Below are 57,223 nucleotides of genomic sequence, written 5' to 3' on the forward strand. Positions count from 1 at the left end.
GTCGGTTTCGACTACTGGTTTCGGTCGCGCAGTGCCCGCCGGCAGATGCTCGTCGAGAAACTTCACCAGGTCCGGCGAGGGAACAGCCATGCCGTAGCTGTCTTCGTTCGTAAACATGTTGGTCCGGGTCTTTGCCGTTACCATGCCGACTACGTTTCCCTTGGTGTCGCACAACGGACCGCCGCTGTTGCCGGGGTTCACCAGCAGGTCGAGCGTGATCATCTCTTCGGTCGAGGCATCAGGCAGCTTGGCGACTCGGCCCGTGGTCAGGGTGATCGCCGTCTTCGCCGAGTCGGCTAGCGGATAGCCGAAGGCGGCCACTTCCAAACCGCGGGCGACCTTCACTGGCGCTACTGGAACCGTTTTGATCGTCATGTCGGCGGGAAAATCGACCTTCACCAGGGCCATATCGCGCTCTTCATCCTGGGCAATCACGCGACCGGGGATCGTCGTGTTCTTGAGGTCAGGCAAGCGGACCATCACCTGGCCGCGGCCATCGATGACATGATGGTTCGTCATGATGTACCCCCCCTCGGCGACGACGAAGCCCGTGCCGGCCGAGAGGATCTTATCCTGCTCCATTTCCCGTTTCGCTGCGGCCAGCGTATCTCGCAACTCCTTATTCTTGGGCTTGTAGATCTCCGCGCGGGCCAGATGCTTGCGGGATTCGCCCGGCTGTTGGATCTGTCGAAAGAGCGCTGCCGCAAGCAAATGCATACTAACCGCTCGATCGTCGTCCTTGAATTTGCTGTCATTCAGAAAGGCGTGCAACGGCGCGAGTAGGATCCCGACTCGGCCTGGCCGCAGTTCCCTCAATCCCGTCACGATCTCCGCTTCGACAAAGTATTCGAGTTGCCCTTTCTCGTTGTTGGTGTCGAGCCGCCGCGCAGTTGGGGCCAACTGCTTCACCTCGTCGCCGTAACGCATGATGAGCTTGCGTTCCATCAACCATTTCAAAAACTTCACGGCCGGCTCGAGTGAATCTCCTTGCGCGGCAGCCCACAGCTCATCGCGTTCGATACGCGCAGCCGCCCCTTCGGCCAGATAAACCTGCAAGTTGTTCACTCCCTTTTGCCACTGTGTTTGCAGGTAGTAACTCTTCCCTTTCGAATCGAGCATCACGAGCGCTGGAATGTCTTCCTCGACGGCAAATTCGCGGGCCAAGACAATGTTCCGTTCAATCGCATAAACGTTGCTCAGCGCTCCGGGAGTGCGGGGAAAATCGATGATTACCGGAATGTACGAAGCCTCGATCTCTCGCTTCGTGGCCTCCTGCTGAGTCGCCCGACCGATGGCGATCGATTTCCCATCGACGTCGCTGCAGCTGAAAATGACGAGCAGGTTCTTGTTCTCCTTCTGAGCGTTGTCCTGCGCCATCTGAAAGTTCTGCATAAAGCCATTGAAGCCGTTCACCGGAGTGCCGGCACCATAGGCGCCTTCGCTGTTCGCAGTGGTGTCTGAACCGCCGAAGATCTGCGAGGGGCCGCGCGTCGCCGCCAGCGCATCCTTCTTCCACTCAGGCTTGAACGTCGTCAGCTCGCCCGGCTTGATCGAGACCGTGCCAGAGACCGGCTCGTAGCCGTTGCGTTCGAGCATCACTTTGTGCTCGCCAGCTTTGAGGTCGTAAGTCAGCTCGCCCTTGGTTAGCGCGAGTTGCGTGCGGCCGTCGACCTTCACGCCAAAGCCGCCTTTGCGTTCGGTCTCGGGCCAATCGAGTACGAGCTTGCCGATGCGAGTTCCAGCGGGAGCAGCAGGACCTGCCACAGCCGTCGCGGTGGCCTTGGTCGCCCCTTTGCCGGTTCCCTTGGCCACTTTCGGCGATGGCGATTGCGAAAACATGTAGACAACTGCACCGCCCAGCACGATCAACAGCAGCAACACGCCACCACCGCCGAGCAGCAACGGCAGCGGGATCTTGTTGTTCACCTTCTTGCCGCGTGCCTTGGGCGCTGCGTGAGGTTGGGCGGCACTAGTGTTCGTCGGCGTGCTTGCAGCAGGATTCACTGCTGCAGGCGGCGTGGTATTCAATTGAAAGTCGAAACCGCTGTTGCTGGGCTGATACTCCGCTGGATATTCGGGCGGATAGTCCTCAACAGCCGCTTCCAGCGGCACTTCTGGCGGCGGCGGTGGAGGAGGCGGCGGCGGGGCGGGAGCATTCAACGGACGAGCCGGGGCTGCTTTAACGACTGGCTTGCCGGCCGTCGCCGGCTTGGGGATCGCGCTGCTGCTGGCCGTTGGAACGGGCATGGCGCCGGTTTTCGGCGGAGTTTTAGCCGGCGTTTTCGGTGGTGCTTGCGTCGTGATGCTCGGAACGACGGTGGTGCTGCTGGAGATCGGCGCGTTGGCCGGTGGTTTGTCGGGAGTACCCGCCGGGGCATCGAGCGGCGGCACTTCGACGATCGCCGAACACTTCGGGCAGCGAGCTTTTCGGCCCGCGTACTTAACGTCGATTTTGAATTTCGCCGTGCAGGCCGAACAGCGGCACAAAACTTCCGACATGGTTAGCGAGCCTTTGGAAGCGAACCGGGCAAATAAAAGCAGTCGCCCGGAGCACGATGAGGCCGGCTCCAGGTCCCTCAATTATCTGCGCAGTCGCGCGCCACCGCAAGTTTTTGCAGCGCTAACTATTGTCGCCGATCACACTCGGTGCTCGGTGAATAGAAGTAAACCAGCCGCGCACGCCGAAAGAGCTCCGCGACTTTCGGCGCGGTGGCGAGGGAAGGTGATCGACCACGCGCAGGTCGACGACTGATGCTGCTAGCACTGCAGCGATTCTCAATTGACGCAGGTCGGCGATTCCAAGTACAAACTGCCTTGTATCGTTCCGCAAATTCCGCCGGCATGGAAGTCGGCAGTCGATGGACAAGGACGTCCCGTGACCGCGCATGCGCCGCACAGCCCGTCGCACTCAGGCCCTCAGGGCCACGCGGATGGTCATGCGCAACCGGGCAAGCTTCGCCAACTGCTTGGCGCTCCTGGCCGCCTGATTTCGGCTGCTCGGCACAGCCCCGTGAAGGTCGGCGTGCCACTGGCATTGAGCGTGGTGGCGATCATCGGCGCGCTCGGCGTCGCGACTTTATTCTTTTTCGGCGGCGAAGAAGAAAAAATCACGGCGACGAAAATTCTTGCTCCGCTCGACGACCACGAATACGCAACAGCTCGCGAACAAGCCACCAAACTGCGAGCCGAGAAAGACCTCGACGAGTCGCTGCAAGCGGCTTGCCTGTATGTTCTCGGCAGCATCGTCGCCAGCGAAGCGGAAGAATCGACTCAGCCGACGAACCGCCGCTTGCTCAACTTGATTGCTGCCCGCTACCTCGACCAGTCGCGGCAAATCGCCTTTCCTAAGGGTCGTGAGCCACAAGGCTTGCTCACGCTGGGGCGCTGCTTTTATCGCGCGGGGCGTTTCGCACAGGCCGTGCCGATTCTGAACGATGCGCTCGCGAAAAATCCCGATTCGGCGATCGAAATCGAACAAGAACTCACCGATTGCTATCTCAAGACTACACCGCCGCAGCCCAAGCAGGCCCTCGTACACAACGCGCGCTTGCTGCAGTTGCCGAACTTGTCGCCGCGCGAAAAAGACGCCGCGAACCTGCTCGCTGCGAACATCTATTTTACTGCCAATGATCTGGCCTCCTGCGAGCAAGCGTTGCGGCAGATCGTCGATACCTCTTCGGCGTTTCCCGAAGCTCAAGCACTTGCGGCCCGCGTGCAGTTGCAACGTTTGCCCAAGCCGCAGCCGGGTCAAAAGCTGACCGCCGCCGAACAGCAGCCGTTGCAAACGCTCCTCGCCGAACTGCTGCCCTACGCGGAACGCAAAGGTTTGGAACCTGCCGTTGCGGCCCAACTGAATCTCCTCCTGGCCGAATGTCACGAACGCTTGGGCCAAACGCGCGAAGCAACGGCCCTCTTTGCCAAACTGCGCAAAGCTCACCACGGTTCGCCCGAAGCGGTCGCGGCGACGTTCTTCGAAGCCGATTGGCTCGCCAACGGCGGCCAGGTCGAAGAGTCGCTCCGGCTTTATCGCCGCGGCTTGCAAGAAGCGGGCCCCGCCGAAGCCTACGACAATCGTTGGCTCGGCAAAACCGAAATGCAAAATCGGCTCGGCGTGACGATTCGTCGCTATCAAGATTTGAAGTCCTTCGCCGAAGCGCTCGAGCTGGCCGAAGCCGCAGCGGCCATCATCCCTGTTGCGCAAACGCTGCAATGGCGGGCCGACATCGAACGCAACTGGTCGGCCGATTTCGTCGCACAGATCGCTGGCCGCAGTCGCACTGAACAAGTGCAACTGCAGCATCAGGCCCGCGCTCACCTGCGGGAAGCAGCCAATTACGATCGTGAACTCGCCAAAGAGCGAATCGCCACGCGGTTCTATCCCGATGATCTGCTGCGAGCGGCCAGCACCTTCCTGCAAGGTCACGGCTATCAGCAAGCCGAAGAAACGTTCCGCGAATTTCTCCGTCAGCAGACTCGCTCCGGTCAGCCCGAAGCCCTCGTCGGTCTCGGTCAGGCTCTGGTCGCGCTCGGTCGCACCAGCGAAGCCATGCCGGTCCTCACGCAGGTCCAGCAGCTCTATGAAAAGCATCCAGCCAGCTTCCAGTCGCGCCTCTACGCGGCGACGGCGTTGCAAGAAAAAGGCGATCTCGTCGCCGCCCGCGAAATGCTGAGCACCAATTTGTTCGGCTCCGCGCTCACGCCGCAAAGCGCCGAGTGGCGCGACTCGTTGTTTCTACTCGGGCGGATTCAGTTTCAGCAGGGAATTGAACACGATGCTCGCAGCCGCAATGTGCCACCGCAGGAAACCGAAGAAAAACGCGCCAGCGAAGGTCTCCGTGAAATGGAACTCGCCGCGGCCCACTTCGAAGAAGCCGTGAAGACGCTTACCGAAGCCTCGCAACGTTTTCCAAATGCGCAGCAAACGATTATCGCCAATTACGAAGTGGCCGAAGCCTATCGCCGCGCGGCTCGCTTCCCTCGACATCGTTTGGACATCGTGACGATCGACTCCACTCGGCAAGCGCTCAATCGCCAATTGCAAAACGATTTGACATCAGCCGTGAGCGAATACACGCGACTGATCGAGAAGCTGGCCGACGACAAAGAGAGTCAGCGAGCCTCGGTCGACTTGAAGATTCTCCGCAATTGCTACTTCAATCGGGCCGATGCGTTGTTCGATCTCGGCCGACTCGAAGAAGCGATTCAAGCTTACTCGGCGGCGACCAATCGCTATCAGCACGAGCCCGAAGCTCTCGAAGCTTACGTGCAGATCGCGACCTGTTATCGCCGGTTGCAGCGTTACTCCGAAGCCCGCGGCACGCTCCAGCAAGCCCGCGTGGTGCTGGAACGGATCAAGCCCGATGCCAACTTCGCGGCCACGACCCGTTTCGACCGGCAGCAGTGGTCGCAACTCCTCGAATGGTATAGCGGTTTGTAAAAGGACGATTCGACGACGTATGAACGATCCCAACCTCCTCGCCAACTTGATGGCCCGCAAAACGCAGCTCCTGGAGCTGTTGCGCAAGCTCGGCGCGGCTCAGCTGTCGCTGGTTGACGAAGGAGATATGTCGCGGCTGTTGCAGGTGCTTGGTTCCAAGGATTCGCTCCTCGCCCAACTGCAACTCGTCGAGCGCGAACTCGATCCGTTTCGCGATGAAGATCCCAACCGTCGGCAGTGGGCTTCGCCCGAACTGCGAGCGAGTTGCCGCCGCGATGCCGATCGTTGTGCCGTGCTCCTCACCGAAATCATGGCGATCGAAAAACAATCCGAAGTCGAAATGTCGCGCCGCCGCGACGCGACTGCCGCTCAGTTGCAAGGGATGTACGGCACGCAAGAGGCGCAAGGCGCTTACGTGACCACGCCGTCTGCTTCTTCATCTGCATCCTTCGACCTCAGCATGGAAGGCTAACCGATGAGCGACATGCTGACACAAGAAAGAGAATCAGCCGCGATCATTCCCGACGCTGCCGATCTGCAGATCATTCTCGCCGCTTGGAACGAAGCGACCGATCGTTTGCAGCGCACGCACGAAGCCCTGCAAGCCGAAGTTCGCCGCTTGAGCGATGAGCTGGAAGTGAAAAACCGCGAGCTCGCCCGCCGCAACCGCCTGGCCGATCTCGGGCAGATGGCATCGCATGTGGCACACGAAGTTCGCAACGGCTTGGTGCCGCTGAAGCTCTATCTGAGCTTGCTCAAGCGCCGTGTGCGTGATGATGCGGGGAGCAGCGAAATCGTCGGCAATGTCGAATCTGGTTTCTCCGCGCTCGAAGTCATCGTCAGCGATCTGCTCAATTTCAGCGCTCATCGCGAACCGAAATTTCAGCTCCTGTCGCCGGGCGCCATCGCTCATGACCTGTGTCAGTCGCTGCAACCGCAGTTTGCCGCGCAAGGCATCGAAGCCGATGTCGACGCGCCGCTCGAACTTCGTGCCACGGCCGATGCTGACATGCTCCGCCGCGCTCTGCTCAATCTGATTCTCAACGCCGTCGACGCCATGCCTCAGGGCGGGCAACTCTCGGTGACCGCCCGCACAACGCCGCTGGCTGTGGAAATCGAAGTCGCCGATAACGGCCCCGGTTTGCCCGAGAGCGCGCTTGCTCGACTCTTCGAACCTTTCTTTACGACCAAAAGTAACGGCACGGGCCTGGGTCTGGCGATCGTCGAACGCATCGCCGAAGCCCATGGCGGCCATATCATCGCGGCGAACTGCCCGACCGGCGGCGCTGCTTTCACTCTGTGCCTGCCGCACCAACCCCCGGAACAGGAGACCTAACCATGACCGAGGCTACTGAAACCCTGAGTACTCTCAGCGACAACGCGACGGGACGCATTTGCGTGGTCGACGACAACGCCCGCGCTCGCCAATCGATCGCCGATGTGCTGAAGGCGGCGGGACACGAAGTCTTCATGTGCAGCAGCGGCCGCGAAGTGCTGCAACTGCTCGACAAAGAGTTGATCGACGTCGTCGTCACCGACTTGCAGATGCCGGGCATGACGGGACTCGAACTGATCCGCGCTCTGGAAGCTCGCAAATTCGACGGCCAGGTGGTGATGGTCACCGCCTTCGCCACCGTCGAAGCCGCCGTCGATGCGATGCGTCACGGTGCTTTCGATTTCATCGAAAAGCCCTTCGATGCCGAGCAACTCGAACAACTCGTTGGCCGGGCGCTGCGGCAAGCAGCTCGTAGCGAAACACGTTCGCAAGTGCTGGCCTCGGTTCCCGATTGGCACAACCTGATGATCGGCAACAGCGAGCCGCTGGCCCGCCTCCGTCGCCGCATCGCGCAAGTTGCGCCCACCGATGAGACCGTGCTCATCACCGGCGAAAGTGGCACCGGCAAAGAACTCGTCGCTCGTTGCCTGCATGCGGCCAGCAAGCGTTCGGTTGGCGCCTTTGTGGGACTCAACTGCCCCGCGCTCTCGCCGCAGCTGATGGAAAGCGAACTCTTCGGTCATGAAAAGGGTGCATTCACGAGTGCCGATGCTCCCCGCGTTGGCCGTTTTGAGCTCGCTGATGGCGGCACCATTCTGCTCGACGAAATCACCGAAATCGAACTGCCGCTGCAAGCCAAACTCCTCCGCGTGCTGCAGGAAAAATCCTACGAGCGCGTCGGCAGCAGCCAATCGCGTACGACCAACGTTCGCGTCATCGCTTCGACTAATCGCGACTTGCGGCAGGAAGTTTCGCAGAACCGCTTTCGCCAAGACCTCTACTACCGCCTGGCCGTGGTGCTGCTCGAAGTGCCGCCGCTCCGTCATCGCCTCGGCGATGTGCCGCTGCTCGTCGCGCATGTCGCGAAGCAAGTCGCCAGCCGCATGAATCGCCAACCGGCGGAGTTCTCGTCTTCCGCGCTCGATCTCCTCAGCCACTATCACTGGCCCGGCAATGTGCGCGAGCTCGAAAATCTGGTGACCCGCGCGAGTGTGCTCGCCGGCGACGACCCGATCACGGCTGACGATCTGCGCACCTGGCTGCTCGACGAAGAAACCGCCATCGCTGGCAAAACCACTAATGGCGAAGGCGCCCTGAGCGCTGGCATGAAGCTCGAAGACATGGAACGCAAACTCATCGAAGCCACGCTCGATCACTACGACGGCCATCGTGCCCGCGCTGCTCAGGCGCTCGGCATCGGCATTCGGACATTGACGAACAAATTGCGGTTGTACGGGTATGCACCGCGGGCCAAGGTTTTTGCGAGGGTTGCCTGATGCTGGCAGCAAATCATGCCGCAGCCGATCGGCAACAATTGCCGCTATCACTCCACGCTCGACGTGAGTTTCGCCGAACTGCGCACACCCCCAAGAATTGCCCTTCCACCACCGCACCACTGACTTACGCAATTGCCGACGTCTCGCTAGCCAACCTGCTATCACGCTCTCGGCCCAGCACTTGCACTTCGTGTCGCTCATTGAGCATGAGAAAGGACAACTGATGTTGCCAGGCTTGCTCAGTTCCACGAATATCCCTGTCCTGCAACAAGTGGTGAACTTTTCGCAGGCGCGGCACGGTGTGCTCGCGGGGAACATCGCCAATATCAATACGCCCGGCTATCGCACCCGCGACATGTCGGTGGAGGTTTTCGAAGAGCGTCTGAAAGCTGCCATCGCCGAAGCGAATCGCCCCGGCAACGGTGGCCGACCGATCTCGGCGGGCGACTTGCCGACGAGCCCTGAAGACCCCATGCGGAAGGTCAGCGACTCCCTCACCAACATGCTCTATCACGACGACACAAACATCGACCTCGAACAACAGATCACCGAGATCAACAAGAACCAATACCTGCACAATCTGGCCCTGACGATCATGTCGAACCAGATGCAGTTGCTGCAAACGGCCATCAGCGAACGCGTGTAACGACAATTATTGAACGCTGCGTCCCGCAGCAAGAACACGTACGGAGGACCGCCCATGATTTCCGCCATCGACATCAGCACGAGCGCACTCGTCGCGCAGCGGACTCGGCTCGATGCCGTCTCGGGCAATCTTGCCAACCTCAACTCGCAAACTCGCGGACCGAACGGCGAGATGAGCGCTTACGAAGGTCGTTATGTGATGTTTCAAGTCGATCCCGACAAGTCGACGGGCTACGGCGCTCAAGGCGTCAAAGTATCGTCGGTCGAGACCGAGAAACATGAGCCAAATTATCGTTGGCAACCAGATCATCCGTATGCGATCAAAGATGGCCCCAAGAAGGGCTACGTCGCTTATCCCAAGATCAACATGCAAACCGAAATGGTCGACGCTCTCGTCGCTTCCCGCGCGTACGAAGCCAACCTCGGTGTGATGGAAATCACCAAGAACATGAGTCAGCAAACGCTCCGCATCTTGGGCTAAGACAACTGAGTGCGCATTGTTTGAAGAAGTGAGCCTGGCATGACCCCGATTTCTGCTTCCACTCCGTTTCCCGCTTCGCCGCTGAACATCAGTCAGCTCGGCAAGAGCGCGGGCTTCGCGCCGCAGGCCAATGAACTGGGTGGCGCCGCCGGCGCGCAGCAGCCCTTCAAGAACATGCTGCTCGAGGCGCTCGATCAGGTAAACAACATGCAGCAGGAATCAGACAAGGCCGTGCAGCAACTCGTGACCGGCGACGATGTGAATCCCGCCGAAGTTCTCACTTCGCTGCAGAAGGCCGACATGTCGTTCCGCCTCATGATGCAAGTCCGCAACAAACTCGTCTCCGCGTGGCAGGAGGTGAATAACATTCGGATCTGAGTAATCGCAGCGACTACGCTGGTTTTCGCAGCGAGTACGCTGATTCGCTGTTGCAGGATGCAATAACACCGCAGGACGCACGCCATGGATTTCGTCAACAAACTCTACGCTCAACTCAGCGACATCTTTCGCTCGATGTCGGCTGGTTCACGACTGGCCGTGGGTTTGCTCCTCGCGCTGATCGTCGTCAGCCTGGTCTACTTGTTTCAATATCAAGTGGCTGCCGGTGACGAATATCTTCTCAACGGCCGGGCGTTCTCGGGTTCCGAACTCACTGCTATCGAAGCCGCGTTTGCCAAAGGCAAGCTCGGCAAAAGCGTGGTCGTCGGCAATCAAATCCGCATTCCTCGCGGCCAAAAGCAGCAATACCTCGCCGCCATGGCTGAAGCGCAAGCATTGCCGGCCGACTTCCACAAATACATGACCGATGACTTGAAGGGAGACAATCCGTTCTCCTCGACGCGCTCGCTTGAACTTCGCCGGGCTCATGCCAAAACCAAAGAACTCTCGCTGATCATCTCGCGGATGCGCGGCATCGAATCGGCGACGGTGCAATTCGACGAAGAACAAATGGGTGGTCTCTCGCGGCAGAAAAAGAAGACCGCCATGGTCGCCGTACAATCGGCCGGTGCGCCACTGGAAGAAGATCAGGTGAAGTCGATTCGCAACGTCGTCGCCTCGGCCTACGTTGGCCTCGAACGGCAGAACGTGACGATCACCGATCTCGCAACGCATCACACTTATGGCGGCGGCACAGGCGCTGGCGGCTTTGGCGAAGACGAAAGTCTGTACGCCGCTCACAAAGCCAAGTTCGAACGCGAATGGCAGCGCAAGATTCACGATCAGCTGGCCATGATCCCCGGCGTAATTGTCGGTGTGAATGTCGAGCTCAATCCCGAGTTGCAGCACAGCACGCAAACGATCAAGCTCGATGCCAAACCAACAACGGTTTCGACTCGCGAAAACACCAAGGAAATGACGTCGTCGCAACCGGCTCCTGGTGGTCGGCCTGGCGCCGAATCGAACGGTGTGGCCGGTAACCGTGCAATTGCTGTGAGCGGTAGCGGCAGCGGTGGTCAATCGCAGACCACCGAATCGAGCTCAGAGACGAAGAACGTCCCTGGCCATGAGCAAACGCTCATCAGCAAAGTGCCCCTCGCTCCCTCGCAAGTCACGACCTCAATCGAAGTCCCGGCCAGCTACTACAGCAAGGTCTGGAAGGAACGCCGTCCCGCCGGTCAAAACGGTGAACCCGACGCAGCCGCTCTGGCTCAGATCGAAAACGAAACTCGCAAGCGGATCGAAGAAACGGTTCGCAATCTCTTGCCGCCGGTCGCGCAAGGGACCAATCCTTATCCGCACATCAGCGTGTCGACCTTCACCGATCTCGCTGCGGCCCCGATCATTCCGCCGGCCTTCGCCGACAACGCGCTCGCTTGGCTCTCCGAAAATTGGCAAACGCTGGGCATGATCGGCGCAGGGCTTCTCTGCTTCCTGATGATGCGAAGCATGCTTAACAGCACGGCTTCGGCTGGTGTGGCTGCCAATGTCGCCGAAGCGGCTGCCGCTGGCGGTGGTGCTCCCAATCTGTCGGTCGTCGCCGCCGATGGCGAAGACGAGGCGGATGAAAGCAGCGAGCCGAGCAAAACACCGCGTCTGAAGCGTTTCACCGCGGCTGGCGGTGATTTGAAGAACGAATTGCAGTCGCTGGTGAAAGAAGATCCCGACGCTGCCGCCAATATTCTCCGCACTTGGATCGGCGAAGCCGCTTAACTCCCACCTTGAACTGAAAACCTGAACCTTGAACGCCACTCGCTCAGCTCCGAAACTCACCTCGCTGCAAAAAGCAGCCGTGCTGATCAATGCGCTCGACATGCGGGCTGCCGACGCGCTGCTCGATTCGATGCCGCCGGCGCAAGCCGATCGCGTGCGGGCAGAATTGCTGCAGCTCGACGAAATCCCGGCCGCCCTGCAAGAGGAAGTCATCGCCGAGTTTCTGCAAAGCGGCGGCAAGCTGCCATCGCTCGCAGCCGCTTCAGATCCTGCGGAAGAAGCCGTAGAACTCGAACTGAGTGACGCGGCGCTGCCCCTTGCCGAAACAAATTACGAACCCTCTTACGCGCCGCAACCGCCATTCGCGTTCCTCCGCGATGCCAGTCCCGGTCTGCTCGCCGACTTCCTTCGCCAAGAACATCCGCAAACCGTCGCCGTCATTCTCGCGCATCTCGATCCCGACCAGGCCGCTCGCGTGATGGAACGCTTGCCTGCGGAGCTCAGCACTGAAGCGCTCGCTCGGATGGCCCGCCTCCATCAGCTGTCGGCCGAGATCCTCGCCGATCTCGAAAGCGAAATCCGTCAGCAGTTGCTGCCGCAAATCGAAGCTGAACGCCGCCCGCAAGGCCTCGCCGGTGCGAGCGCGGTGCTGTCGGCTCTCAACGATCCGCTTCGCAAGCGAATGCTCGGCCAACTCGCGCATCGCGATCAAGCTCTTGTTCGCCAGCTCGGTTATCTCGAAGCCAACACCGCTCGGCCTAATCCGGTCACGGCAACGCAAGCCGCAAAGCTTTCACCCCAAGCGATCGTGACGCCAGTCGCCAAAACAGCGCCGGCGCCAATTCGCTTCACACAGCTCACCGAACTGAACGACGCATCGCTCAAGCGAGTCTTCGCCGAAGCCGATCCGCAGATCGTGATTCTCGCCCTCACCGGCGCCGAAGAGCGACTCGTGCAGCGAATTCTCAAACAACTCCCCGCCGCCGATGCCACCGCGCTGCGGCAGCGATTGAATCACCCCGGCCCGCTCCGCCTGCGTGACATCGACGCGGCGCAAGAACAACTCGCTCGGCTCGCCGTCGAGTTGCACGAGATGGGTCTCATCAACCTGCCGTTCCGTCAACTTCCTGAGCACCTCAGCTTGCATACCTAGCACTCCGCAAAAACGAACCACAGCGAATCCGTCATGGCAGGCGTCATCAAAGCAGCGGCAACTCACACCGGCGAAACCGGCGGCCCCGCCGTGCCGTTCCAGTTCGGCGACATGGGTAGCGAATACCTGCAAAAGGTCCGCGCCGAAGCGGCTGCCATCGTCAAGCAAGCTCGCGACGAAGCCGCCAAAGTCAAAGCCACCGCGATGGAAGAAGGTAAAAAAGCCGCCCTCGCCGCCGCAGAAGTTGCGGTCCGCACGCGCATCGATCAGCAACTGCAAACCGTCATTCCCACGTTGCAACAAGCGGTTCAACAGATTCAGCAATCGCGTCTCGCTTGGCAACGCCACTGGGAAGAGCACGCTCTGAAACTGTCGCTTGGTATCGCTGAAAAAGTCATTCGCCATCAAGTCGCGCAACAACCTGCTATCACGCTCGAACTGATTAAAGAAGGTCTCGAATTGGCTCACGGCCAAGAGCGAATTACCGTTCGCTTGAACCCCGCCGATCACGCCGCGCTGGGCGATCGCGTGCTGAAGGTTTCGCAACCGCTCGCGCAACTTGGCAAGGTGCAGGTCGTGCCCGATCCACAAATCACGGCCGGCGGCTGCCGTATCGAAACCGAATTCGGTTCGATCGATCAACGTCTGGAAACGCAACTCACTCGCATTGCTCAAGAACTGGGTGGCAGCACCTAACGAAATATGCCCGATCACCTTTCACAACTGGCCAACATTCTGCCGATCGGCATGACCGGCAGTATCGTGCGCACCGAGGGGCTCGTCGCTGCCGCGGGCGGCTTCCCTGCGCCGATCGGCGCGCTGGCGATGATTCAGCGACAAGCCGGCGAAGACGTCGAAGCCGAAGTCATTGGCTTTCGCGACGGCCACACGTTGCTCTATCCGCTCGGCGAAATGAACGGCGTGCGACCCGGCAGTCGCGTGACCTTGCATCGCACCTCGCGGATCATCGGCGTCGGCAATGAGTTGCTCGGCCGAGTACTCGATGCTCGCGGAAATTGGCTCGACGATCTGCCGCAACCGGTTCTTTCCGAACGCGTGCCCCTCAATCGCAAACCACCACCAGCCCTGAATCGGCCGCGCGTCCATCAGCCGCTCTCGACGGGCGTCCGTGCCATCGATGGCTTGCTGACCTGCGGCATCGGTCAACGCCTTGGCATCTTCGCCGGCTCCGGCGTCGGCAAGAGCGTACTCCTCGGCATGATGTCGAAGTACACCTCAGCCGATGTGAACGTCATCGCCCTGATCGGCGAACGTGGCCGCGAAGTGAATGAGTTCCTCGAACGCGACCTCGGTCCTGCGGGCCTCGCTCGCAGCGTGGTCGTTGTTGCCACCAGCGACGAACCAGCGCTCGTGCGCGTGCAAGCCGCGATGACAGCGACCGCGATCGCCGAGTTTTTTCGCGATCAAGGGAAGAGCGTCCTGCTGATCATGGACTCGCTCACTCGCTTCGCGATGGCCCAGCGAGAGATTGGTCTCGCTGCCGGCGAACCGCCAACCACGAAGGGTTATCCGCCGTCAGTCTTCGCCATGTTGCCGCGACTTGTCGAACGGGCCGGGCGTAACGAGCACGGCAGCATCACTGCGTTTTACTCGGTGCTGGTCGAAGGCGACGACACCAACGAGCCAGTCAGCGATACCGTCCGCGGTTTGCTCGACGGCCACGTGATCTTGTCGCGACGACTCGCCGCGCAGGCCCACTTCCCCGCCATCGATGTACTCGGCAGCATCAGCCGCTTGTTCACCGACATCACGCCGCCGGATCAAAAGGCCGGCGCGCAAGTGATTCGCGAACTTCTCTCGGCTTATCGCGAGCACGAAGACTTGATTTCCATCGGCGCTTATCGCAACGGCGCGAATCCAACGGTCGACATGGCCATCGCGATGCGCGACGAAGTGCAAAAGTACCTGCGGCAAGCCGTCGACGATCGCTCGAGCGTCGAACTCTCGCGAGCCGCGCTCGTGCAACTCGCGCAGAAGTGCCTCGCCAGTAAGAAGCCGACGGTGCAGCCCGGCGCGCAGATCAATCCCGCGAACATTCGCAAAGGAGCCCAGCCGGTCGGCTGATAACGCATGAGCACGTACCGCTTTCGATTGCAGACTGTCCTCCGCCTCCGTTCGGCTGCGCGCGATGAGCGCCGCGCCGAACTCGGCCGCGCACAGCGAGCGTCCGAAGTGCTCCGCGAACAGCAAGACAAAGTCGCCGCCGACATCGTGAGCACCCAAGACGCCACGCGTGAACTGTTGCAGAAGCAAGCCAACTCAACCGGCGGTTTAAACGTCGACAGCCTGCTCAACGCCAATCGCAACGTGATGATGCTCCGCGCACAAGCCGCGCAGCTGGTGCAACAACAAAAGCAAATCGCCGTAGAAATTGGCAAGCGGCAAGCGGCACTGGTCGAAGCCGATCGCGACGTGCGAGTGCTGGAAAAACTGCAAGAAAAGGGCCTGAAAGAGCACGAATTCCGTGAGAACGCGATCGAACAACGCGAGCTGGATGAGATCGCGATCGTCCGCGCCTTCCGTCAGCGGGAGGTCACATGAAAATCGTGGGTTGGCTCGGCGCCGCCGTGGTGGCGTTCTGCGTCGCGACAGTCATTTCGATGGGCGTCCTCGGCGGCATGCTATGGATGAAAGGCGCACTCACGGGCGATCGCTACCTGGCGATCCTGGCTGCGGTGTACGGCATTCCGCAGGATGGTTCGCAGAAGAAGAAGGATGGCAATCAAGAGAAGAATCCCGAGCAGCCATCGCTCGAAGCAGTCGTCGAGCGCCGCGCGCTCGCGAGCCTCGACTTGGATTTGCGGGAGAGTGCGCTTGACAAGTCTCTGCAAGATTTGCGGAACCTCGAATCACAAATCAAGACCGAGCGACAACGGCTCGATCTATGGAAACAGTCGTTCGACAATCGCATCGCGGCGCTCGAAAGCGGCCGCACCGACCAGGCGATCGTTGAACTGCAACAAGCCATCGAAGCGATGCAACCGAAGCAGGCCAAGGATCAGCTACTGCAGATCCTGAACACACCGCCGAAAGCGGCCGACGATCAGCCGATGTCGGACGTGGTCAACCTGCTGAAGAACATGCCGCTCGACAAGCGAAAGAAAATCTTCGCGGAATTCAAACTGCCGGAAGAGACCGAGAAGCTCAGCGAGATCTTGCGAGAGATCCGCCTCGGTACGCCGGAAAGCGAACTCCTCCGCGACACCCGCAAACAGCTGCAACAGCAACTCAATCCCAAAAAACCCAACGCACCAGCAGGCAACACGCCATGAACATTCGCGGAACCGATCCCACCGCGCTCTCTGCCGTGACTGACCTGTTCGTCACGCCGTCAACCGCGCGCGATGGCAGCGCGCCGGACTTTCAACGCGCACTGTCGCCACCACCGAAGCCGAGCGCTCCTGCGCAATCCGCACCGTCGCGTGATACCACGAAGCGCGACGCGCCCACCAAGTCAAACCAACCCGCCGATGGTTGCCGCGCGGCCGATCAACATTCGGATCACGACGACACGACTGACGAAACGACCACAACTGCCGCCGATGGCAATGACCAGCCAGTTGCGCAAAATGTGGATAAAACTGGCAAAAAAGACGCCGAAGCTCCGGCCGCCGAAGACGCCCAGGAAACCAGCAAAGACGCCGCTGCAGCCCTCGCCGTGGCAGCCGCTGCGGTCGTCGAGAAGCCGCTGCCGGAGCAAAAAGCAACGCAGATCAATCCCGAGCTGACAGGCGAAACTACCGCTGCTGAAGAAGAAGCTGCGCCCGCCGAAGAGCCTGCCACAGGGATCATCGCGCAGCCTGCCGTCGGCGAAACGCTGGTCGCTGCCACAGCAACCGAATTGTCGGTGACCCAAAAAGTAGCTGCCGGCACCGAAGCCATCGCCGAAGTTGCCGTTGGCGAAGAGCCGACGGAACCAGCCACCGCCGAAGGCTCGGAGCAACCTGCCGCCGGCATCGGCGTGATGCCCAGCGCGCTCCAGTCGCAAGCCACAACAACCGCCAAAGCAAATGCGGCGCGCACCTCTCCAGCCAAATCGGCGGTTACGACCGATGATCGCGCCAAACATTTGAAAGCGACTGGTGACACCAAGACTTCCGAGGCGACTCCGGAAGCCACGTCAGTAGAAACGGATCTGGCAGCCGCTGCTGCTCCGGCGAATGATGCAGAAGATAAAGGCGAGCGAAAGTCAAAAGAGCTCGAGCTCCCCAGCCTGACCACGCCGCTCACTCCAGCCGTTCCACCGCCGAGCGAAGTGGCCGCCGCCGTCGATCTGAAAGTCGAAACCAGCACACCACCGGCGGCAGAGGCACCCGCCGTTCCTGATTTGCAGGCTGGACAGCAGCAACAGGCCCCCGACACAGCCAAGCTCACCACGACACAGCCCCTCGCCAACCAAGCCATCACGCAGCGACTCCCGGCCCATGCAGTGATGCGCACGACTCCGCAGCAGCCCACTCCGCCGCCGTTGCATGTCGACGCCGCGCGATTCTTGCAGCGTGTATCGAAAGCCTTTGAAGTGGCTAGCGAACGGGGCGGCGAAATCCGCCTTCGTTTGAGTCCACCCGAACTCGGCGCGCTGCGGGTCGAAGTGAATATGAGCGAGCACGGTCTCGCCGCGCGTGTCGAAGTCGAAAACAGCGACGCGCGAGCGATTCTGCTGGAGAACCTTCCCGCGCTCCGTGAACGACTGGCCGAGCAGGGAATGAAGCTCGAGAAGTTCGACGTCGATCTCTCGCAGCGTGAGCCCGATCAGCAGATGAATCAGCAGTTTTCCGATCAACCGCGCGACCGCAATCCAGCGCGCGAGACACGCCCGATGATCACTGCCGTCAAAACGACCTCATCCACACCGACCACCACCAATTCAACTCCCACCAGCGGTTGGCAAGATCGCCAGCTGAACGTGATTGTTTAGTCCTTTGCCAAACCAACCGCAGACAAGGAAGTCCGCATGGCCACTACACCCGTCGCACCAACCGGCAGTTCCGCCAACAGCCCGACCGATCCTGCCAAGAAGCCGAAGGATCTGAAGGACCTCGATATCAATCAGTTCCTGCAGATCATGATCTCGGAACTGACAAATCAGGATCCGCTCAATCCGATGGATAACAACGAGCTGGTGCAGCAGATCGGCTCGATCCGCAACATTGCGGCCACCGACAAACTGTCGAATTCGCTTGACCAGGTGCAATCGGGCCAGAGCTTGAGCACGGCCAGCAGCTTGATCGGCAAAAAGGTTTCTGCGCTGACCGACAAAGCCGAGAACATCGAAGGTGTCGTCGAGAGAGTTTCGATCGATGTCGACGAAGACGACAACACGAAACGAACCTATCGCGTGCACGTCAATGGCCAAGACATCGACTTGAAGAACGTGCGCGAAGTCCTGCCGTCGTAAGAAGAGCAGTTCTGAGTTTTGAGTGGTGAGTTCTGAGACAGGAAATCTGTCCCAGCTCTAGCTCTTGTCTCAGAACTCAAAACTCCCCACTCAGAACTTTAAAACATCTCCCCCTCGGAGCTTTTACTAATGGGTCTAGCATCCGCACTCACCACTGCCCTCACCGGTATGACGGCTGCCGAAACGCAGGTCGACGTCGTCGGCAATAACCTGGCCAACTCGCAGACGGTCGGCTTTAAAGCATCGACTTCGGTCTTTGCGACGCAGTTTTTGCAGACGCAAAGCTTGGGTTCATCGCCCACACCGGGCCAGGGTGGTACGAACCCGCGGCAAACGGGTCTCGGTACTCGCGTCGCCGAAATCACACCCGACTTCACGCAAGGGACAATCGAGGTCAGCTCCAATTCGTCGGATCTCGCGATCCAAGGGGATGGCTTTTTCATCGTCGCCGGTTCGCAAGGCGAACAGCTTTACACCCGCAACGGCCAGTTCAAAACCAACTCCAATAATGAACTGGTGACCACGACGGGTCAGCGCGTGCTGGGCTACGGTGTCGACGATCAATTCGAAATTCAAACGACCACGCTCACGCCGATCAGCATTCCGCTCGGTTCGGCGGCAGTGGCTCAGGCGACACAAAACGTCTTCATGCAAGGCGTGCTCTCGCCTTCGGGCGACGTTGCCAATACGGCTGGTGTAACTCAAAGCGCCACGCTCGGCGATACAGCGATTCCTCGGCCCGATCTGACGGGTGTGAGCGTGAACGTGGCCGCGACGCCCGATGCGAGCGGCGTGACCCGGACGACTACCGAAGGCGCTGGTACACATGCGGAAGGAGCGACTTACCGTTATCGCTTTACGTATGTCGATGACAGCGGCAATGAGTCGATGGCTTCGAACGAAGTGAGCTACACGGTGCCGGTCGGCGACGGTCTGGCCAACAACGCCATCAACCTTGGTTCATTGCCCCCCGCGCAACCGGGTTATTCGCAGGTGAAGATTTATCGCACGGCTGCGGGCGGTTCAAATTTCTTCGAACTCGCCACGACCACTGCTGGTGGCAGCTACACCGACACCAATGCCGTGCCGCTGTCGGCGAACGCGCTCGACAATACTTCGATCAACGGCAACTACAGCTACCTGGTTACTTACTCGCGCCTGGGTGAAGAAGAAAGCCGGCCGTCGGAACTGCTCGGCCCGCAGAACATCGTCAACGGTCGCGTGCAGCTCAGCAATTTGCCGACGCCGCCGTCGCCTGGTCCTGGTGGCGGTTTTCCGGCTTACGACACGGTCCGCATCTATCGCAATCTGGCCGGCGACAGCAGCCGTTATTACCTCGTGGGCGAGGTAGCGCCTGGTGAAGACTTCACCGATAATGCCACCGATGCGCAGATCTCTGACCTGTCGATTTCAGGCAATAAAGAGATCGATCTCGATGGCCCCAAGCTCGACAGCAATACGCTGCTCGTGAACGTCATCAAGCGCGACGGCCTCGATTACGAAAACATGTTTCAGGTTGGCACACTCGATTTCACGGCCCGCAAAGGTGGCCGCACGCTGTCGCCCAAGTCGTTCGAAATCACGTCGACTTCGACCGTGCAGGACCTGATCGACTTCATGCAGGAAGCGACCGGCATTCAAACCGCGCTCGACGATCCGCAGCATCCAATCCCTGGTTCGCTGAATAACATCCCTGGCGAAACTACGCAGCTGTCGCCCGGCATTACGATTAAGGATGGTAAGATCCGCATCGTGTCGAACAACGGCGTGAACAACGACGTGCAGATCGATATCTCGAGCTTCCGCATCACCACGCCAGGCGGTGATGTGGTCACGCCGAATGCGGGCTTCGGTACGATTCAGCAGCCCAAGGGGCAGAGCACGGTCGCCGACTTTGTGGTCTACGATTCGCTCGGTATTCCGCTCAACGTACGCGTCACTGCTGTGCTCGAATCGGTCAGCGACTCGGCGACCACCTATCGCTGGTTTGCCGATGCTTCGCAAAACAGTCCCACCAGCGGCGGTGAGATTGCGGTCGGCACGGGACTCGTTACGTTCGATGGCAAAGGTAGCTTCGTCAATACGACGAACGACCGCGTCACCATTCAGCGCCGCAACATTCCTTCGTCGGATCCGCTCGAATTCGCGATCGACTTCACGTCGGTCTCCGGCCTCGCCCAAGCCAATAGCTCGCTGGCAGCCGCCCGACAAGACGGTTCGTCGGCTGGTACGCTCAGCAGTTACATCATCGGCGAAGACGGCACGATTCGCGGTGTGTTTAGCAGCGGTGTGACACGCGACCTTGGTCAGCTCCGTCTCGCTCGTTTCGCCAACCCCGCCGGTCTCGAGCAGAAGGGGCAAAACACCTTCAGCCAAGGTGTGAACTCCGGCCTGCCCGTCGAAGGCAATCCGGGTGACGATGGCACGGGCAAGATCATTGCCGGTGCGGTGGAACTTTCGAACACCGACATCGGTAAGAACCTGATCGACCTCGTGCTCGCCACGACTCAATACCGTGGCAACGCCCGCGTCATCACGACTGCTCAGCAGTTGCTCGATGAATTGCTCAACATCCGCCGGTAATCAAACTCCTCACTCCCTCTCCTCGGTACTCCGGGGAGAGGGTTGGGGTGAGGGGCTGATGCTCGGATAATCTCCCCCTTTGCTCGATGATTGAAATTCGCGAAACGCAGCGATCGCTCACATGATTAAGTTAACCCGCCTCGACGGCGAACCATTCATCCTCAACGCCGAGTTGATTCGCTACATCGAATCGCGACCTGATACGTTCGTGACGCTGACGTCGGGCGACCGGATGATCGTGCGCGAGCCGATGGACGAAGTCATGCAGCGGGCCGTGCGCTATCAGCAGTCGAAGTTCCTCTTGCCGCCGCAACCGACGGCTCGAGTCAGCGCGAGCAAGGAGACTGCATAATGGATATGGCAACGGTAATGGGCCTGGTCCTGGCGGTCGGCATGATTGGCGCTTCGGTCACGATGAGCGGCGGCTCGCCCACCGCGTTTTATGATTCCGCTGCCATCGCGATGGTCGGCGGCGGCATGGCGGCGGCGCTGCTCCTCTGCTTTCCGATCAGCACCGTGATGAAGTTGCCGTCGGTTCTCTTTCGGCTCCTCTTTCCTCAAGTCGCCAACGTTCGCGGCCTCGTCGATGAGCTCACGCGCCTCGCCGATGTCGCGCGGCGAGATGGCTTGCTGGCGATCGAACATCGCAAAGATGAAATCGCCCATCCCTTCATTCGCCTCGGCGTGGAACTCGCCGTCGATGGCACTCGGCCGGAGATGCTCGAGGAAGTGTTGCGGAGCGAAATCGACGCTCTCGGCCGTCGGCATCGCGAAGGAAAAGGAATGCTCGATCAACTGGGGCGTTCGGCGCCGGCCTTTGGTCTGATCGGCACGTTGCTCGGGCTGATCGTGATGCTCGGCAACATCAGCGATCCGGCCAGCATCGCCGGCGGCATGGCCGTGGCGCTGATCACCACTTTGTATGGCGCTGTTCTCTCGACCGCATCGATCCTACCGATGGCAGAGAAGCTCGCTTATTACAGCCGGCAGGAAATGCTGCAGCGCGAAATCATCGTCCGCGGCATTCTCGCCATTCAAGCCGGTGATCATCCGCGACTCATCGCGCAGCGACTGCAGGTTTATCTCCCGCCGGGCCAACGAGGCGATGGCCGATGAACCAGCACCTGATGAATGACGACACCGAGCGCGCACCGGTCTGGCTGATCACGTACAGCGATTTGATGACGTTGCTACTGGTAATGTTCGTGCTGCTGTTTTCGCTCAGCGAATTCAAGCAAACCGAAAAGTTCCAGGGAGTCGCCCGTTCGATCCACGCCAAGTTCGGCCACACCGATGAGAAGGAAGCGGTGGCGAGTACGCAGGCGGTACTCAGCGGAAATCTCCGCGCTGGATTCGAACGCCGGGCCGCCCTCTTGTTGCCGTCTCCGTGAAGGCCCGCACTCTTCGCCACCGTAGCAGTCTTAAATCCGCGCGGTGGAATATATAACAGGTTATCGAATTCTCTTCGCTTCCGGCAACAAGTTGACAGTCAACATCTTGCGACCAAAACAGATGGTTATAACGGGCCATGCCTATAACCTTTTTATAACCAGCGACGATCATTCGCGAGCGAATCAATCGCTTCCGCAGCAGTGATCGATTGGTTCCTCTCAGCGCGCACCGGTAGCGCCGCGACTGCTGTCGTTTTCAAAAAACATCGACCAAAGTGAGAAAGAACACTCGCCAATTAAAGGCGAATGTAGCGACAACTTAGGTCAGAGGTGCGCACAAAAGGCAACCGTTCACGCTGGCACTGATTTCGGGAGGGCGAGGCTCCCGCCGAGCCGCCGAGGTGAAATTGCGAAGGCCGTCAACGACTGCTTTCCACCGGCGCGGCTCGGCGGGAGCCTCGCCCTCCCGTGGCAACCGGAAGCCTTACTGCTTTTCTTCATTCAGCTGCTTCACTCGCCTCAGCAATTCATTGCCGCTGGGGCGGTCGGCGGAGCCTTTCTTGGCGACGTAGGCAAACCGCAGGTCTCCTGATTTGTCGATGATGAACGACGCGGGGCGCGCGAGATGATCGCGCAGGCCGAGCTTATCGACGGCTTGGAGTTTGACATCGAGCAGAATCGGAAACGCCGGCTCTTCGCCTGGTTTTTTGACCGTGTTGCGCAATGTGACGGCATCGACATTTTGCGTGAGTTCGGTCACCGGAAAGACGAGTAGCACGGCGGCATCTTCCTTGATGAATTCCGGCATGCAATTGGCGATGCCTGTGGCCTGGGTGGAGCAATACGGACAGACGTTCGGCAATTGCGGCAGCTGCGGCCCTTTGCTGCGAGCTGGCACGGCAGCCATCGAACCGCGGGTAAAGACGATCACCAGGTGTTGCTTCCCTTGCCGCTCGCGCAGCGACACAGGCTGGCCCTGCTCATCGACCAGTGGCATGTCGAGCAGTTGCGCAGCCGTGACGTTGTCCTGATTCGATTCGACGGGCCCTTCGAGAACCTCGAATGTATAGGCCGGAGCCGGTCGAAGCTGCTGATAGAGATACCAACCGACAACCGCGAGCGCGATCAATGCCACGGTGGCGAGCACTGCGTCCTTGATCGATGAACCGGCGCGCTTGCCGCCGGCAGGCGTCGAGTTTGACGTGGTCACAGCTTCCTCCTTTTTGTAACCGTTCACGCTCGCTGGCGACGCGGGCAATTGCCCGGGAGGGCGAGGCTCCCGCCGAGCCGCGGCGGTCGAAAGCAGTCGCCGGCAGCCACAGCATGTCAACCTCGGCGGCTCGGCGGGAGCCTCGCCCTCCCGAATTTCGGCAGGACTAGAACGTTCTTCAATGTAGAGTCTTGCCACGCGAGGCAAAACTACTCGTCGCCACTGAGTTTTCGCTCAGACCGCAGTAGCTTGAAGACGCAGTAGCTCAGGTTGCCGAGAATCACGCTCCAGACGGCGATGAGCATGATGGTGGCGGAGAGGGAACTGGTGAAGTGGCTCATCGTTTGATCTCCTTGGCGACTTCTTTCGCAGCCTCTCTCGGCTTGGCTTTCGGTTTGGCCGGGCCATCTTCATTGGCGGCCCGCTTGCGCCAGGCAAACCAGACCAGGCCGCAGCAGAAGAGGAAGGCGCAGATCATCACGCCGCGGTCGATGCGCCGCAGAATGCGCAACGTGGGAATGAAGGCGAGCTGATCGCGGGCAGCTTTGTGCTGCGCGTCCGTCAGCGAAGTGGTGACGAGGTGCTGTTGCAGCGCGAGTTTTTCATCGGTCAGGTCGCGATTGAGGAGCTTGCCGATCATCCCTTCGCGCGACCATTCCCACGGCTGCATTTTGTCGCTGCTAAACCAACCGGTGATGTACGGCCGCCAACCGCGAGCTTCAATGCGCCGCTCGTTCGTTTTCGGATCGGCGACTTCGACTCGGCCGACGGGATGAAACGTGTAAGCGATCAGGATCAACAGCAGGAACGTCGGCGTGACAAACTTGATGAAGTGCGCGAACGCGCGCGGGATTTTTAGTTGGGCTCCCTTAGTGATTTCTTCCCAGGCGCGATCCATGCCGAAGACCCAAGCGAACAGAATCGTTTCGGCCAAAGCAAAAAGAATCAGCGCGAACGAGCCTGCCCAATAATCGAATTCGTACAAGAACGATCGGCTGTGCAGGAGCGCCACCGGCAAAGCCAAGGGGAGCAACATCAGGCCAAAGGCGAGCGCACTCTTCTGCCGCGAATAGCCGAACTCCGATTGCAGGAACGACACGATCGGTTGCCCCATGGCGATCGAACTGGTGAGCGCGGCAAAGAAGAGGAGCGTGAACCAGAGGAAGCCCGCAATCGGCGCGAGGAAGCCCCAGTTCAAAAAGAGAATGGGAAATTTGCGAAAGCCAATGTCAAAGCCACTGCCGCCAGCGGTAAGGGCTTGCACCTGCTCGACGCCGAAGTAAGCGACCGCGATCGGGATCAGCAGCAGGCTGCCGAGAATCACTTTGCAGAACTCGCTCGTCCAAACCACGGCAGAGGAGCTCAGCACGATGTCGTCTTTTTCGCGCAGGTAGGAGGCATAGCAATGAATCGAGCCCATGCCGAGCGACAGTGTGAAGAACATCTGTCCGGCAGCAGCGAGCCAAACGGTGGGATTCCAGAGGCGATCGAACTTCGGTTCCCAAAACAGCCGAAGGCCGTCGAAGGGACTGGCCACCGCTTTCGCATCGGCGATGGCCCAGCCGGCCGGTTCGGTGGCCGGCACGATTAGTAGCGCGCGAACGGCGAGCAGGACAGCAAAGATCATCAATAGCGGCATGCCGATCTTGCAAACCAGTTCGATGCCCGCGGTCAGGCCGCGCGAGAGAATCCAGATATTGAGGCCGACGCACAGCCCGAACATCACGAGCCCCGGCACGCTGAACGACCAAATGCCGGCCGGCTGTTCGCCGGTGATGCGATTGAAATATTGCGACGGGTCGGTTGTTTCAAAACCGCCGAGGAGCGAGTAGCTCGCGTAAGCCATCGTCCACGATTCGATGTAGAGATAGAACGCCGCGATGATCAGGTTCGACCACAGGCCGAAGACCCCGATGTATTTCCAAAATGGGCGACGACCAATGGCGTCGAAGATGCCGGGCGTGCTGTGGTGGCCGTGCTGGCCGCCATAACGGCCCATGGCCCATTCGACCCAAATCAGCGGAATGCCGATGACGACGAGGGCTACAAGATAAGGAATCAGGAAGGCGCCGCCGCCATTGGCGGCCGTTTGAGCGGGGAAGCGCAGGAAGTTGCCCAGGCCAACAGCGTTGCCAGCCATGGCGAACACCAGGCCCGTGCGCGAGGCCCATCGATCCTTCCCGCCCATGCACTTCCCTCCCTGTGGTCATCGACGCTCCGCGCGATGACGAATCCGGCCAGCTTCCCTGCTGACGTCTATTTGTCATCTCGGTCGAGCGACCTAACGACCATGAATACGCGTCGGCAGTATTGGCGGTAAGCCGCGAAATGTCAAATGGTTGCGCCAATTGTCGGGATTCGTTGTTCCTTTTAGACATACATCCTTGCCTAAAAGGTTGTCAGGGGTGTACGATTCTTAAAGAGCGAATATCTCCCCATGTCTACCGCACCCGAAACCTCCGACCTGCAGTTCCTCGACTTGCTCCGCAAGCATCGAGCGATGGGCGTATCGCAATTAATTGCGAACACGGGAGTTACGGCGACTGCGGTCCGGCAGCGATTGAACCGGCTGTTACGCGATGGTTTGATCGAACGGGAAGTGAAGACCGGCTCGCGGGGCCGCCCTTCACATAAGTACCAGCTCACAGAAAAAGGTCGCCGTTCGGCGGGGGCCAATTTCACGGATCTGGCCGTGGCTCTGTGGCAGGAGATCCGGGACATCAAGGACCGGGAGATTCGCCGCGGTTTGCTGCAGCGCGTGAGCAAGCGGATGGCCGAAGCCTACGCCGAGCAGATTCACGGTGATTCGCTGGATGAACGGATGGAATCGCTGGCGCAACTCTTTACGGCCAAGCAGATTCCGTTCGACGTGCAGCGCGCCAACGATAGTCGTTCGCTGCCGATTTTGAGTGCTCATTCCTGCCCTTATCCCGAGTTGGCAGAACAGGATCAGAGCATTTGTGCGATGGAACGGATGATGTTTTCGGAGTTGCTCGGCGAGAGCGTCAAGCTGTCGAACTGCCGGCTCAATGGCGACAGCTGTTGCACGTTTGAACCGGCGGCGATTTCGACAGGGCCGCTAGTCGAAATGCCACCGGCTGCGGTATCCTAACCAGCTTGCCACCGGCACTTAACTGCCGGTCAGAAAAGGCCTTACAAATCACGACGGTTTGCAGACAAAGTAAGACAAAAATGTCCACACAACCTTGGATCGAAGCACGCATCGAAGAAGGGGTCTTCACCACGACCCTCGAGCAAGCGATCAACTGGGCCCGGCAATCGAGCATCTGGCCGATGACCTTTGGTCTGGCCTGCTGTGCGATCGAAATGATGGCCGCCGGTGCTAGTCGCTACGACATGGACCGCTTCGGCGCCGGTGCTTTCCGCGCCACGCCTCGCCAGGCCGATCTGATGATCGTCGCCGGCACGGTGACCTACAAAATGGCGAGCCGCGTTCGCCGCCTTTACAACATGATGCCTGACCCGAAGTTCGTCATCGCGATGGGCGCCTGCACCGTCGGCGGTGGTCCTTACTTCAAATGGGGTTACCACGTGGTGAAGGGCGTTGACTTGGTGGTGCCGGTCGACGTTTACGTCCCTGGTTGCCCGCCGCGTCCGGAAGCTTTGCTCGAAGGCTTGATGCGGATTCAAGACAAGATTCGCGGTCACAAGATCGGCAAGAAGCGCGAAACGGGCGAAGCCGGTTGGCTCACGCTCGGTCAGAAGAGCGAAGACGAACTGCCGATTCCGCACCATAGCGGCTTTGTGTCGACCGACGTCGATATCGCGCCGGTGATGGATCATCAAAAGATCACGGGTTAGTTCTCAGTAGCAGAATTCGCCAGAATTCTGTGGAAGTTAGTTTGAGATCGATTTGCCAATCAGTCGGAATTCTGGCGAATTCCGCTACAGGTTAGTTAAAAAAAATGTCCGATACGCTGGTCATTACGAATTTGCATTGCTCGGTCGAAGGAAAGCAAATCCTCCGCGGCGTGAACCTCACCGTTCGCCGTGGCGAAACTCACGCGCTCATGGGTCCGAACGGCAGCGGCAAGAGCACGCTGGGCCTCGTGATCATGGGGCACCCTAAGTATGAAGTGACCGAAGGAACGATCACGCTCAACGGTGTCGACTTGCACGAAAAAGCCCCCGATGAACGGGCCCGCGCTGGTTTGTTCTATGCCTTTCAACGGCCTGTGGCGATTCCCGGCGTGAAGCTCGCCGATTTCCTCCGGCATGCGGCGACCAACGTCCGCAATCCGGAACGGAAAGAGGGCGAAGAACTGATGCCGATGAAGGACTTCCGCAAAGAGCTGAAAGCCAAGATGGAACAGCTGCGGATGAACCCCGAGTTCGCCCGCCGCTACGTCAACGACGGCTTTTCCGGCGGCGAAATGAAGCGGGCCGAAATCCTGCAGATGGCTATGCTTCAGCCGAAGATTGCCATCCTCGACGAAACCGACTCCGGCCTCGATGCCGACGCGGTGCGCCTGGCCAGCCAGAGCATCGCCGAAATCGGCCGTGAGAAGATGGGCCTGCTCATCATCACTCACCACGACAAACTGCTCGAACACAACCCGCCGGAATACACGCACGTGATGCTGGGCGGACGGATCGTCGAAACCGGCGGTCGCGAGCTGGCCGATGAATTGCACTCATCCGGCTACGATCGCATTCGCAAAGCTTATCCCGACGCCGCGGAGGAAAACCGCCTGATGGCTGCCAAAGAAGAAGCAGCCGCTGCGGCTCACTAATCACTTACAACACAGCGAAACTTCGAAAGTGCCTGAGACACTTCAAGGCCTTTAGGTAAGCACTAGCCATGACAACTGAAACGACTACACCGATCCTGGATGCGGATCCCATCGGCGAAATCAACAAGTACGACTTTCAAACAGTCAGCAAGCCGGTCTTCAAAGCTCGCAAGGGCATCGATGCCGAGATCGTCCACCAGATCTCGGATATGAAGAACGAGCCCGACTGGATGCGCGAATTCCGCCTCAAGTCGCTCGACATCTTCTTCGAAAAGCCGATGCCCAAATGGGGCGGCGACGTTGCGCTCGACTTCCAGGACATCTACTACTACCTCAAGCCGACCAACGGCCAAGGTCGTACCTGGGACGAAGTTCCGCAAGAGATCAAAGACACCTTCGAAAAGCTCGGCATTCCTGAAGCGGAACGCAAATTCCTCTCCGGCGTGAAGGCTCAGTTCGAAAGCGAAGTGATCTACGGCTCGCTCAAGCAAGATCTGTCCGACAAGGGCGTGATCTTCACCGACACCGACACTGCCGTTCGTGAACATCCCGAACTGCTCCGCAAATACTTCGGCACGATCATTCCGCCCCAAGACAACAAGTTTGCGGCTCTCAACTCGGCCGTGTGGTCGGGCGGTTCGTTCATCTACGTGCCGAAGGGCTTGAAGATCGATTTCCCGCTGCAGGCCTATTTCCGCATCAATGCCGAGAACATGGGGCAGTTCGAGCGGACGCTGATCATCGTCGATGAAGGGGCAAGCATCCACTATGTGGAAGGCTGCACCGCACCGATGTACAGCAGCGAAAGCCTCCACTCTGCCGTGGTGGAAATCAGCGTGCAGAAGGGCGCTCGTTGCCGCTACACGACGATTCAGAACTGGGCCAACAACATCTATAACCTGGTGACCAAGCGGGCCATGGCTTATGCCGACGCCACCATGGAATGGATCGACGGCAACCTCGGCAGTCACCTGACGATGAAATATCCCGCCGTCTACATGATGGAACCGGGCGCTCGCGGCGAGATTCTCTCGATCGCCTTCGCCGGCAAACATCAGCATCAAGACGCCGGCGCCAAGCTGGTTCACTGCGCTCCGAACACCACGGGCCAGATCATCAGCAAGAGCATTTCGAAGAACGGCGGCCGTAGCAGCTACCGCGGTCTGGTTCGCGTCGAAAAGGGCGCGACGAATGTGAAGACCAACGTCGTTTGCGACGCCTTGATCCTCGACGACAAGAGCCGCAGCGATACGTACCCCTACCTCGAGATCGCCGAACAAGACGTCTCGATCGGCCACGAAGCCAGCGTCTCGCGGATCGGCGAAGAACAGCTGTTCTACCTCACCAGCCGCGGCCTGACCGAAGCCGAAGCCTCGGCGATGATCGTCAACGGATTCATCGAACCGTTGGTGAAAGAACTGCCGATGGAATACGCGGTGGAAATGAACCGCCTGATCCAGATGCAGATGGAAGGTTCGGTGGGGTAGTTTTGGTAGCTGAACTCGTCAGAGCTCAGCTGCAGCGGAATGGATTGCCGCCAATGGTTAGCCACCGACTTTAGTCGGTGGGCAAAGCGAACAGATGTGCCCGGCTTTAGCCATCTGCACCGTGGTTTTCATGGCTAAAGCCGGATCACTTGTTTGCAATTTCCACCGCTTCAAGCCGGTGGCTAAGAAGAGTTGAGAATGTCAGCCACGACCGTTCCTTCATTCTCCACTGAAGCCTTTGAGGCCTTTCTCAAGACTCGCCACGAACCTGAATGGCTCACGCAGCTGCGTCGTCATTGTTGGGAAATCTTCCAGCGCCTCGATTGGCCCGCGCGCAACGACGAAGAGTGGATCCGCACCGACATCCGCCTGCTGAAGCTCAGCCAGTATTCTCTGCCGCAGGACAACAACAAGCCAGCCGATCCGCCGCCGGCGCTATTGGCCGAAGGCGTGCAACTCGCCGGCCATGTGACTGCCGTCGATGGCAAGCCGCAATCGGCTGCGGTCGATAAGAAGTGGACCGACAAGGGCGTGGTCTTTGGCAGTCTCGACGAACTCGTGAACACGCACGGCGAGCTGGTTCAAAAATATCTCCTCACCCGCGCAGTGAATCCGGAATACGATCGCTTTGCCGCCTTGCACGGCGCTTGCTGGTCGGGCGGTCACTTTCTGTACGTGCCGCGCAACGTGAGCATCGGCGACCCGTTCCATTTCCTCTCGGCCCTTTCGGCCGGGGGCGCGGATCTTGGTCACACGCTGATCGTGCTTGAGGAAGGCGCCGAAGCGACGGTCATGTGCGAAACGGCGAGTCAACTTGTTGCTGCGGGTACGCAGAGCGGCACGACCGGTAGCTTTCACAACGGTGCGCTCGAAGTCATTCTTGCGCCGCGAGCCCTGCTGCGGCTCGTCAGTTTGCAGAACTGGTCCGACCAAGTTTGGAACTTCGCCCATCAAAAAGCGCTCGTCGGCCACGATGCTTCGTTGCAATGGACCATCGCCGCCATGGGCAGCCGTCTGAGCAAGGTCAATCAACACGTCGAACTCTGCGGCAAAGGCGCCGAGTGCCAGGTCAACGGCGTGCTCTTTACCGAAGGCAAACAGCACATTTCGTATCACACGCTGCAACATCACGCTGCAGCGCAGTGCCGCAGCGACTTTTTGTACAAAGCAGCCCTGCAAGATAAGTCGCGCACGGTGTGGCGCGGCATGATCAAGGTCGATCCGCACGCGCAGAAGACCGACGGTTATCAGCGCAACGATAACCTGATGCTCAGCACCGAAGCCCGCGCTGATTCGATCCCCGGTCTCGAAATCGAAGCCGATGACGTGCGTTGCACGCACGGCAGCACGACGGGCAAAGTCGACGAAGAACTGATCTTCTACGCGCAAGCCCGCGGCCTGTCGCGGCAAGAAGCGACGCGGATCATCGTCAGCGGTTTCTTCCAACAGATTTTTGACCGCATCACGATCGAAAGCGTCCGCGACGCCCTCGGCCACGCCATTCTCCGCCGCGTGCGCGAATACTCGTAACAAGGCTCGGCGATGTCGAACCTGGCGTACTTGTGCAGCTTGCCCACGCCCGACATCACTGCCGCGTGGCAGATTATCGCGGCCAGCAAGAATGCAGTACCGCTACTCTGGCTGGCCCTCTTCGCTCCTGATGAATGGCAGTCGCTGCCCAGCGCAGCACCACCTCGCGAAGCTCCACTCACCACCCGAACGCAAGCGCTCGCTCGTTTACCAGCAGCGATCGCGCGCCTTGATGCACTCTTCGCGGAACAGGGAACGTTAAGACATCACGCGGCTGCCTTGCGCACCGCCCTTGAACTCATTGATCCGAATCAGCCGTTTCTCGCGCTGGATCTTGCTGAAATCGCCGCGATGACCGAGCCCGGCAAGTTCTATTCGCAAGTGCAAACTGCCCTGCGTTACTTGGCCGGAGAGGACATTCCTAATCCTCAAGCCTTGCTCGTTGATCTCACCGGGCTGGTCCTCAAACGCCGGAAGTTTCATCCACCGGCGGCATTTCATGAGCAGGACCTTCCCGCTGCCGATTACAAGAATCTCGATCATCTGATTGGTTCTTCGTATGACGACGAACTCCCATGGGAAATTCCGCCGCCGGCGCCAGAGCATCCACTGATCGCAGCCGTACTGAACAACGACCTGGCAGCCGTCGATGCGCAGTTAGCTGCAGGCGCCGATCCGAACGCGCTGAGTTTGCAGGAGAGACCAGCGCTCGTCTTAGCGGCGAAGTCGGGAAACCTGGCGATCGTGCAACGCTTGCTCAGCGCACGCGCAGCCGTGAATCGCGATCGGCCGTTGATTGCGGCGATCGAGGGTGGACACATCGAAGTAGCGCGCGTCTTGATCCGCACACGTGCCGATCTGGAACTGGGATCGCCGCTGTCACTAGCCATTTTGAAAAAGCACGACGAGTTAGCCGCAGAGTTGATCAAAGCGAGAGCCCCCTTAAATCCCGTTCGGCAGCACTGCGATTCGACTCCCTTGGTGGTCGCGTGCAGACTTAACAACGCGCCGCTGGTCAAGTTGCTGCTCGCTGCCGGCGCGAACCCCAACATTGAAGCCAAGGATCGAGTCACTCCACTGAGGCAATGCGCGACACACGGTTCGGCCGCTGCCGCCGAATTGTTGCTGGAGCGCGGCGCTGATCCGAATCAAGTTGGCGGATTCAACAAGTGTTCGCCGCTCTTTGAAGCCGTGATTAACCGGCACGTCTCAATCGTTGCCCTGCTGCTCGCTTCCGGCCGAGTCGCCGCAGACGAAGTGCGAAAAGTGGCGACCATGGCGCAGCAGAAGCATTACAAACCAAGCAGCGCACTCCTCGAGGCTGCCCTCGCGCGAATGCCTGCTGATTCGTAATATGCGACGATCAAGCCCGTTCACAGCTGCCTGCGGGAATACGCATCGCTGCGGATTTACCGCAAGCTCGTAGGCCCGCTATTTCTGCTGCGAATGTCTCGTTTTCCCCGCATTTACGGCCTGCTGCGCAGTTCCGTGGCGTAAATACGCCCCAAATCGCTCGCGTGCGAAGGAAAACGAACATTACGAGTTTGCAAGCTTAAAATCTTCAACTGGTTATGACAATTTGCGTGATTAATTTACTTGTTATCAAGACAGCTACGACGTTCTGTCACCTCTCCAATCGAACTTTTGCCACACCGATTTGGAAATTGCTGAGCTTGAATGAAATTCTCACTCATAGTGCCGACCATCGGCCGACCTGCTGACCTGCAGCGTTTCATCAATCACTTATCCTTGCAAGGGTGCGACCGCGTCGACCTGCGCGAGGTCGAGTTGCTCGTTGTCGATCAGAGCGGCGAGAGCGCGACCGGCGAGTTGATCGCGCGGCAGCAAACGCCGTTCACCATCCGCCATTTGCCGATGGCAGGCCGCGGCGCATCGCGCGCTCGCAACTTTGGCTGGAGCTTTGCCCGCGGCGAGATCATCACCTTCCCCGACGACGACTGCCATTATCCAGTCGGTCTGCTCGCAGGGGTTCTCGATCTCTTCGATGATCTCGACCGCGACGCGCTGATGTTGCAAGTCGAACACCTCGGTCGGCAGGATCAATCGGGCGGCGCGATCACGCGCGCGAACGTGTTGTTCCGTTGTGTCGAGTCGGGCTTCTTCGTCCGCAGCGCGCGGGCTGGCGATGTGCGCTACGACGAACGAATGGGCGTCGGCGCCGCGAGTCCTTGGAACTCCGACGAAGGCCCCGACCTGTTGCTGCGACTGCTCGATCAGGGCTTGAACATTCACTACGCGCCCGAGCTCGTGATTCATCATCCCAATCCGCTGCAAACGCTCGATCAGCGTCTGCAGAATCGCTGCTTTCAATACAGCCGCGGCCGCGGTTATCTCCTCCGCAAACATCACTTCCCCGCCAAGGTGATCGCAAACACGCTGGTTCGTTCGCTGGGCGGCAGTCTGCTGATGGCCGCCACCGCGCGACCCTATTGGGCGCGCTACTACTGGAATTCATTCGCCGGAAAAATGCTCGGCTTGATGGGCGGCAACAACGTGCCGCCGCAAGAGATCTCTTCGCCGCTGACGCAAGTGCGAACCGAGGAGCTAGCAATGTCGCCGAGTGCACCGTACTCGGTGAACGGCGGCTAACTGGCCGCCGCCCATCGGATTCGACAATTCGATTACAATGTGGGACCTCTCATCCTTGGTCCTCTAGAGGAATTGTCGCTATGCGTTTGCTGTCTTGCAGCGCAGCCGCCGTCGCGCTGGCTTGGCTGTTTTCTTCTGCACCTGCCGCCGAACCGGCACATGATTTGTCGCCCGAACTGGCCAAAATTCGCGCAGTTCAGCCGAAAGGCGATGGCCATCGCGATGCCGTGGCCGCGATGAAAAAAGTCTCGCAGGCCGATGCCGCCGCGTTGCCGATTGTGATCGCCGCGATGGATGATTCTTCGCCGCTCGTCGAGAATTGGATTCGCGCTGCCGCCGAAGCCATTGCGCAAAAACAGGTCGACAAAAATCAGCCGCTACCGCTCGCGCAGCTGGAACTTTTTCTCAAAGACACCCGCCACTCACCCCGTGGCCGGCGTCTAGCGTTTGAGCTGATCTCGCTGCAGGACAAGACCGCGCAGGAGCGATTGATTCCCACGCTGCTCAACGATCCGAGCGTCGAGCTCCGCCGCGAAGCCGTGAAAAAAGCTCTCGACGACGCGGCCAGCATTTCTACCAAAGAGAATAAAGAGACGGCAGCGAAGCTGTATCAAAACGCCTTCGCCGCGGCCCGCGATCTCGATCAAATCAAAGTCGCGTCGGCCAAGCTGAAGGAACTCGGCGAAGCAGTCGACGTGCCCACACAGATGGGCTTCATCACCGGCTGGAAGTTGCTCGGCCCCTTTGACAACGTCGGCGAGGTGGGTTGGGACACGGCTTACGCGCCGGAGAAAGGCGTCGATCTCACGAAGAGCTATGCGGGTCAGAAGGGGGAGATTAGCTGGGTCGATCACACCACAACCGACGATTTCGGAATTGTGGATCTCGCTAAGGCACTCGATAAGCACAAAGGCGCCGTGACCTACGCCTATGCCGAGTTCGTCGCCGACAAAGCTCAGCCCGCCGACTTCCGCCTCGGCAGCATCAACGCCACCAAGCTGTGGGTGAACGGCAAAGAGCTCGCGGCGAACCACGTTTATCACGCGGGCATTGAGATCGATCAGTACATCGCCAAAGGTGAACTAAAAGCCGGCAAGAACACGATCCTGCTGAAGGTCTGCCAGAACGAACAAAAAGAAGTGTGGGCGCAGGATTGGAAATTCCAACTGCGCGTGTGCGACAAGATCGGTTCGGCAATTCTATCGACCGATCGGCCTGTGACGCGAACGTCGGCGCTGCCCGGCAAGAACGTGCGTTAGCACGGAATCACTCCCTCGCCTCGTGAACTCACGGGGAGAGGGAACTTCCAAAACAAAAACTCAGCGAGCCATATCCCATGCGATTCCGATACTCCTTACTAATACTCCCACTGCTCTTCGCCACCAATCTCCACGCAGCCGATTGGTTGCAGTTTCGCGGCAGCGAAAATCGCAGCACCGGCGGCGATACGAAACTGCCGACGGAAATCAGCTCCGATAAAAACGTCGCCTGGAAATCGCCACTGGTCGGCAAGGGTGTTTCTGGTCCGATCGTCGTCGGCAAGAAGGTCTTCGTGACCGCGAGTTCTGGACCGGTCGTGCAAGATCGTTTGCACGTTCTCTGCTTCGATGCCGACAGCGGCAAGCAGCTGTGGCATCGGCAATTTTGGGCGACGGGCCGTTGCTTTCATCATCCCACTTCGGCCAACGCAGCTCCGACACCGGCCAGCGATGGCCAGCGGGTCTATGCGTTCTTTTCGTCGAACGATCTGGTCTGCCTCGATCTCGACGGCAACCTGCAATGGTATCGCGGCCTCGGCACCGACTATCCCAAAGCGGGTAACGATGTCGGCATGTCGAGCTCGCCGCTGGTCGCCGGCGGCGCGGTGGTGGTGCAAAGCGAAAGTCAGGGAGATGCCTTTGCTGCCGGTCTCGATGTGTTGACTGGCGAGACGCTGTGGCGCGAAGATCGCAAGCTCGGTCCGAATTGGGCTTCGCCGGCGCTGCTCCGCGACAAAGAAGGCAAGGAAGCCATCCTCATTCAATCGGCGACGGTGCTGACGGCTCACGAGCCGCGCTCGGGAAAGCAGATTTGGAAATACGACACCAGCTGTTCGATCATTCCCTCGGCAACCGCGGTTGGCGATAAGGTTTTTCTTCCCGCCAAGGGACTGACGGTGCTCGAAGCCACCGCCACCACCACGAGTCCCGAAGTCGCTTGGGAATCGAACAAGCTGTCGCCGGGCAATAGCAGCCCTGTGATCGTGGGGGATCAGGTTTATATTTTGAACAGCGCGGGCGTGCTCACTTGCGGCGATGTCAACGAGGGTACGGTGCTCTGGCAGCAGCGGTTGGCTGGCAAGTTCTGGGCTACGCCGGTGGTGGCTGGTGAGCACATCTACTGCATCAACGATGCGGGGAAGTGCTTTGTCGTGAAGCTCGGCGCCGAGAAGCCTGCCGAGCCGATCACCGGCGAACTGGGTGAAGCGGTGCTCGCTTCGCCTGCCGTCAGCAATGGCGCGCTGTTTTTGCGAACCGAAAAGCACCTGTGGAAGATCGCGGGCCAGTAAATGTCGACCGAGTCCAAGAGTGTGTCCTCTCACGCCATGCAAACCTGCGGCCCGATCCGCGGCAACATCCAGCCGCCGGGCAGCAAGAGCATCACCAACCGTGCGCTGGTGATCGCCGCGATCGCGGAGGGAAAATCGATTCTCCGCGGCGCACTCGCCAGTGAAGATACGCAGGTGATGATCGAAAGTCTCGGCCGTCTCGGCGTGCGCGTTGTCGAAAAAGACAACGGCGCGACGCTGGAAGTTGCCGGCTGTGGCGGCAGCATTCCGAATGCTGCTGCCGATCTGTTCATTGGCAACAGCGGCACGACGGTTCGTTTTTTGACTGCCATGCTCGCGGCTTGCGCGGGACAGTTTCGTCTCGATGGCGTGCCGCGGATGCGCGAACGGCCGATCGCCGATTTGATTGCCACGCTCAATCAACTCGGCGGCGATGTGCGCAGCGAGCTCAACACGGGCTGTCCGCCGGTAGTGATGACCGCAAAGGGGTTGCGCGGCGGGACGGCGCCGATTCGCGGCGATGTTTCGAGTCAGTTCCTCAGCGCGCTGCTGATGGCAACGCCCTACGCGCGCGAAGCAGTGAACCTCGTCGTGCAAGGCGTGCTCGTGTCGCAGCCGTACGTACACATGACGCTCGGCCTGATGCGCGACTTCGGCGTGAACGTTCCTGCGGGCGATTTGACGCAGTTCAACATTCCCGGTGGTCAGCGCTATCGTGGTCGCGAATACAACGTCGAACCCGATGCTTCGGCGGCCAGTTATTTTTGGGGCGCTGCCGCCGTGACCGGCGGCGATGTGTTGGTCCGCGGCCTGACGCGCGACGCGCTGCAAGGCGACGTCGGCTTTGTCGATTGCCTGACAAAGATGGGTTGCGAAGTGCGCGACCAGCCCGATGGCATTCGCGTGGTCGGCAAACCGCTCCGCGGCGTCGAAGTCGACATGAATGCCATCAGCGACACCGCGCAAACGCTGGGAGTCGTCGCGCTCTTTGCCAAGGGCCCGACCACGATTCGCGGCATTGCTCACGTGCGTCACAAGGAAACCGATCGCATCGGTGACTTGGCCCGCGAACTTCGCAAGTTCGGCGCGACGGTCGATGAATATGATGATGGCCTGCGAATCACTCCGCCGGCGATCTACGAAAGCCTGCCCGGCGTTTCGATCGCCACGTACAACGATCACCGCATGGCGATGAGCTTCGCCTTGGCGGGACTCCGTTTGCCGGGAGTTGTGATCAACGATCCAGGTTGCACGGCGAAGACCTATCCGAATTTCTTCGGTGACTTGCAGCGGCTGATCGACGCTTCGTAGCAGCGATTTTCTCGAATTCTTCATCCTGCCGAACGTTGCGAGGCTGCCGCTGCGCAAACTAACATGCATAAGCTCTGCCGTTTGTTTGTTCCGCTGATTTGGGTGTTGCCATGCGTTTCTTTCTCCTTCTCGCCGCTGCGCTGCTGATGGCAGCCACTGCCGCTGCGAAGGAAGAAAAGAAGTCCGCCAAAAAACCCGAAGCCAAAGCCGCAACTAAGGCTCCCGCGAAACCCGCTCCCGAAAAACCAGCGCCCAAGCCGACTCCGCTTGATGCACTTGGCTCCTCGGTCGATCTGCCGGCGGTCGCTCCTGGCAAATGGACGACACTGGCCAAGACAACCATTGCCGAAGACCAATTGGTCGCGCTCACGCTCGTCGGCGCCGATCGCTGCTTGGGAACGGGCCGGCCGATGACGCTGAAGGAACTCGCGGGCGGGCGTTCCTGGCAATGCTTAGCGCCGGCGGGCAACGGTTTTGACCCGATCGAACTCGGCATGTTTCGGATCGAGAAGGGCGCGCTGCAGTTCGCTTGGAGCGACGGCGCGAAGGATTATCCTGGCGCGGGAATGCTTCGCAATGCTGCCGTGGAAATCGGTGCGGGCTCCGTTGCCAAAGTGGCCGCGCTGCGGACCACGCTCAAGTCGCAAGTGCTCGACCTTTCGTACGACATGTCGATCTCGGAGTTCATCGAGATTCCCGATGCACCGATCCTCGGCCATCTGCGAATTGAAATTCAGATGCCGAAAAATAAGTTTCGCGGCAGTCCGCTCGAGTGGCGATTTGTCGGCGATGGTTTTCCGATCGGCACGATGAAAGCCGGCGAAGATCGGTTGTGGGCCGAGGCGATCAATCTCAACCGTTTGATCGTGAAGCTCGAAACGGCAGCCGGTAAAAGCATCAAGCTCACTGGCACGCCGATGTTTTGGGTGCTCGATCGCGACAAGCCGGTGCGGCTGAACGAAAAAACTCTCGCGGCTGCCATCGATCAACTGAAGCTGCACGAGAAACAGCTCGACGATGTCCGCGAAAAATTAGGTAAGGGGAAGGAAGTCGCGGTCCAGCGAAAAGCCGTCGACAAGCAAATCGCCTTTGCGGAGCAAGCGAGTGCCGATCTCAAAGGCATTCAAGATTTCATGAAGCGCTCTGCCGTGGGTAAGGTCAACTACCGCGTCCTGCATGAGATCGAAAAGGGCTACATCGTGCCCCTCGTCACCACGCGATAGCAGCGGGCCGCAAGATTTCGGCCGCTGCGGCAACTATTCGCTGCCGCCCGAGGTATAGCCTCGGGCAGTTCCCACCCACCGCCGCCCACGTCCCGCATTGCAGTGCGGCCGTGCTAGCCTCGGCAGCGGGTATCCAGCGGGCGTCGGCTGCGTAAAATGCAGGGCAGATTGCTCGTTCGCCGTTCGCGATTTTCAGCCGAAAGTTGCCAGAAGAGGTTCGCTTATGTTTCGCAGTTTCCTGATTGCCAGCCTGGCGATTTTCGGACTATTCGTGCTCGCCGCGCCTGCCCGTGCCATCGACGGCGAAGCAGCCATCGGCAAACCATTCGGCGTCGGGCGGATCACATTCAGCGGCGCCGATGCGGGTAGCATCGACGAACGGCTGTGCCGGATCGAAGAAGCCGGCGGGCAAATTTATTATCCCACGATGACGCCGGGCTTACTGGGCCGATTGTTCAACCAAGTGCTCGGTCCGCCGCAAACCGGCGCTGCCGGACAAGTGACGATTCACTTTCTCTTCCGCGGCGATGAACCGTTGAAGGTCACGATTTTTACTCCAGCGAAAATCGAGCTCACACTCACGCCGCGCGTCGAGAACGAACGCGCCTTCAATCGCCTACAAGAACGCTGGTGGCGCGACTATCAAACCGCCGCGCAAAAGCAGATCGACGAAGGAAATCATCCGCCGCTGGTCCCCAGCTATTTGCAAACGATGTTGTCACGACGACTCGGTTTGCCGCTGAAAGACGAAGTCGGTTTGCTGGGCAGGCCGAAGCCGGTCGAAAAGCCCGCACCATCGACGTATGACTCGTTGCAATTGCTGCTCGGTCTCGAAGAACTTCGCCTGAAGACCGTGCGCGATTCGATGCTCGGCCGCGGCGACTATGGCCAGCGGCTGACCGCCGAGTTGCCTGCCGGCATGGCTTGGCCGCCGGCTGCGTTGCCACCACTCGACGGCGACGTGCCCGTCGAAACGATCGCCAGCCACGTTCCGCCGGAATACTTCTACATCCGCTTCGGCACGTTTCGCAATTATCTCTGGCTGTCGGATTTGATGAACGACTACGGCGGCGACCTCGGCAGCATGGTCACCATGCGGAGCTACGTCGCGCCCCTCAACAAGCGAATTCAAGAGCAACTCGGCCTGGAGCAGAATGAACTTGCCAAGGTGCTCGGGCCGAACGTCATCAACGACGTCGCGCTGATCGGCCAGGATCTGTACATGGTCGATGGCGCTGCGATGGGCATCCTGTTCGAAGCCAAGGCTTCCGAACTATTCGCCGATGACATTCAGAAGCAACGCAAGCGCGCTCTCGAGCGTCACAAAACGAAGGGCGCCAAAGCGGAAATCATCAAGATCAACGGCCAGGAAGTTTCGTTCATCTCGACGTCCGACAATCGGCTCCGCTCGTTCTATGTGAGTCACGACAAGTATCACTTCGTGACGACCTCGCGGACGATGGCCGAGCGTTTCCTCGCTGTGAGTGGTGGTGCGCCGGCGCTCGCGCAATCGGCTGAGTTTCTGCATGCCCGCACCATTCTGCCGATTGTCCGCGACGACACGATTTTTGCGTTCTTTTCGAAGTCGTTCTTCGAAGGGCTCCTCACGCCGCAGTATCAAATTGAACTCCATCGCCGCATGCAGGCGACGACCGATCTCGATCTGCTCCGGTTCGCGCGCTTGACTGCTCGTGGCGAAGGCTACGATGCCGATAAACTCGAAACGCTCATCGAAGGACGATTTTTGCCGGCTTCGTTCGGCAAGCGTCCCGACGGCAGTTCGCCGCTGCTCGCGGGGACGGAATTGCTCGATACCCGTCGCGGTGCGCGTGGGTCTTTCCTGCCGATTGCCGATACGCGCGTTGAGCGCGTTACGGCTGCCGAAGCGGAACGTTACAACGCGCAGGCCGCGCTCTACCGCGATCAGTGGAAAGTGATGGATCCGCTGATGATCGGCATCAAGCGATTTGCGCTCGAGAAGACCGATCCCGCCGCGCCGACGATCGAACGCGTGACGATCGACGGCAACATCACGCCGCTGAACGAAGCCAAGTACGGCCGCGTGATGGCCATGCTCGGCCCACCGACAACGCAAATGATCACCCGCGATCGCAACGACATCGCCTCGGTGCAAGCCGTGGTGAAAGAGATCAATCTCCTCGGCAACATTCCGCCGCATCATTTGTTCCTCGGCGTGCAAGATCTCACGCCAGTGCTCGAGAATCGAAAAACGGGGCTCTTCGGCACGCTGCAGATGTTGCAAAAAACTCCCGGCTACATCGGCTCGTGGCCGAAGGCTGGTTACCTCGACATGCTGCCGCTCAGCGGCCTGCTCGGCGGTCGGCCCGATGCTGATGGCTTTACGCAGTTTCCGTTTGGATTGTGGCGTCGCGAGGGAGGCGGCTTTTCGGTTCTCTCGTTCGATTGGAGTGTGCTCGCCAACGTCACGCCGAACTTGCGCGTGAGCGAAGCCGAGATTCCCGCGCAGGTTCGCATTCACATCGGCGACCTCAGCACCGCCAAGGTTGCGCCCCTCATCAATCAGCTGTATTACGATCGCGCCCTCGCCGCTTCGGCGGGCAACGTGAAGATGTTGCATATGCTCAATCAGCAAATGCATGTGCCGCTCGATGAGTGCGTCACTGTCGCGCACGACATGCTCAACGCCGAGCTCAATTGCCCGCTCGGCGGCGATTACAAACTGATGGAAGAAATCGGCGGCGGCTTGTATTGGCGATCGACGATTTGGCCGGAGAAATTCGATCAAGCGCCCGCCGATTACAAAGCGCCGCTGCTCGATTGGTTCCGCGGTCTCGATGGCCATCTGACGAAGCAGCAGAGCCGCCTGATCGCGCACCTCGAGGTCGATCTGGCCCGCAAGCCGGAGGCTAAGGCTCCTGCGGCAGCGCCGGAATTCAAGCTGCCGTTGTTTGATCTCTTCAACGGCCAAAAGGCGTTCAAGACGGATCCGAAAGCGAAAGAAAATGAACTGCCGCCGCCGTTGCCCCCCGTGAAACAAACGACGCCGCCGAAGGGACGGGAGTTTTAAGGAACGCAACAGCCCTGGCCCGTTTTCCACGCGCGGGCTATTCTGGAGGGATGAACTACGGCGTTATCTATCATGTGGTCTTCGAGAAGGGGTTCGGCTTCATCAAGCCGGACCGCGGTCAGGACATTTTCTTTCCCGCGGTGGCAGTGCAAGACGGCCGGTTCGATCACATCGGACCCGAACAGCCCGTGAAGTACGAGCTGGAGATGATGTCGGACGAGGAGAAGAAGAAGGCCAAGGGGCCGCGGGCCAAGATCGTGATCTTGATCGACAAGATCCCCGGCGGAATTCTCGAAGACACGCCAGCCGAACTGCGGGCCAAGCATCATCCGAACAAGCGGGGCCGCAAAGCCACCTGGAAGCGGAAGATCGAGCTCAACAAACCGCCGGAATCAGAAAAACCGGCGGCTGAAGCAGAACTCGAATCACAAACGATTGCCGAGCCGGAAGCAACTCCCGACTCCGACACGCCGACCTCTTAACCGACGTGCACGCCGCGATCATCGATCCGGTACGGCACGATCCGTTCATCGCAGGCGCTGCCGCGATGCTTGGCGACAAACAGCGACCGCCCCATGCGGTCGCCGTTGCGGGTCTTGCCCATGTAGATCAGCGTGTTGGCGTTCGACAGCACGTCACCTTCGGCCAGCGGCCGGCTGATCAGATCGTCGAGCATGGTCTCGTGCGAAGTAACGAGCAGCACGCAGCCAACCTGCGCCGGATCGTACACATGCGCCGCCGCCGCTTCGGCATTCTGCCGGTAATGCTCGCGGAATAAATCGCGCGCGACCCATTCAGGATCTTTCCGCAGCACTTGATGATAGACGTACTCGAACAGATGAAACTGAATCGACTCGCCAGGCCGATCGACCGGCTCGATGCCATCGATCACGATGCGCCGCGAACCTTGCACCAGATTGCCATAGAGAAATGAAATCGCCGCGCGCAAGCGGGCATTCAAATGAGCTTGCCAGTTGCGCCAGTCGTCCCAATCGAGATCCTTGCGCGTCACCCGCTGACCGCTGTAATCGAAGACGTGCAGATAATCGCCGAACTGCTTGCTGGCCGCAAAAAAATCATCGAGTTCGACCAGGCGATTTACATCGGCCACGGCCAGGCGCGCATCGAACATCCGCTGCGCATACGCCGCATGATTCTGCGAATCGCCGCGCGAGCTACAATCAAAAACTACGCCGCGACGCTTCTCTTGAGCCACGCCCGCCTGCGCAAACTGCAGCCCGAGTTGCGTCTTGCCAATGCCGGTCGCGCCCACGACCACCGTGAGTGTTCCCGGTAGCAAGCCGCCCCCCAGCAGTTCATCGAGCCCATCCACTCCCGTCGTCTGTCGCGCCGTCAAAGCAACTTCCTTCCATCAATCGCAAGAACAAACCAATGCCCCATGGTAAAGGCCGCCGCGGCTGAGGGACAGGCAGCATATCGCCGCTAAAGATGTCTGCGAATGTTTGCAGGTGGTGTTCGAAAACACTCCAATAGTGAAGTTGAGAACATTCACGAACGATTGGCCCGCTCGGAATTGGATGCTGCGGCAATGCGACAATATTATCTCTTGCTCCTCTGTGGATTTCTGTTCGTTGGTTTGGGATGTGAAAATCGTTCGGCAAATAATTCGGCGGGCATGTCAGCCACCGAATACCAGCGGCAAATAGCTGAGTTTGACCGCCAAGGCGAAATCGCTGCCAAACATCAAGCCGAGACTGATCGGCAACTTGCGGAATCCGCCCGTCAAGGTGCAGTCACCGCGAAACAGCAAGAAGAAATGCAGCGCCAATTGGAACAGGCTGCTAAACAAGCCGACCGAATGCAGAAGCTAATCGAGCGTTGGGAGGGGCAGGCTGATCGGCAAGACAAAATTCTGGAACGACAAGAGCGTCAACTGCCGCAGCCCAAGGACACGCCTTAACAAGTCGAGCCATTTAGCCGGTGAAAACCAAAGCCACGGGCGCGCGACTTGCACCGGCATTTTCCGACTAGCCAACTCGTGCCCGATGGACGAGGTCAACTGCGTGCCGAGGACATTTCGGCTTACCGCAGCAACCCTCCTACTCTCGAAGCACGCAGCGCGCAACAATCGGTTGCTGGCCCTAACCTCTCCCTCGCCCAGGATCTTCTGGTGACTGACCAATCCGACTCCCACACTCCGTTACGAATCATGGTGGTCGAGGACAACAAGGACGCAGCCGACAGCCTAGCCATGCTGCTGCGAATTGAATGTGCTCATACCGTCGACGTGGCGTACACCGGGCTGCAAGCCTTGCAGCTCGCCAACGTGCACCGGCCTGATGTCGTGCTACTGGATCTCGGACTGCCGACGCTCAACGGCTTTCAAGTGGCCGAAGAAATGCGGGCCATGCCCGCTGGCGACGAGATCACGATCATTGCCATCACGGGTCATTCCGATCCGGTCGTCATCGATGCGGCGACTGCGGCAGGGATCAATCTCCACCTGACCAAGCCCGTCGACATTCAGCACTTACTCCGTTACTTGAGCGGCAGTGGCTTGAATTAGAAATCGGTCCGAACATGTCTCTTTCGTTCGATCTGATTTGTGTAGGCTCCGGCCCGGCGGCGGCAACAGTCGCCGTCACCTGCGCAAAAGCAGGTTGGAATGTCGCGATCGTGGAGTCGCAAGACTTCGGCGGAACTTGCGCGCTGCACGGCTGCAATCCGAAGAAAGTCTTCACCAACGCGGCTGCGCTCTTCGATCGATTTCAACGATCACAAGAAAAACTAACGCGAGGTAAGGCCCGGATCGAATGGTCGGATCTGGTCGCGTTTCAACACGAGTTCACCGATCCGGTGCGCGAAAAGAGTGAAGAGAAATTCGAGCAGCGCGGCATCAAGACCTTCCACGGCGTCGCCCGGTTCGTCGGCGAGCGCATCATCGAAGTGGGCGAGCAACGCCTCGAAGCCAGACGCATTTTTCTGGGCGTCGGCGCGCGACCGACTCCACTGAAAATTATTGGCAACGAGTTAGCGATCACGAGCGACGACTTCATGGAACTCGCCGAGTTGCCAGCGCGGGTGTTGTTTCTGGGTGGCGGTTTTATCTCGTTTGAATTCGCGCACTTGGCAGCGCGCGTCGGATCGCAAGTAACGATTAGCGATCGCCATGAACTGCCGCTACGTTCGTTCGATCCTGACTTAGTGCGTCTGCTCATGAAGAGTTCGCAGGAAGCGGGAATCGACATTCGGAATGAAACCGAAGCACGCCAGATCGAGCGTAGCGCGAATGGTTTGCGAGTGACGCTGACGACGAAGACTGGCGATAAGCTCATCGATGTTGATCTCGTCGTGAATAGCGGCGGCCGTGTGCCTGATCTCGCGGGACTGAATCTGGAAGCAGGAAGCATCGCGCACGGCAAGCGCGGTGTGCAGGTGAATGAGTTTCTGCAAAGCACGACGAATCCCGCCGTCTACGCCGGTGGCGATTGTGCCGACACGGGTGTGCAGATGCTCGCTCCGACAGCCAACGAATCGGCCCGGATTGCCGCAAAAAACTTGCTGGCCGGTGAACCGGCGACGGCTGTTGATTACGGGCCTGTTCCGCAGGTGGTCTTCAGCGTGCCGCCGCTGGCTGCGGTGGGAATGTCGGAAGCCGATGCGCGGAACAAGGGCCTGGAGATTGATATTCGTTACGAAGATCTGTCTACGAAAGGCGAGGTGCGAAAGCTCTGCTCATCAACCGCTGGCTGCAAGCTGATCATCGATCGCCGCAGTGATCGCATCCTCGGCGCGCATCTCCTCGGCCCGCACGCCGACGAGGTCATCAACGTTTTCGCCCTCGCCATTCGTCAAAAACTAACCGCGGCGGAACTGAAGAGCATGCTCTTCACCTATCCCACCATGACTGCCGAGTATTGCCGGCTGCTGTAAGCTCAGCCGCGCACGGCGGCTTCGATTTTCGCCACGTCGATTTTCTTCATCGTCATCATGGCTTCGAAAGCTCGCTTGCCAACGGCGGGATCGGTGCTGGTGAAAGCTTTGGTCAGCACGACGGGAGTGATCTGCCACGACAAACCCCATTTGTCCTGGCACCAGCCGCACTGACTCTCCTGACCGCCGTTGCCGACGATCGCGTCCCAATAACGATCGGTCTCGGCCTGGTCAGCCGTTGCGACCTGAAACGAAAACGCCCACGAGTGTTTGCAGCCCGGCCCACCGTTGAGCCCGATGCACGGAATGCCGAGCACCGTGAACTCGACCGTCAACACGTCCCCTTTCTTCCCCGCCGGATAATCGGCTGGCGCACGATGCACCGCGCCCACCGACGAATCGGGAAACGTCTGAGCATAAAACCGCGCGGCCTCTTCGGCGTCGCGATCGTACCACAGGCAAACAGTGTTCTTGGCTGGTTGAGTCATGTTGGTTCTCCGTAGCGATGAGTTGATCGGCCGACGTTTGCAGATTACGAGTGAGCTGGAAACGAAACTTTCCGAGTGTCGGCAAGTTGATTGTAAGATGAGTGGCGCGTCAGATGGCGGCAGCCAAGCGGTGGCTGCGCAAGTTGCTCGCTAGTTCCGCCCAGTGGCACATTGGCCATGATTTGCTTGGAGATTCAATCATGAAAGAATCACGCGCGCCTTTGCTGGTCGCATTCGCGCTACTGCTGTTGCCGGTGCTTTATGTCGGAAGCTATCTCGCGCTGGTGCGACCTGCGGGAATGCTGGTTGTCACAATTCGGGTGATGGGCAGCAGCAACAGAGTCGCCACGGGAAGCAAAACGCATTACTTGCTGGGCGGGCACGCCGCAGAGATTATCTTTCTGCCGCTCGAATTCGTTGACCGACAATTGCGGCCCGCAGAATGGAAGTAATTTGCGCACTCCAATGCGATCAGAGGCACGTCAACGGGAACCGAGGAAAGCATGTCCACGCTCATCTCACGCACGTTCACTGTCTCGATCAATCGCCCGCCAGCCGAGGTAGAAACTTACATCACTGATCCGTGCAATTTGCCGAAGTGGGCCGATGGTTTGGGGTCGTCGGTGCGAAATGAAAATGGCCAGTGGATCGTCACGACCCGGGCCGGCGAAGTGTCCATTCGCTTTGCGCCGCCGAATCCATTTGGAGTGATCGATCATTGGGTGAAGCTTGCGCCAGAGGTCGAAATTCACATTCCGATGCGCGTGCTGCCGAGCGGCGACGGGTGTGAAGTCTCGTTTACGCTGTTTCGATTGGCTACGATGAGTGATGAGCAATTCGCCGACGACCAGCAGAAGGTCGAGCGCGATATGCAGCGACTTCAGCAGATCTTGAATGGACACTAACCCTTACGCTTCGCCGCAGATTCCGCAGCAGGAAGATCCGAACTTCGAACATCGGACCATCCGCGGCAACTTTGTGGTCGATGACCTGACACAGCGCGACGCGGCCCGCGGATATCAGCTGCGGCACGTGGCCTGGCTTGGTTCGTCGCTGATCGCGATTCCTGTCATCATCGTGTGCGCGCTGCCGTTTCTCCCGGCAGGGAACAACCTGGACTTCATCGTGCTGGCGATTGGCGTATTGTTCTTCATCGGGGCGTTTGCTTCGATTGCGATTCACGTCTCGCTCGACTGGTCGATCTTCTGGCACAACCTGCGGCAACTCCGGTCGCACCCAATTCTGGGAACGGCCGGGCCCTGGTGGATTCAAATCGATGAAGCAGCCATTTCGATCGCCACGGCCCGCGGCCAGCAATCTTGGCCGATCGAAACCGTGCGACGGATGGAGCTGAATCAGCGGCCCATCGTGATCTGGCTCGAGCGCGATCTGGCCATCGCGCTGCCGAAGCATGGCGACTACGTGGAAGATGATTACGCCGGCGTCCGTCGCACGCTGCGGCAGCGGATCATGCACATCGGCGGGCCAATCGCTGGGGCTTTTGCTCCCAGTCGCTGATTTTGCGACTCAAGGGTCCGCTCTACCGGCACAGTCGTTACCGCCGTACCTCTTGGCGAAAAATACACCTGACGATGCGCGTCACCGCCGTTTGACAACGATGCGATCGCGCCGCAGCAGGACGTATGTTTTCCCTGAGCCGGCATCCCGCCGGTCTGCCAGCAATCGCGAGTTGCGAGCCCCGCATGAGTACGATTACGTCCATTCTTCTCGTTGATGACGACGCCGCCATGCTGCGGCTGCTCGCTCGTTGGCTGGAGCTCGCCGGCTATCGCGTGCGCACCGCTCGCGACGGCAACGAAGCGTGCGCCGCCATCGAGCTCGAGTGTCCGCAGATCGTCATCACCGATTGGGAAATGCCCGGCATGGACGGCCACGAGCTGTGCCGCTGGGTTCGCTCGCAATCACTGCCGCACTACGTCTATCTGATGCTGCTGACGGTCCGCAGTGGTCTTGAAGATCTGGTGCGCGGTCTGGAATCTGGCGCCGATGATTTTCTAAAGAAACCGATCGACAAAGATGAGCTTCTCGCGCGCTTGCGCTCTGGCAGTCGTGTGCTCGAACTCGAACAACGACTCGGCGTGCTCGCGCGCTGCGATGCGCTCACCGGCTTGACGTCGCGGCGAACCTTTTTTGAATTCCTGAATCGCGAATGGAGCCGTTCGCAGCGTTATCATTTTCCGCTCTCCTGCGTGATGGTCGATATCGACTTCTTTAAACGAATCAACGATCTGCATGGCCATGCCGTGGGCGATGAAGTCATCCGCCGCGTCGGCGCCGCACTCGCCGAAGGTTGCCGCAATAGTGATGTGGTGAGTCGTTACGGCGGCGAAGAATTCTGTCTGTTGCTGCCCGAAACCAGCGAAGACAACGCTGCCATCTGGGCCAACCGAATGCGTCAGCGCTTGGCTGACCTGAAGTTTCAAGTTGGCGACAAGGAAGTGCAAATCACGGCGAGTCTGGGCGTGGCGCAGCGGATGGACGACATGGCGTCGCCGGAGCAACTCATCGATATGGCCGATCAGGCCTTGATGGTGGCAAAGCGTTCGGGGCGCGATCGCGTCGTGACCTATCACTCGCTGAGCGAAGCCAAGCCAAAGTCGACCAGCAGCACCAGCCCGGCGGTTCTGCTGCAAGATGTTCCTGCTCGCCAGGTAATGACCACGCTAGTCGCCGGCCTGCATCAAGAAGACACCGTCGATATCGCCTCGCGGCACTTCCTCCGCTTTCGCATCACCATCGCGCCGGTGGTCGACGACGACGGCAAGCTCGTCGGCGTGCTCTCCGAAAAAGATGTGATGGCCGCGATGCTGCAAGCCAATTGGTGGCAACTGCGCATCGCCGACGTGATGAAGACCAACGTCGTTTGTTACGAAGAAGACACTCCCGCGCTGAGCATTTATGAATTCCTCTGCCGCGTGACGCTGCGCGCCGCCGTGATCGTGAAGAACGGTGTGCCGAGCGGCTTGATCACTCGCGGCAGCGTGCTGCGATACTTCATCAACTGCTTATCGGTGCGCGGCCAACTGCGCGGCGGCGGTGAAGAAGCCGATGGCGTTGCTGTCACGAAGTCTTCGGCAGCCGAAGTGCGGCGGCGGATTCTGCAAACCGTGCGGGCCGTGAACGACGAAGCGCTTGATCTGCGCGAACGACTCGCCGAAGTGGAGCAAGACAGCCCCACTCCGCAGTCAGTGGCGAGCGAACTGGTCCCCTGTCTCGTCGGCGGCGCGTCGCGAATTCAAGAACTCGCCAACGATCTGCTGGCCTGTTCGCGGTTCGCCGGCGAAGTGGCCGAGCAGGCGGAACACGCGGTGCTGTTAGGTTAATTTGCGGGGAAAACCGCACCGTGCCAGCGGCAGACTGCTGTCTCCGTTTTTCGCCGATTCTGCTACGATTGCAGCATGAATGAGGCGAAACCAAATCCTTACGAATCACCCCGCCACGTCGACGTGCCCACCGATTTGCCCGATGGCGCCAAGCTGTTGCACGCAGAGCGGCCTGTCACGCGGAAAGAAATCGTGGCCTGGGCTCTGTGTGATTGGGCCAATAGCGCGTACTCGACGCTGTCGATCACGCTGCTGGTGAACTACATCACCAAGCTCGCGATTCCCGAGAATCAACCGATCACTGCCTTCGGTATGGAGATCACCGGCCTGCGGGTCTGGACGTGGGGTCTCGGGATTTCGATGTTCTGCGCGGCGCTGATGTCTCCCATTCTCGGCGCGATGGCCGATGCGCGGGCCAGCAAATGGAAATGGCTGATCAGCACGTCGTTTTTGGGAGCGATTTGCGCGACGTTGATTCCTCTCGCGCCGGTCGCGCAGCCCTGGCTGATCATTGGTTTGTTTTTTGTCACCAGTTTGTCGTTTGAGTTGTCGTTCGGTTTTTACAACGGCTTCCTGCCGGAGCTCGCTGACGATGAATCGATGAACCGCTTGTCGGGAATCGGTTTCGCGGCCGGTTATCTCGGTGGCGGTTTGGCGCTGGCAGTGGTCTTGGTCTTGTTTGCCATCGGCGGTTCGATCGGCTTGCCCGATCTCCCCTCGCGAGCGCGCGCCGGGCTCGTTGTGATGGGACTCTGGTGGGGCCTATTTATGATTCCCGCCGCGCTCTGGCTGCGCGATCGGGCCAAGCCGCGGAACATTCATGCCGGCATGGCGAGCACTGCCTTTCATGCGGTCGGCCAGGTGTTGCGGACACTGCAAAACGTGCGGGCCTACAGCGTTCTCTCGATCTTTCTCGCTGGCTTCTTGATCTACAACGAGGGCATTCAAACCGTCATGAGCCAGGCCGGCTACTTCGGGGAGAAAGTTCTCGCGATGAGCGCCTCGGAGTTGATGCTGCTCGTGCTGATGATCCAAATGCTCGCCGCGCCGGCAGCGCTGGGAGTGGGCTGGCTATCGGATCGCATCGGTGCGAAGACGACCCTGCTGGTCTGCTTGGCCATCTGGTGCGCGCTGCTGGTGGGCGCTTACTTTGTCAGCACCAAGCCGCAATTCTGGGTGATGGGCGTGGTCGTCGCGCTGGTGATGGGTGGCACGCAGGCAGTGGGCCGCTCGATGATGGGCGTGATGACGCCGGAAGCAAAGACGGCCGAGTTCATGGGCTTCTTCAATCTCTCGGCGCGAGCCACCAGCATGGTCGGGCCGATTCTGTTCGGCGAAGTGATGCACGCCACCGGCAGCGCTAACGCAGCCATCCTCAGCCTGCTCAGCTTCATCATCATCGGCATGGCGGTGGTATCGTTCGTCAACCTGCGCCGCGGCATCGAACAAGCGCGGGCTGGCTAGGCTGCTGGCCCATTACTCCAGCGGCTTCTTTTCCGTGAGCAGTTTGTGAATCTGCTCGTTCCAAATCTTGTAGCCCGCAGGGCTCATGTGGAGCATGTCTTTCACGAAGAGTTCCTGCGGCGGTTGGCCGTCGCTGCCGAGCATGGCAGGGACGATGTCGACATAGAGGAGCCGCTGCGAATCTTGTTCGCACTGTTTGCGGATCAGCTCGTTGGCCGCCTTTTGTTTTTCGTAGATCGACCAGCGCGACGGGCTGGGCTTGATGGCGATGATCCAGATTTTGGTTTTCGGCAGTTCTTTGTGAACGACTGCGCAGAATTCGGCAAAGTCCGCCGCGACTTTTTCGGGTGTCTTGTTCGCTTTCAAATCGTTGTCGCCGGAGTAGAAGATGACCAGCTTCGGTTGGAGCGGCGTAACGATTTTGGTCGCTTGCTGGGTCGCATCGACCGCCTGCGATCCACCAAAGCCGCGATTGACGACCGGCAGATTCGGAAAGGCTTTGGCGACGTCCCACAGGCGGATGCTGCTGCTGCCGGTGAAGACGATGCCACCCTTCGGCGGCGGCGACTTTTCGTCCTTGGCGAGCATGGCGGTGATTTCCTTTTCCCACTTATCGGCGGCGGGCGTTTCGGTTTTGGGAGTTTCGCTTTTGGGTGCAGCCGTTTGAGCGCTTGCTAGCGAGACCAGAACCAGGCCGACGCAGAGTGAAGCGAATTTTGACGCGAGCATGTCAGGTTCCCAAGGGAGAGTGTCAGGAGGGTGGCTGGCGAGCCATTCCGCTTATGCCGGTTGGGCGTTTTGCGGAACCTCATGATAAATGGCCGCACCGCGGGTTGCACGCCGCCGATAAGACGTGGGCTAGTCCGCCGTGAGCCTCGGCGGAATAATACGCACAGGTAATCTAATAGTTTCTGACGCAACTGTTCCCTCCCCCGTCGCCGCAAAACACGCGGGCTTGAATTGAGCTTGAGTCAGAGAAGTTGTCTCCTCGGAAGGATCGCCCCTGATGAACCGATACTTGCCCAGCCCCATCGAAAACAGCCAGTCGCATCAAAGTTATCAGCGGCAGCGCCAATTGACCCTTGGCGACCTGCTGCTCGAAAACCGCATTGTGTTTTTGCAGGGCGAAATTCACACCGGCAACGCCAACGAAATTGTGATGAAGCTGCTGTACTTGCAGAGCGAAAACCGCCGCAAGGACATCCACTTCTACATCAGCTCGCCTGGCGGCGACGTGGTCGCGACCCTCGCGATTTACGACACCATGCAAATCCTCAGCTGCCCCATCAACACCTACTGCGTCGGTATGGCCGCCAGCGGTGCGGCGGTGCTGCTGATCGGCGGCACCAAGGGCAAACGCTTCGCCCTGCCGCACGCTCGCGTGATGATGCATCAGCCCTACGGCGGTGTGAGTGGCCAGATCAGCGACATCGAAATCCAAGCCAACGAAATCATTCGTTATCGCGAAGTCCTCAACGGCATCTTGGCCAAGCACACCGGCCAGTCGATCGAGAAGATCGCCAAGGACACTGACCGCGACTTCTTTATGTCGGCCGAAGAATCGAAGGCCTACGGCGCCGTCGATGACGTGCTGAAGCACGCTCCGCAGCAAGAATCGCTGTCGGACAAGGCCTAACTAAATTGCTCCTATCAGCCGCCGGGCGCTAGCCCCCGGCTCTGATGGGCAGGAGAAAGCCGGGGGCTAGCGCCCGGCGGCTGATAAATCAAACTCACACCAATACAAATAACAACGGAGTGCTCCCGATGCCCATGATTCCTTATGTTGTCGAAAAGAGTGGCCGCGAAGAGCGGGTCTATGACATTTACAGCCGGCTGCTGAAAGATCGTATTATCTTTCTGCAATCGCAAGTGAACGACGAAATGGCCAACGCCATCGTCGCGCAAATGCTGTTTCTGCAATCCGACGATCCGAAGGCCGACATCCATCTCTACGTGAACTCGCCCGGCGGCTCGATCAGCGCCGGCATGGCGATTTACGACACGATGCAATTCGTCACCTGCGATGTCGCCACTTACTGCATCGGCCAGGCCGCCTCGATGGGCGCTGTGCTGCTGACGGCTGGCACGCCCGGTAAGCGATACGCCCTGCCGAACGCGCGCATCATGATTCACCAACCGCTGGCCGGTATGCAGGGCACGGCGGAAGAAATCATGATTCACGCCAAGGAATTTCGTCGCATCAAGCAGAAGATGAACGAAATCATGATCAAGCACACCGGTCACCCGCTCGAAAAGATCGAGAAGGACACCGACCGCGACCGCTTTATGTCGGCTGAAGAAGCCTGCGAATATCGCCTGGTCGACAAGGTGATCGAACGGATGCCGAACCTGGGCACGCCGTCGCGCGAGTAACGATCTCGCGCCTTGAGAATCTTGTTGAGACAGCCCTCGCCCTGGTACGCCAGGGTGAGGGGAACGAAACGCGAACTTACTCTATCTGCTGCCTCACGGCGCATCTTGGGCTTTGATCGGATCGCCGTTTTGATCCACGATCAAAATGTTCTTGGCCCGCGCATAGTGGATAAACGCCGGCAGCGCCCCCTGAATCCCTTCGTCATTCAGCCGCAGCGTCAATTCGCGGCCGTCGTGCGTTTTGCAATCGAGAAAAAAGCTGGTACTGCGGCGCGATCGTATGGAGGTGAGCTTGATCTCGGCTAACTCCGAGTACTTCGCGCGGACCGTGCCGAGGCCCAAGAAGCCGTTGCGCGAGAACAACTCTTCGGGTCCGACGGTCGTCTTGTAAAAGAAATAGCTGGGTGCGACTCCCAGCACCAAAACGGGCCCAGCGATGAGCAGCATGTACGCCGGCTTTTCATGCGAGGAGAGCAGCGCATATCCCGCCGCGGTCGCCGCTCCACCGGCCAGGACAAGCACCCCTGCCAGCCACATAGGATATGTAAATGTCTGAATGTCGCCGTTTGTTTCTTCCCGCAAACAGCCAGAGAAACAAAGCAAAAATCCAGCAAGGGCGATCAGGCCCAAACGTCGAACCAAGGCAGGATTGAGCACGACAATGCCTCACAACAGGTGTCCCCACACAGAAAGTGGGGGCTATCGTAAAGCAGCAGCGCTTTCGTAGTCAACCAAATCACACCGCCAATAACTGTCGCAGCTTGGCGAGCAGAGTCGCTCCCGGGTCTGTCCCGGTGAGTTCCAGCGGCACTTCTTCGGTTTGAGTCGTGGCGAGGTTTTTCACCTGCACAATGCCCGCGTCGAGCTCACGCGAGCCGGCGATGATGGCAATCTTGAAGCCGCGCTTGTCGGCGTATTGCAGTTGCTGGCCGAGCTTCTTGGCATCGGGAAAGAGCTCGACGCCGATCCCGCCACGGCGAATGAGTGCGGCAATCTGCAGGTAGTCGTTCAGCCGTTCCTTGTCAAAGAAGGCGACGAGAACCGGGGCCGGCGTGCTGACTTTTTCGAGCAGTTGCAGCTCTTCCATCGCGGCGAGCAAGCGGTCGAGACCGAGCGAAGCGCCAATGCCGGGGAGTTCTTGCTTGGTGAACAAGCCCGCGAGGTTGTCATACCGGCCGCCGGAGCAAACGCTGCCGATGGTCGGCAGATCGCCGAGAAACGTTTCGAAAATCGCTCCGGTGTAATAGTCGAGCCCGCGAGCGATGCTCACGTCGAGTTCCAGCTTCTCTTCGGCGACGCCGCTGGCCTTTGCGCCGCGGAGGATCTGCCGGAGTCGTTCGATTCCTTCTTCGCCCAGAGCATTTCCAGCGAGTAGCGTGCTGAGTTGCGAAAGCTTCGCGTCGTTATCGCCCGACAGCTCGGCGAGCTTCAGGACTTGCTCGGCTTGTTCGGCGGTGGCTTCGGCAGCGGTCATCATTTCGGCGGCGACGGCTTCGCGGCCGATCTTGCCGAGTTTGTCGAGCGCGCGAAGGATCGGCACGCTCTTTTCGGCGAGATCGAGCTTCGCGAGCAAGCCGCTGAGGACCTGGCGATTGTTCACGCGGATCGTGAATTTATTGAAACCGATGGCCCGCATCAGTTCGTGAATGACGACGGCGGTTTCGATATCGGCGGCCACGCTCTTCGTGCCGATGGTGTCGAAGTCGCACTGCATGAACTCGCGGTAGCGGCCTCGCTGGGCTCGCTCACCGCGCCAGACCATTCCGATGTGGTAGCGCTTGAACGGCAGGCCGATCTCATTCACATGCTGAGCCGAGAAGCGAGCGAGCGGCACCGTGAGATCGAACCGCATGCCGACACGGCGGCCGCCGTTGTCTTCGAATTGATAGAGTTGGCGATCGGACTCTTCGCCACCTTTGCCGGTGAGGACTTCGAGGTACTCCAGCGCCGGCGTATCGATTGGGCTGAAGCCGAACGAGCGATAGACGCGTTGCGCCGTGGCGATGAGTCGTTCGCGCGGGATCATCGCGGCCGGCAAGTAATCGCGAAAACCGGCGAGAGTACGCGGCGTAATCAAATCTTGTTTCGACATGGGATAAGGTAGCCCGAGGCGTGAGCCGATGGGGTGGGGCGAGTTGACTAAAGATTCTCCCTCGTGCGGTAGCACAACGGAAGCGCAGATGATCTTGAGGGGCGGCGATTTTGTGCTGCCGCACGTTGCCGGGGCCACGTCCACACGCCCAAACCTTCGCCTAACGGCTCGGGCTACCTTTGGGAAGACCCAGCTGCCAGGTGAGAGGTTCACCTACAGCATCGGCAAGCCTTCTGGCTGCGGGCTGCGGATGCTTTTTCCCTTGCCGCGGCCGAAGCGGGCTTCGACGTAATCCTCGACCTGCTCCGGTGTTTCGAAGTAATGGTCGTAGGTCCAGTCGTCTTCGAATTCGCAGGCGTCGGTGTGATAGTCGCGGCAGATCTGCGGCCGCGTGAAATAAATGCCGCAGCGATTGTCTTCCTGCAGATGCCGGCAGCGCGTGTGGACCAGCAGATACCAGGTATCGTCGTCGATAAAGACGCTCGCCCGGTCGTGCAGCAGGTACCAACGGATGTAGTCGAAATCCTTCGGTTCCGTCGGCGTATCGATCGGCAGGGCGAAGTACTTGCAGCACTTAGCCGTGCATTTGTCGCAGAGCGTGGCCAGATCGAGCTGCGCCCGCCGGGGACGAGGTATGGCCAGGTCGATCATGCGTCGGATCCTACTGTATTTCTACTAGCGGGCTGCTGAATTCCTATCAGCGGCTGCGCAGCGGCTTTCGAGCACGCCAGCGGCGCGGCAAAACCTGATCAATCAGCCGAGTCGATTACTTGCGGTGCCGAATGCGGGCACGCATCCGTCGCTTCTTCCGCCCCAACTTCCGCCGACCACGACCTGTCTTCTTAACACCCATGGAAACAGTCACCCGTCAAAGGAACTCAAAATTGCGCACTGATTGCGAACTCAGAAGTGTAACGAATCCAAGCCTGATCAGGCAAGGCATGATCGGGGATTCATTTTGCCGGAAAAATCACTTCCTGCTGCCAGTCGTTCGCAAACCGCCGCTCGGGATCGAACTTTTCACAAACTGCGACAAACTCCGGCAATTTTGGGTAGAGACGCTCGATTTCCTGAGGGGTCGACGGGCAGTATTTCCCCCAATGGCAACGGCCATGAAATAGCGCGGTCATGGCTGGCGCGACAAAATCGCAGAAACCAACAAAACCCGCCCGTTCCGCCGGCAGGGCATAGCTGATGAGGCTGATCGCGTAAAAATCCTCGTCGCCGCCGCTGCTGGGCGAGATCAGCGTCTCGTCGGGTTCGACCCGGCGGACGCAGACGGGATAGTGGTGCGTGTAGCGTTCGCGCGGCGCGTTCAACTTTTCAAGTAATTGAAACTGCCCGAGCACAGCGCGGGTGTCGTCGTCGAATCCGCGCTGGCCGTCAAATTCGACGAAGGCGCAGCGGAGAAAATCGAGGGCCACGGCGAGCTCGCTGCCGCGGACGAAGATCTCCATCTCGATATGCCGGAACAACTCATGCTCCATGATGAGATGGTCCTGCGACTTATCGACGACATGCCAACGGCGAGGAACCAGCGATAGCGCGAAGTACTTGAAAAAAGTCTTCACGCCCCACGGACTGCGCAGCCGTTGCACCAAGAAGCGAATGATCAAGTGCAGGCCGATGTCAATGGTCAGAAACCAATGCCAGCGATACAGCGGCGCGAGCCATGATCGGCGGTTGGTCGTTTCGCGCCGATGCTGCGCGAGGAAATCGTTCCGCCAAGGGAGATAATAAAACTGCGTGAGCTGCCAATCGAACTCGCGGGCAAGTACGTCCGACAAGTTTTTGTAGACCGCCAGATATTCTTC

At 59.4% G+C, this 57,223-nt stretch carries 52 protein-coding genes and 1 pseudogene (2 of these 53 running past the window's edge); 42 read left to right on the forward strand and 11 right to left on the reverse strand.

Features of this window, described 5'->3' with window-relative positions; genetic code table 11:
• Positions 1-2,499, reverse strand: the 5' portion of a protein-coding gene (locus M9Q49_RS25160) for a trypsin-like peptidase domain-containing protein (protein ID WP_254512044.1). The gene continues 69 nt to the left of window position 1, outside the view; the window shows 2,499 of its 2,568 coding nt (coding positions 1-2,499); it begins with the start codon at positions 2,497-2,499; the stop codon falls past the left edge of the window.
• Positions 2,500-2,875: 376 nt separating this feature from the next.
• Here M9Q49_RS25160 and M9Q49_RS25165 point away from each other — a divergent pair, with 376 nt between their 5' ends.
• The 19 genes from M9Q49_RS25165 (at position 2,876) to M9Q49_RS25255 (ending at position 22,032) form a co-directional block, all read left to right on the forward strand.
• On the forward strand, positions 2,876-5,437 hold the full coding sequence (locus tag M9Q49_RS25165) for a tetratricopeptide repeat protein (RefSeq protein WP_254512045.1): 2,562 nt from the start codon (positions 2,876-2,878) through the stop codon (positions 5,435-5,437).
• Between the two features lie 19 nt (positions 5,438-5,456).
• Complete coding sequence (locus M9Q49_RS25170) at positions 5,457-5,909, forward strand: hypothetical protein (protein ID WP_254512047.1); 453 nt, start codon at positions 5,457-5,459, stop codon at positions 5,907-5,909.
• Between the two features lie 3 nt (positions 5,910-5,912).
• Positions 5,913-6,773, forward strand: coding sequence for a sensor histidine kinase (locus M9Q49_RS25175; RefSeq protein WP_254512049.1), 861 nt, complete (start codon positions 5,913-5,915; stop codon positions 6,771-6,773).
• A gap of 2 nt (positions 6,774-6,775) precedes the next feature.
• Positions 6,776-8,209 carry a sigma-54-dependent transcriptional regulator gene (locus M9Q49_RS25180; protein WP_254512050.1) on the forward strand — a complete coding sequence of 478 codons (1,434 nt, stop codon included), beginning with the start codon at positions 6,776-6,778 and terminating at the stop codon, positions 8,207-8,209.
• A 223-nt stretch (positions 8,210-8,432) separates the two neighbouring features.
• Entirely contained in the window at positions 8,433-8,855 is a 423-nt protein-coding gene (locus tag M9Q49_RS25185; RefSeq protein WP_254512052.1) for a flagellar basal body rod protein FlgB, read from the forward strand.
• A 54-nt stretch (positions 8,856-8,909) separates the two neighbouring features.
• Positions 8,910-9,335, forward strand: coding sequence for a flagellar basal body rod protein FlgC (gene flgC, locus M9Q49_RS25190; RefSeq protein ID WP_254512054.1), 426 nt, complete (start codon positions 8,910-8,912; stop codon positions 9,333-9,335).
• A 39-nt stretch (positions 9,336-9,374) separates the two neighbouring features.
• A complete protein-coding gene (gene fliE / locus M9Q49_RS25195; RefSeq protein ID WP_254512055.1) occupies positions 9,375-9,713 on the forward strand; it encodes a flagellar hook-basal body complex protein FliE in 339 nt (112 codons plus the stop codon).
• An 84-nt stretch (positions 9,714-9,797) separates the two neighbouring features.
• Positions 9,798-11,486, forward strand: coding sequence for a hypothetical protein (locus tag M9Q49_RS25200; RefSeq protein WP_254512057.1), 1,689 nt, complete (start codon positions 9,798-9,800; stop codon positions 11,484-11,486).
• Between the two features lie 28 nt (positions 11,487-11,514).
• The gene (locus tag M9Q49_RS25205; protein WP_254512058.1) at positions 11,515-12,639 is read left to right on the forward strand and encodes a FliG C-terminal domain-containing protein; all 1,125 of its coding nucleotides are present in this window, start codon (positions 11,515-11,517) and stop codon (positions 12,637-12,639) included.
• Between the two features lie 33 nt (positions 12,640-12,672).
• Positions 12,673-13,335, forward strand: a complete 663-nt coding sequence (locus tag M9Q49_RS25210) for a FliH/SctL family protein (protein WP_254512059.1) — start codon at positions 12,673-12,675, stop codon at positions 13,333-13,335.
• Positions 13,336-13,341: 6 nt separating this feature from the next.
• Complete coding sequence (locus M9Q49_RS25215) at positions 13,342-14,724, forward strand: FliI/YscN family ATPase (RefSeq protein ID WP_254512060.1); 1,383 nt, start codon at positions 13,342-13,344, stop codon at positions 14,722-14,724.
• 6 nt (positions 14,725-14,730) lie between these two features.
• Positions 14,731-15,201: a flagellar export protein FliJ gene (gene fliJ / locus M9Q49_RS25220; protein WP_254512061.1), complete on the forward strand. Its 471-nt coding sequence runs from the start codon at positions 14,731-14,733 to the stop codon at positions 15,199-15,201.
• On the forward strand, positions 15,198-15,932 hold the full coding sequence (locus tag M9Q49_RS25225; RefSeq protein ID WP_254512062.1) for a hypothetical protein: 735 nt from the start codon (positions 15,198-15,200) through the stop codon (positions 15,930-15,932). Before fliJ ends, M9Q49_RS25225 begins: the two co-directional genes overlap by 4 nt.
• Positions 15,929-17,578 carry a flagellar hook-length control protein FliK gene (locus tag M9Q49_RS25230; RefSeq protein WP_254512063.1) on the forward strand — a complete coding sequence of 550 codons (1,650 nt, stop codon included), beginning with the start codon at positions 15,929-15,931 and terminating at the stop codon, positions 17,576-17,578. The genes M9Q49_RS25225 and M9Q49_RS25230 overlap by 4 nt, the downstream gene beginning before the upstream one ends.
• 36 nt (positions 17,579-17,614) lie before the next feature.
• Positions 17,615-18,058, forward strand: a complete 444-nt coding sequence (locus M9Q49_RS25235) for a flagellar hook assembly protein FlgD (RefSeq protein WP_254512064.1) — start codon at positions 17,615-17,617, stop codon at positions 18,056-18,058.
• 129 nt (positions 18,059-18,187) lie between these two features.
• Entirely contained in the window at positions 18,188-20,641 is a 2,454-nt protein-coding gene (locus M9Q49_RS25240; RefSeq protein WP_254512065.1) for a flagellar hook-basal body complex protein, read from the forward strand.
• Positions 20,642-20,762: 121 nt separating this feature from the next.
• Positions 20,763-20,993 carry a flagellar FlbD family protein gene (locus tag M9Q49_RS25245; protein ID WP_254512066.1) on the forward strand — a complete coding sequence of 77 codons (231 nt, stop codon included), beginning with the start codon at positions 20,763-20,765 and terminating at the stop codon, positions 20,991-20,993.
• On the forward strand, positions 20,993-21,757 hold the full coding sequence (locus tag M9Q49_RS25250) for a motility protein A (protein ID WP_254512067.1): 765 nt from the start codon (positions 20,993-20,995) through the stop codon (positions 21,755-21,757). The genes M9Q49_RS25245 and M9Q49_RS25250 overlap by 1 nt, the downstream gene beginning before the upstream one ends.
• Positions 21,754-22,032: a flagellar motor protein MotB gene (locus M9Q49_RS25255; RefSeq protein ID WP_254512068.1), complete on the forward strand. Its 279-nt coding sequence runs from the start codon at positions 21,754-21,756 to the stop codon at positions 22,030-22,032. The genes M9Q49_RS25250 and M9Q49_RS25255 overlap by 4 nt, the downstream gene beginning before the upstream one ends.
• Before the next feature lie 484 nt (positions 22,033-22,516).
• Here the strand turns inward: M9Q49_RS25255 and M9Q49_RS25260 are convergent, their stop codons facing one another.
• The 3 genes from M9Q49_RS25260 to M9Q49_RS25265 form a co-directional block, all read right to left on the reverse strand.
• Positions 22,517-23,242, reverse strand: coding sequence for a redoxin domain-containing protein (locus M9Q49_RS25260; RefSeq protein ID WP_254512069.1), 726 nt, complete (start codon positions 23,240-23,242; stop codon positions 22,517-22,519).
• A 209-nt stretch (positions 23,243-23,451) separates the two neighbouring features.
• Entirely contained in the window at positions 23,452-23,583 is a 132-nt protein-coding gene (locus M9Q49_RS35550; RefSeq protein WP_261365316.1) for a hypothetical protein, read from the reverse strand.
• Complete coding sequence (locus tag M9Q49_RS25265; RefSeq protein ID WP_254512070.1) at positions 23,580-25,430, reverse strand: sodium-dependent transporter; 1,851 nt, start codon at positions 25,428-25,430, stop codon at positions 23,580-23,582. Before M9Q49_RS25265 ends, M9Q49_RS35550 begins: the two co-directional genes overlap by 4 nt.
• A 249-nt stretch (positions 25,431-25,679) precedes the next feature.
• Between M9Q49_RS25265 and M9Q49_RS25270 the strand changes: the two genes are divergently transcribed.
• From M9Q49_RS25270 to M9Q49_RS25330, 13 genes are all read left to right on the forward strand, one after another.
• The gene (locus M9Q49_RS25270; protein WP_254512071.1) at positions 25,680-26,354 is read left to right on the forward strand and encodes a helix-turn-helix transcriptional regulator; all 675 of its coding nucleotides are present in this window, start codon (positions 25,680-25,682) and stop codon (positions 26,352-26,354) included.
• Positions 26,355-26,434: 80 nt separating this feature from the next.
• The gene (locus M9Q49_RS25275) at positions 26,435-27,064 is read left to right on the forward strand and encodes an NADH-quinone oxidoreductase subunit B (protein WP_449224120.1); all 630 of its coding nucleotides are present in this window, start codon (positions 26,435-26,437) and stop codon (positions 27,062-27,064) included.
• A gap of 104 nt (positions 27,065-27,168) precedes the next feature.
• Positions 27,169-27,996, forward strand: coding sequence for a Fe-S cluster assembly ATPase SufC (gene sufC / locus M9Q49_RS25280; protein WP_254512072.1), 828 nt, complete (start codon positions 27,169-27,171; stop codon positions 27,994-27,996).
• Positions 27,997-28,064: 68 nt separating this feature from the next.
• Positions 28,065-29,483 carry a Fe-S cluster assembly protein SufB gene (gene sufB / locus M9Q49_RS25285; RefSeq protein ID WP_254512073.1) on the forward strand — a complete coding sequence of 473 codons (1,419 nt, stop codon included), beginning with the start codon at positions 28,065-28,067 and terminating at the stop codon, positions 29,481-29,483.
• Positions 29,484-29,681: 198 nt separating this feature from the next.
• Positions 29,682-31,013, forward strand: a complete 1,332-nt coding sequence (gene sufD / locus M9Q49_RS25290; RefSeq protein ID WP_254512074.1) for a Fe-S cluster assembly protein SufD — start codon at positions 29,682-29,684, stop codon at positions 31,011-31,013.
• A gap of 12 nt (positions 31,014-31,025) precedes the next feature.
• Positions 31,026-32,366, forward strand: a complete 1,341-nt coding sequence (locus M9Q49_RS25295) for an ankyrin repeat domain-containing protein (protein WP_254512075.1) — start codon at positions 31,026-31,028, stop codon at positions 32,364-32,366.
• A 324-nt stretch (positions 32,367-32,690) separates the two neighbouring features.
• Positions 32,691-33,623 carry a glycosyltransferase family 2 protein gene (locus tag M9Q49_RS25300; protein ID WP_254512076.1) on the forward strand — a complete coding sequence of 311 codons (933 nt, stop codon included), beginning with the start codon at positions 32,691-32,693 and terminating at the stop codon, positions 33,621-33,623.
• Positions 33,624-33,703: 80 nt separating this feature from the next.
• Entirely contained in the window at positions 33,704-34,882 is a 1,179-nt protein-coding gene (locus M9Q49_RS25305; RefSeq protein WP_254512077.1) for a hypothetical protein, read from the forward strand.
• Positions 34,883-34,959: 77 nt separating this feature from the next.
• Positions 34,960-36,171, forward strand: coding sequence for a PQQ-binding-like beta-propeller repeat protein (locus M9Q49_RS25310; protein ID WP_254512078.1), 1,212 nt, complete (start codon positions 34,960-34,962; stop codon positions 36,169-36,171).
• A complete protein-coding gene (gene aroA, locus M9Q49_RS25315) occupies positions 36,172-37,482 on the forward strand; it encodes a 3-phosphoshikimate 1-carboxyvinyltransferase (protein WP_254512079.1) in 1,311 nt (436 codons plus the stop codon).
• 110 nt (positions 37,483-37,592) lie between these two features.
• Positions 37,593-38,705 (forward strand): hypothetical protein, encoded by a 1,113-nt coding sequence (locus M9Q49_RS25320; RefSeq protein ID WP_254512080.1) that lies wholly within the window; start codon positions 37,593-37,595, stop codon positions 38,703-38,705.
• A 223-nt stretch (positions 38,706-38,928) separates the two neighbouring features.
• Complete coding sequence (locus M9Q49_RS25325) at positions 38,929-41,754, forward strand: hypothetical protein (RefSeq protein WP_254512081.1); 2,826 nt, start codon at positions 38,929-38,931, stop codon at positions 41,752-41,754.
• A 50-nt stretch (positions 41,755-41,804) separates the two neighbouring features.
• Positions 41,805-42,236: a cold-shock protein gene (locus tag M9Q49_RS25330; protein WP_254512082.1), complete on the forward strand. Its 432-nt coding sequence runs from the start codon at positions 41,805-41,807 to the stop codon at positions 42,234-42,236.
• On the opposite strand, the gene M9Q49_RS25335 is transcribed toward M9Q49_RS25330, so the two are convergent.
• Positions 42,233-43,111, reverse strand: coding sequence for an RAD55 family ATPase (locus M9Q49_RS25335; protein WP_254512083.1), 879 nt, complete (start codon positions 43,109-43,111; stop codon positions 42,233-42,235). The two genes, M9Q49_RS25330 and M9Q49_RS25335, sit on opposite strands and share 4 nt — an antisense overlap.
• A gap of 102 nt (positions 43,112-43,213) precedes the next feature.
• Between M9Q49_RS25335 and M9Q49_RS25340 the strand changes: the two genes are divergently transcribed.
• The 3 genes from M9Q49_RS25340 to M9Q49_RS25350 all read left to right on the forward strand — a co-directional run bounded on the left by M9Q49_RS25340 (position 43,214) and on the right by M9Q49_RS25350 (position 45,648).
• A complete protein-coding gene (locus M9Q49_RS25340; protein ID WP_254512084.1) occupies positions 43,214-43,675 on the forward strand; it encodes a hypothetical protein in 462 nt (153 codons plus the stop codon).
• Between the two features lie 210 nt (positions 43,676-43,885).
• On the forward strand, positions 43,886-44,281 hold the full coding sequence (locus M9Q49_RS25345) for a response regulator (protein ID WP_254512085.1): 396 nt from the start codon (positions 43,886-43,888) through the stop codon (positions 44,279-44,281).
• Between the two features lie 14 nt (positions 44,282-44,295).
• A complete protein-coding gene (locus M9Q49_RS25350; RefSeq protein WP_254512086.1) occupies positions 44,296-45,648 on the forward strand; it encodes a dihydrolipoyl dehydrogenase family protein in 1,353 nt (450 codons plus the stop codon).
• Positions 45,649-45,650: 2 nt separating this feature from the next.
• On the opposite strand, the gene M9Q49_RS25355 is transcribed toward M9Q49_RS25350, so the two are convergent.
• The gene (locus tag M9Q49_RS25355; RefSeq protein ID WP_254512087.1) at positions 45,651-46,136 is read right to left on the reverse strand and encodes a VOC family protein; all 486 of its coding nucleotides are present in this window, start codon (positions 46,134-46,136) and stop codon (positions 45,651-45,653) included.
• A 113-nt stretch (positions 46,137-46,249) separates the two neighbouring features.
• Between M9Q49_RS25355 and M9Q49_RS25360 the strand changes: the two genes are divergently transcribed.
• The 5 genes from M9Q49_RS25360 to M9Q49_RS25380 all read left to right on the forward strand — a co-directional run bounded on the left by M9Q49_RS25360 (position 46,250) and on the right by M9Q49_RS25380 (position 50,944).
• Entirely contained in the window at positions 46,250-46,588 is a 339-nt protein-coding gene (locus M9Q49_RS25360; RefSeq protein ID WP_254512088.1) for a hypothetical protein, read from the forward strand.
• Between the two features lie 51 nt (positions 46,589-46,639).
• The gene (locus M9Q49_RS25365; RefSeq protein WP_254512089.1) at positions 46,640-47,041 is read left to right on the forward strand and encodes an SRPBCC family protein; all 402 of its coding nucleotides are present in this window, start codon (positions 46,640-46,642) and stop codon (positions 47,039-47,041) included.
• Positions 47,031-47,654: a hypothetical protein gene (locus M9Q49_RS25370; protein ID WP_254512090.1), complete on the forward strand. Its 624-nt coding sequence runs from the start codon at positions 47,031-47,033 to the stop codon at positions 47,652-47,654. Before M9Q49_RS25365 ends, M9Q49_RS25370 begins: the two co-directional genes overlap by 11 nt.
• A gap of 185 nt (positions 47,655-47,839) precedes the next feature.
• On the forward strand, positions 47,840-49,480 hold the full coding sequence (locus tag M9Q49_RS25375) for a diguanylate cyclase (protein ID WP_254512091.1): 1,641 nt from the start codon (positions 47,840-47,842) through the stop codon (positions 49,478-49,480).
• A 75-nt stretch (positions 49,481-49,555) separates the two neighbouring features.
• Positions 49,556-50,944, forward strand: a complete 1,389-nt coding sequence (locus M9Q49_RS25380) for an MFS transporter (RefSeq protein ID WP_254512092.1) — start codon at positions 49,556-49,558, stop codon at positions 50,942-50,944.
• Between the two features lie 12 nt (positions 50,945-50,956).
• Here the strand turns inward: M9Q49_RS25380 and M9Q49_RS25385 are convergent, their stop codons facing one another.
• Positions 50,957-51,673: a GDSL-type esterase/lipase family protein gene (locus M9Q49_RS25385; protein WP_254512093.1), complete on the reverse strand. Its 717-nt coding sequence runs from the start codon at positions 51,671-51,673 to the stop codon at positions 50,957-50,959.
• A gap of 277 nt (positions 51,674-51,950) precedes the next feature.
• Between M9Q49_RS25385 and M9Q49_RS25390 the strand changes: the two genes are divergently transcribed.
• Positions 51,951-52,580, forward strand: a complete 630-nt coding sequence (locus M9Q49_RS25390) for a ClpP family protease (RefSeq protein WP_254512094.1) — start codon at positions 51,951-51,953, stop codon at positions 52,578-52,580.
• A 128-nt stretch (positions 52,581-52,708) separates the two neighbouring features.
• Positions 52,709-53,317 carry an ATP-dependent Clp endopeptidase proteolytic subunit ClpP gene (gene clpP, locus M9Q49_RS25395; RefSeq protein ID WP_254512095.1) on the forward strand — a complete coding sequence of 203 codons (609 nt, stop codon included), beginning with the start codon at positions 52,709-52,711 and terminating at the stop codon, positions 53,315-53,317.
• A gap of 93 nt (positions 53,318-53,410) precedes the next feature.
• On the opposite strand, the gene M9Q49_RS25400 is transcribed toward clpP, so the two are convergent.
• The 4 genes and pseudogenes from M9Q49_RS25400 to M9Q49_RS35820 all read right to left on the reverse strand — a co-directional run.
• Positions 53,411-53,974, reverse strand: a complete 564-nt coding sequence (locus tag M9Q49_RS25400) for a hypothetical protein (protein ID WP_254512096.1) — start codon at positions 53,972-53,974, stop codon at positions 53,411-53,413.
• A gap of 92 nt (positions 53,975-54,066) precedes the next feature.
• Positions 54,067-55,394, reverse strand: a pseudogene (hisS, locus tag M9Q49_RS25405) (histidine--tRNA ligase); the annotation flags it as partial.
• Between the two features lie 228 nt (positions 55,395-55,622).
• Positions 55,623-56,060: a YkgJ family cysteine cluster protein gene (locus M9Q49_RS25410; RefSeq protein ID WP_254512097.1), complete on the reverse strand. Its 438-nt coding sequence runs from the start codon at positions 56,058-56,060 to the stop codon at positions 55,623-55,625.
• A 302-nt stretch (positions 56,061-56,362) separates the two neighbouring features.
• Positions 56,363-57,223, reverse strand: partial view of a D-arabinono-1,4-lactone oxidase gene (locus tag M9Q49_RS35820; protein WP_254512098.1) — the 3' portion only. 555 nt of this gene lie beyond the right edge of the window; the window shows 861 of its 1,416 coding nt (coding positions 556-1,416); the start codon falls outside the window, past its right edge; it ends in the stop codon at positions 56,363-56,365.

This window comes from Anatilimnocola floriformis, assembly GCF_024256385.1.
Lineage (GTDB): Bacteria > Planctomycetota > Planctomycetia > Pirellulales > Pirellulaceae > Anatilimnocola > Anatilimnocola floriformis.

What these genes read in the sequence shown, in the direction of transcription:
- M9Q49_RS25170 (WP_254512047.1), top strand. Translation starts at nt 5,457, where the DNA reads ATGAACGATCCCAACCTCCTCGCCAACTTGATGGCCCGCAAAACGCAG.
- M9Q49_RS25175 (WP_254512049.1), top strand. Translation starts at nt 5,913, where the DNA reads ATGAGCGACATGCTGACACAAGAAAGAGAATCAGCCGCGATCATTCCC.
- M9Q49_RS25180 (WP_254512050.1), top strand. Translation starts at nt 6,776, where the DNA reads ATGACCGAGGCTACTGAAACCCTGAGTACTCTCAGCGACAACGCGACG.
- M9Q49_RS25185 (WP_254512052.1), top strand. Translation starts at nt 8,433, where the DNA reads ATGTTGCCAGGCTTGCTCAGTTCCACGAATATCCCTGTCCTGCAACAA.
- flgC (WP_254512054.1), top strand. Translation starts at nt 8,910, where the DNA reads ATGATTTCCGCCATCGACATCAGCACGAGCGCACTCGTCGCGCAGCGG.
- fliE (WP_254512055.1), top strand. Translation starts at nt 9,375, where the DNA reads ATGACCCCGATTTCTGCTTCCACTCCGTTTCCCGCTTCGCCGCTGAAC.
- M9Q49_RS25200 (WP_254512057.1), top strand. Translation starts at nt 9,798, where the DNA reads ATGGATTTCGTCAACAAACTCTACGCTCAACTCAGCGACATCTTTCGC.
- M9Q49_RS25210 (WP_254512059.1), top strand. Translation starts at nt 12,673, where the DNA reads ATGGCAGGCGTCATCAAAGCAGCGGCAACTCACACCGGCGAAACCGGC.
- M9Q49_RS25215 (WP_254512060.1), top strand. Translation starts at nt 13,342, where the DNA reads ATGCCCGATCACCTTTCACAACTGGCCAACATTCTGCCGATCGGCATG.
- fliJ (WP_254512061.1), top strand. Translation starts at nt 14,731, where the DNA reads ATGAGCACGTACCGCTTTCGATTGCAGACTGTCCTCCGCCTCCGTTCG.
- M9Q49_RS25225 (WP_254512062.1), top strand. Translation starts at nt 15,198, where the DNA reads ATGAAAATCGTGGGTTGGCTCGGCGCCGCCGTGGTGGCGTTCTGCGTC.
- M9Q49_RS25230 (WP_254512063.1), top strand. Translation starts at nt 15,929, where the DNA reads ATGAACATTCGCGGAACCGATCCCACCGCGCTCTCTGCCGTGACTGAC.
- M9Q49_RS25235 (WP_254512064.1), top strand. Translation starts at nt 17,615, where the DNA reads ATGGCCACTACACCCGTCGCACCAACCGGCAGTTCCGCCAACAGCCCG.
- M9Q49_RS25240 (WP_254512065.1), top strand. Translation starts at nt 18,188, where the DNA reads ATGGGTCTAGCATCCGCACTCACCACTGCCCTCACCGGTATGACGGCT.
- M9Q49_RS25245 (WP_254512066.1), top strand. Translation starts at nt 20,763, where the DNA reads ATGATTAAGTTAACCCGCCTCGACGGCGAACCATTCATCCTCAACGCC.
- M9Q49_RS25250 (WP_254512067.1), top strand. Translation starts at nt 20,993, where the DNA reads ATGGATATGGCAACGGTAATGGGCCTGGTCCTGGCGGTCGGCATGATT.
- M9Q49_RS25255 (WP_254512068.1), top strand. Translation starts at nt 21,754, where the DNA reads ATGAACCAGCACCTGATGAATGACGACACCGAGCGCGCACCGGTCTGG.
- M9Q49_RS35550 (WP_261365316.1), bottom strand. Translation starts at nt 23,583, where the DNA reads ATGAGCCACTTCACCAGTTCCCTCTCCGCCACCATCATGCTCATCGCC.
- M9Q49_RS25265 (WP_254512070.1), bottom strand. Translation starts at nt 25,430, where the DNA reads ATGGGCGGGAAGGATCGATGGGCCTCGCGCACGGGCCTGGTGTTCGCC.
- M9Q49_RS25270 (WP_254512071.1), top strand. Translation starts at nt 25,680, where the DNA reads ATGTCTACCGCACCCGAAACCTCCGACCTGCAGTTCCTCGACTTGCTC.
- M9Q49_RS25275 (WP_449224120.1), top strand. Translation starts at nt 26,435, where the DNA reads ATGTCCACACAACCTTGGATCGAAGCACGCATCGAAGAAGGGGTCTTC.
- sufC (WP_254512072.1), top strand. Translation starts at nt 27,169, where the DNA reads ATGTCCGATACGCTGGTCATTACGAATTTGCATTGCTCGGTCGAAGGA.
- sufB (WP_254512073.1), top strand. Translation starts at nt 28,065, where the DNA reads ATGACAACTGAAACGACTACACCGATCCTGGATGCGGATCCCATCGGC.
- sufD (WP_254512074.1), top strand. Translation starts at nt 29,682, where the DNA reads ATGTCAGCCACGACCGTTCCTTCATTCTCCACTGAAGCCTTTGAGGCC.
- M9Q49_RS25295 (WP_254512075.1), top strand. Translation starts at nt 31,026, where the DNA reads ATGTCGAACCTGGCGTACTTGTGCAGCTTGCCCACGCCCGACATCACT.
- M9Q49_RS25300 (WP_254512076.1), top strand. Translation starts at nt 32,691, where the DNA reads ATGAAATTCTCACTCATAGTGCCGACCATCGGCCGACCTGCTGACCTG.
- M9Q49_RS25305 (WP_254512077.1), top strand. Translation starts at nt 33,704, where the DNA reads ATGCGTTTGCTGTCTTGCAGCGCAGCCGCCGTCGCGCTGGCTTGGCTG.
- M9Q49_RS25310 (WP_254512078.1), top strand. Translation starts at nt 34,960, where the DNA reads ATGCGATTCCGATACTCCTTACTAATACTCCCACTGCTCTTCGCCACC.
- aroA (WP_254512079.1), top strand. Translation starts at nt 36,172, where the DNA reads ATGTCGACCGAGTCCAAGAGTGTGTCCTCTCACGCCATGCAAACCTGC.
- M9Q49_RS25320 (WP_254512080.1), top strand. Translation starts at nt 37,593, where the DNA reads ATGCGTTTCTTTCTCCTTCTCGCCGCTGCGCTGCTGATGGCAGCCACT.
- M9Q49_RS25325 (WP_254512081.1), top strand. Translation starts at nt 38,929, where the DNA reads ATGTTTCGCAGTTTCCTGATTGCCAGCCTGGCGATTTTCGGACTATTC.
- M9Q49_RS25330 (WP_254512082.1), top strand. Translation starts at nt 41,805, where the DNA reads ATGAACTACGGCGTTATCTATCATGTGGTCTTCGAGAAGGGGTTCGGC.
- M9Q49_RS25340 (WP_254512084.1), top strand. Translation starts at nt 43,214, where the DNA reads ATGTTTGCAGGTGGTGTTCGAAAACACTCCAATAGTGAAGTTGAGAAC.
- M9Q49_RS25350 (WP_254512086.1), top strand. Translation starts at nt 44,296, where the DNA reads ATGTCTCTTTCGTTCGATCTGATTTGTGTAGGCTCCGGCCCGGCGGCG.
- M9Q49_RS25355 (WP_254512087.1), bottom strand. Translation starts at nt 46,136, where the DNA reads ATGACTCAACCAGCCAAGAACACTGTTTGCCTGTGGTACGATCGCGAC.
- M9Q49_RS25360 (WP_254512088.1), top strand. Translation starts at nt 46,250, where the DNA reads ATGGCGGCAGCCAAGCGGTGGCTGCGCAAGTTGCTCGCTAGTTCCGCC.
- M9Q49_RS25365 (WP_254512089.1), top strand. Translation starts at nt 46,640, where the DNA reads ATGTCCACGCTCATCTCACGCACGTTCACTGTCTCGATCAATCGCCCG.
- M9Q49_RS25370 (WP_254512090.1), top strand. Translation starts at nt 47,031, where the DNA reads ATGGACACTAACCCTTACGCTTCGCCGCAGATTCCGCAGCAGGAAGAT.
- M9Q49_RS25375 (WP_254512091.1), top strand. Translation starts at nt 47,840, where the DNA reads ATGAGTACGATTACGTCCATTCTTCTCGTTGATGACGACGCCGCCATG.
- M9Q49_RS25380 (WP_254512092.1), top strand. Translation starts at nt 49,556, where the DNA reads ATGAATGAGGCGAAACCAAATCCTTACGAATCACCCCGCCACGTCGAC.
- M9Q49_RS25385 (WP_254512093.1), bottom strand. Translation starts at nt 51,673, where the DNA reads ATGCTCGCGTCAAAATTCGCTTCACTCTGCGTCGGCCTGGTTCTGGTC.
- M9Q49_RS25390 (WP_254512094.1), top strand. Translation starts at nt 51,951, where the DNA reads ATGAACCGATACTTGCCCAGCCCCATCGAAAACAGCCAGTCGCATCAA.
- clpP (WP_254512095.1), top strand. Translation starts at nt 52,709, where the DNA reads ATGCCCATGATTCCTTATGTTGTCGAAAAGAGTGGCCGCGAAGAGCGG.
- M9Q49_RS25410 (WP_254512097.1), bottom strand. Translation starts at nt 56,060, where the DNA reads ATGATCGACCTGGCCATACCTCGTCCCCGGCGGGCGCAGCTCGATCTG.